The sequence below is a fragment of the Paenibacillus sp. IHB B 3415 genome (assembly GCF_000802655.2).
In the GTDB taxonomy this organism is placed as follows: Bacteria; Bacillota; Bacilli; order Paenibacillales; family Paenibacillaceae; genus Paenibacillus_AQ; species Paenibacillus_AQ phytohabitans.
Window position 1 is genome coordinate 1 of sequence record NZ_JUEI01000130.1, and the last position, 44,962, is coordinate 44,962.

The 44,962-nt window shown below is 53.6% G+C and carries 32 protein-coding genes and 4 tRNA genes; 25 read left to right on the forward strand and 11 right to left on the reverse strand.

The features are described 5' to 3' along the window. Window positions 1-199: 199 nt before the first annotated feature. From QW71_RS34480 to QW71_RS34500, 5 genes are all read left to right on the forward strand, one after another. Window positions 200-273 (forward strand) — tRNA-Pro (locus QW71_RS34480). A gap of 12 nt (window positions 274-285) precedes the next feature. Further along, a tRNA-Gly gene (locus tag QW71_RS34485) sits at window positions 286-359 on the forward strand. 18 nt (window positions 360-377) lie between these two features. Next, window positions 378-451 (forward strand) — tRNA-Pro (locus QW71_RS34490). 12 nt (window positions 452-463) lie between these two features. Further along, window positions 464-534, forward strand: a tRNA-Gly gene (locus tag QW71_RS34495). A gap of 257 nt (window positions 535-791) precedes the next feature. Then, window positions 792-1,742, forward strand: a complete 951-nt coding sequence (locus QW71_RS34500; protein WP_039310140.1) for a YafY family protein — start codon at window positions 792-794, stop codon at window positions 1,740-1,742. A 94-nt stretch (window positions 1,743-1,836) separates the two neighbouring features. Here the strand turns inward: QW71_RS34500 and katA are convergent, their stop codons facing one another. The 3 genes from katA to glgP all read right to left on the reverse strand — a co-directional run bounded on the left by katA (window position 1,837) and on the right by glgP (window position 6,147). Next, on the reverse strand, window positions 1,837-3,288 hold the full coding sequence (gene katA, locus QW71_RS34505; protein WP_039310143.1) for a catalase KatA: 1,452 nt from the start codon (window positions 3,286-3,288) through the stop codon (window positions 1,837-1,839). Between the two features lie 318 nt (window positions 3,289-3,606). Next, complete coding sequence (locus QW71_RS34510) at window positions 3,607-4,131, reverse strand: discoidin domain-containing protein (protein ID WP_039310145.1); 525 nt, start codon at window positions 4,129-4,131, stop codon at window positions 3,607-3,609. Between the two features lie 399 nt (window positions 4,132-4,530). Next, a complete protein-coding gene (gene glgP / locus QW71_RS34515; protein WP_039310148.1) occupies window positions 4,531-6,147 on the reverse strand; it encodes an alpha-glucan family phosphorylase in 1,617 nt (538 codons plus the stop codon). A gap of 320 nt (window positions 6,148-6,467) precedes the next feature. On the opposite strand from glgP, the gene rbsK reads away from it, so the two are divergent. From rbsK to QW71_RS34545, 6 genes are all read left to right on the forward strand, one after another. Beyond that, window positions 6,468-7,409 carry a ribokinase gene (rbsK, locus tag QW71_RS34520; RefSeq protein ID WP_039310150.1) on the forward strand — a complete coding sequence of 314 codons (942 nt, stop codon included), beginning with the start codon at window positions 6,468-6,470 and terminating at the stop codon, window positions 7,407-7,409. A gap of 326 nt (window positions 7,410-7,735) precedes the next feature. After that, on the forward strand, window positions 7,736-8,500 hold the full coding sequence (aroD, locus tag QW71_RS34525; RefSeq protein WP_039310152.1) for a type I 3-dehydroquinate dehydratase: 765 nt from the start codon (window positions 7,736-7,738) through the stop codon (window positions 8,498-8,500). Window positions 8,501-9,277: 777 nt separating this feature from the next. Next, window positions 9,278-9,970, forward strand: a complete 693-nt coding sequence (locus QW71_RS34530) for a response regulator transcription factor (RefSeq protein ID WP_039310155.1) — start codon at window positions 9,278-9,280, stop codon at window positions 9,968-9,970. Continuing rightward, window positions 9,967-11,331 (forward strand): cell wall metabolism sensor histidine kinase WalK, encoded by a 1,365-nt coding sequence (locus QW71_RS34535; protein ID WP_039310158.1) that lies wholly within the window; start codon window positions 9,967-9,969, stop codon window positions 11,329-11,331. Before QW71_RS34530 ends, QW71_RS34535 begins: the two co-directional genes overlap by 4 nt. Beyond that, a complete protein-coding gene (locus QW71_RS34540; RefSeq protein ID WP_052770548.1) occupies window positions 11,328-11,945 on the forward strand; it encodes a PepSY domain-containing protein in 618 nt (205 codons plus the stop codon). Before QW71_RS34535 ends, QW71_RS34540 begins: the two co-directional genes overlap by 4 nt. A 192-nt stretch (window positions 11,946-12,137) precedes the next feature. Continuing rightward, a complete protein-coding gene (locus QW71_RS34545) occupies window positions 12,138-12,704 on the forward strand; it encodes a PepSY domain-containing protein (RefSeq protein WP_047014135.1) in 567 nt (188 codons plus the stop codon). An 84-nt stretch (window positions 12,705-12,788) separates the two neighbouring features. Here QW71_RS34545 and QW71_RS34550 read toward each other — a convergent pair whose 3' ends face one another. Together QW71_RS34550 and QW71_RS34555 are read right to left on the reverse strand one after the other, a co-directional pair. After that, window positions 12,789-13,553, reverse strand: coding sequence for a MerR family transcriptional regulator (locus QW71_RS34550; protein WP_039310161.1), 765 nt, complete (start codon window positions 13,551-13,553; stop codon window positions 12,789-12,791). A gap of 288 nt (window positions 13,554-13,841) precedes the next feature. Beyond that, window positions 13,842-14,594, reverse strand: coding sequence for a 3'-5' exonuclease (locus QW71_RS34555; RefSeq protein WP_039310164.1), 753 nt, complete (start codon window positions 14,592-14,594; stop codon window positions 13,842-13,844). Window positions 14,595-15,082: 488 nt separating this feature from the next. Here QW71_RS34555 and QW71_RS34565 point away from each other — a divergent pair, with 488 nt between their 5' ends. From QW71_RS34565 to QW71_RS34580, 4 genes are all read left to right on the forward strand, one after another. Next, entirely contained in the window at window positions 15,083-15,502 is a 420-nt protein-coding gene (locus tag QW71_RS34565) for a hypothetical protein (RefSeq protein WP_039310170.1), read from the forward strand. A 28-nt stretch (window positions 15,503-15,530) separates the two neighbouring features. After that, window positions 15,531-20,513: a DUF4132 domain-containing protein gene (locus QW71_RS34570; protein WP_039310173.1), complete on the forward strand. Its 4,983-nt coding sequence runs from the start codon at window positions 15,531-15,533 to the stop codon at window positions 20,511-20,513. Window positions 20,514-20,910: 397 nt separating this feature from the next. After that, window positions 20,911-21,270: a DUF4440 domain-containing protein gene (locus QW71_RS34575; RefSeq protein WP_039310176.1), complete on the forward strand. Its 360-nt coding sequence runs from the start codon at window positions 20,911-20,913 to the stop codon at window positions 21,268-21,270. A gap of 37 nt (window positions 21,271-21,307) precedes the next feature. Further along, complete coding sequence (locus QW71_RS34580) at window positions 21,308-21,502, forward strand: DUF4177 domain-containing protein (protein ID WP_039310179.1); 195 nt, start codon at window positions 21,308-21,310, stop codon at window positions 21,500-21,502. Window positions 21,503-21,847: 345 nt separating this feature from the next. On the opposite strand, the gene QW71_RS34585 is transcribed toward QW71_RS34580, so the two are convergent. The 6 genes from QW71_RS34585 to QW71_RS34610 form a co-directional block, all read right to left on the reverse strand. Beyond that, the gene (locus QW71_RS34585) at window positions 21,848-22,600 is read right to left on the reverse strand and encodes a spermidine synthase (protein ID WP_039310182.1); all 753 of its coding nucleotides are present in this window, start codon (window positions 22,598-22,600) and stop codon (window positions 21,848-21,850) included. Window positions 22,601-22,614: 14 nt separating this feature from the next. Next, complete coding sequence (locus tag QW71_RS34590) at window positions 22,615-24,111, reverse strand: response regulator (RefSeq protein ID WP_039310185.1); 1,497 nt, start codon at window positions 24,109-24,111, stop codon at window positions 22,615-22,617. 86 nt (window positions 24,112-24,197) lie between these two features. Next, window positions 24,198-25,997 carry a sensor histidine kinase gene (locus QW71_RS37515; RefSeq protein WP_235441630.1) on the reverse strand — a complete coding sequence of 600 codons (1,800 nt, stop codon included), beginning with the start codon at window positions 25,995-25,997 and terminating at the stop codon, window positions 24,198-24,200. Between the two features lie 27 nt (window positions 25,998-26,024). Further along, window positions 26,025-26,858 (reverse strand): carbohydrate ABC transporter permease, encoded by an 834-nt coding sequence (locus tag QW71_RS34600; protein WP_039310188.1) that lies wholly within the window; start codon window positions 26,856-26,858, stop codon window positions 26,025-26,027. A 2-nt stretch (window positions 26,859-26,860) separates the two neighbouring features. After that, entirely contained in the window at window positions 26,861-27,754 is an 894-nt protein-coding gene (locus tag QW71_RS34605; RefSeq protein WP_039310191.1) for a carbohydrate ABC transporter permease, read from the reverse strand. A 170-nt stretch (window positions 27,755-27,924) separates the two neighbouring features. Next, window positions 27,925-29,277 (reverse strand): ABC transporter substrate-binding protein, encoded by a 1,353-nt coding sequence (locus QW71_RS34610; RefSeq protein ID WP_039310194.1) that lies wholly within the window; start codon window positions 29,275-29,277, stop codon window positions 27,925-27,927. 292 nt (window positions 29,278-29,569) lie between these two features. Between QW71_RS34610 and QW71_RS34615 the strand changes: the two genes are divergently transcribed. The 10 genes from QW71_RS34615 to QW71_RS34660 all read left to right on the forward strand — a co-directional run bounded on the left by QW71_RS34615 (window position 29,570) and on the right by QW71_RS34660 (window position 44,073). Beyond that, window positions 29,570-32,107, forward strand: a complete 2,538-nt coding sequence (locus tag QW71_RS34615) for a glycoside hydrolase family 2 protein (protein ID WP_039310196.1) — start codon at window positions 29,570-29,572, stop codon at window positions 32,105-32,107. 1,138 nt (window positions 32,108-33,245) lie between these two features. After that, entirely contained in the window at window positions 33,246-35,399 is a 2,154-nt protein-coding gene (locus tag QW71_RS34620; RefSeq protein WP_039310199.1) for an alpha-galactosidase, read from the forward strand. Window positions 35,400-35,623: 224 nt separating this feature from the next. Further along, a complete protein-coding gene (locus QW71_RS40250) occupies window positions 35,624-35,905 on the forward strand; it encodes a hypothetical protein (protein WP_052770550.1) in 282 nt (93 codons plus the stop codon). Between the two features lie 984 nt (window positions 35,906-36,889). Beyond that, window positions 36,890-37,234, forward strand: coding sequence for a hypothetical protein (locus QW71_RS34630; RefSeq protein WP_039310202.1), 345 nt, complete (start codon window positions 36,890-36,892; stop codon window positions 37,232-37,234). 315 nt (window positions 37,235-37,549) lie between these two features. Beyond that, window positions 37,550-38,641, forward strand: coding sequence for an ABC transporter substrate-binding protein (locus QW71_RS34635; protein ID WP_039310205.1), 1,092 nt, complete (start codon window positions 37,550-37,552; stop codon window positions 38,639-38,641). A gap of 2 nt (window positions 38,642-38,643) precedes the next feature. Further along, window positions 38,644-39,624, forward strand: a complete 981-nt coding sequence (locus tag QW71_RS34640) for a nucleoside hydrolase (protein ID WP_039310208.1) — start codon at window positions 38,644-38,646, stop codon at window positions 39,622-39,624. After that, window positions 39,617-40,435 (forward strand): ABC transporter permease, encoded by an 819-nt coding sequence (locus QW71_RS34645; protein WP_039310210.1) that lies wholly within the window; start codon window positions 39,617-39,619, stop codon window positions 40,433-40,435. Before QW71_RS34640 ends, QW71_RS34645 begins: the two co-directional genes overlap by 8 nt. A 4-nt stretch (window positions 40,436-40,439) precedes the next feature. Further along, a complete protein-coding gene (locus QW71_RS34650; protein WP_039310212.1) occupies window positions 40,440-41,228 on the forward strand; it encodes an ABC transporter permease in 789 nt (262 codons plus the stop codon). 30 nt (window positions 41,229-41,258) lie between these two features. After that, window positions 41,259-42,329, forward strand: coding sequence for an ABC transporter ATP-binding protein (locus QW71_RS34655; RefSeq protein ID WP_039310214.1), 1,071 nt, complete (start codon window positions 41,259-41,261; stop codon window positions 42,327-42,329). A gap of 22 nt (window positions 42,330-42,351) precedes the next feature. Continuing rightward, the gene (locus QW71_RS34660; protein WP_039310217.1) at window positions 42,352-44,073 is read left to right on the forward strand and encodes an adenine deaminase; all 1,722 of its coding nucleotides are present in this window, start codon (window positions 42,352-42,354) and stop codon (window positions 44,071-44,073) included. The last annotated feature ends 889 nt before the right edge of the window (window positions 44,074-44,962 follow it).

Below are 44,962 nucleotides of genomic sequence, written 5' to 3' on the forward strand. Positions count from 1 at the left end.
TTGACTACGAATCAAAAGGCCGGGAGTTCGAATCTCTCAGGGCGCGCCATTATTACTTCCTGAATACTCAAAGTGTCCTCAGATTCGAACGAGTTCGTTGGAGCATAAGCTTCGATAACACAACTTCGCAATCGGATGCATAGCATCCGCATCTCTCAGGGCGCGCCATTATTACTTTGCAGTATAGCTTTTATATTAACGGGATGTAGCTCAGCTTGGTAGAGCACCTGGTTTGGGACCAGGGGGTCGCATGTTCAAATCGTGTCATCCCGATATTTCACCTTTGCGGGTGTAGTTCAATGGTAGAACTTCAGCCTTCCAAGCTGATAGCGTGGGTTCGATTCCCATCACCCGCTCCATATTAAATTTCATAGTTTCGGGATGTAGCTCAGCTTGGTAGAGCACCTGGTTTGGGACCAGGGGGTCGCATGTTCAAATCGTGTCATCCCGATATTTCACCTTTGCGGGTGTAGTTCAATGGTAGAACTTCAGCCTTCCAAGCTGATAGCGTGGGTTCGATTCCCATCACCCGCTTAAATAATAGTTATAGAAACCCTTGATATTCAAGGGTTTTTGTTTGTTTTATTCTAGGGACACGACAGGTTGATGCTGTTGTGTTTTTTTAGCATGGGGCGGAAGTATTGCTTACTAAAAATACATAGTATATGCTGGTGGCCGCTCTATGCGCTGGTAATGCTATATTTTGCAGACAGCCATGTTTATATAGACCTGTTATATTAGAACTATGGAATTACAGGCACTATTTACTTGGAAGTTGAGGAGCATTTATTATGACAGACAAAGTAATACGGATCTTCAAGATCATTAACGCCATCCAGTCGAATCCCGGGATTACGGCTGCGGATCTGGCATTCCGGTGCGAGGTGAATATTAGAACGATTTATAGGGACCTGGATGTGATCAGTCATTTTGCACCGGTGATGAATGAGGGGAGAGGAACGGGGTATAAGTTTATGGGGAAATTCTTCTTATACCCGCTGGATTTCTCCGAGCAGGAGGCGATGGCCTTCTCTCTGCTGCCCTCCGTGCTGGCTCCCGGCAAAATCCCCCCGGGTTTTCTATCTGCCTTTGACAAAGTCATGGGCACACATCTGAAGGAGAAATCCAAACAGAATGGAATGCTTGAGAATATTTCAGATATTATTCAAATGGGCAAGCCTGCTTACCGCAAGGAGAGCCGGAATTTCCTGCAGCCGCTGATCGGGGCGATTATGGAGCAACGGCGGATTCGTACGGTATATCACTCGCAATTGCGGAACGAGACAACGCAGCGGGAGATTGATCCTTATTATTTGATTCCGCGTGACCAGAGATTCTATCTGATTGGCTATTGCCACCTGAAGAGGGCGATCCGGACGTTTCGCATCAGCCGTTTTCAGCAGGTAGAGGTGACGGATACACCCTTCGACAAAGGGGATTTTAATATTAAACAGTATCTGAAAAATACCTGGTCGATTGACCGGGGCAATAAGAATACGACCTTCAAAGTGCGGTTTCATTCGGAGGTAGCGCGTTATATCAAAGAAGAGGAATTGTTCGTGCACCCGCGGATGACCGACGAAGAAGACGGAAGTCTGCTGTTTGAAGTCACTGTCAATAACGACAAGGAATTTATTAAGTGGATTCTGCAATATGGCCCTAACGCCGAGATTCTTGAGCCGGTATCCGCGAGACAGGGACTGAAGCAGCAGCTGGAGCAGTGGATGAATGTGTATCATTAGGGAATATACATAGAAAAATGCAAATACGATGATCCCAAGAAACCCCTGACTTATGAAGTCAGGGGTTTCTTGGCGCTGAATGGTGCAAGTAGAGTTACTCCGGTACCACCAGTCCCAATCCGTCCGCGATACGCCGGCCAAATTCCGGATCGGCTTTGTAGAAATGGCCAATCTGGCGAAGCTTGATCTCATCCGACTCGACTGGAGTCATCGCTCCTACAATATTGCGTACGAGCCGGGCACGCTCCTCTTCATTCAGCAGACGATAGAGATCACCCGGCTGGGTGTAATGATCGTTGTGATCATAAGGGACACTGTCTGCTTGGCCGGAGACTGCAAAAGCGGCCGGTTTATCCTGCGGCGACTCGGTTGCCCCGCCGAAGCTGTTAGGCTCGTAATACACGGAGCCTCCGCCGTTATTGGTGTGATTCAGCGCGCCATCCCGCTGATTATTGTTCACCTCGGCGATGGGCCGGTTAACCGGCAGGTGGTTGTGATTCGCTCCTACCCGGTAGCGGTGGGCGTCGCCGTAGGCGAAGAGGCGGCCCTGGAGCATTTTATCAGGAGAGGCTTCTATCCCTGGCACAAATGATCCCGGAGAGAAGGTAGCCTGCTCCACTTCAGCGAAGTAGTTCTCCGGATTGCGGTCCAGCACCATGCGGCCCACCTCAATCAGCGGGTAATCCTTCTGGGACCATACCTTGGTGACATCAAACGGGTCGAAACGGTAGGTGTCAGCATCCTCTACAGGCATGATCTGCACATGCAGTCTCCAGGCGGGGAAATCCCCTTTGTCGATCGCATTGAACAAGTCCTCTGTATGATAATCCGGGTTATCACCGGCAATCTGCGCAGCCAGATTAACATCGAGATTCTTGACGCCCTGCTCTGTTTTGAAATGGTATTTCACCCATACTGCCGCGCCTTCTGCATTCACCCACTTGAACGTATGGCTGCCGAAGCCGTGCATATGACGGAGGGTGGCCGGTATGCCGCGGTCAGACATCAGAATGGTAACCTGGTGCAGGGATTCAGGGGAGAGCGACCAGAAATCCCACACAGCGTTCGGGTTCTTCAGATGCGTCTGCGGGTGGCGTTTCTGGGTATGGATAAAGTCCGGGAATTTGATCGCATCACGGATGAAAAAGACAGGTGTATTGTTGCCGACGAGGTCGTAGTTGCCTTCTTCGGTGTAGAATTTCACGGCAAAGCCACGCGGATCACGCACGGTATCGGCAGAACCCAGCTCCCCGGCTACGGTAGAGAAGCGGATGAACATTGGTGTGCGCTTACCGACTTCAGATAAGAAGGCAGCTTTCGTATATTGGGAGAGATCCTTGGTGACTTCAAAATAACCATGGGCACCGGCACCTTTGGCATGGACGACACGCTCAGGAACACGTTCCCGGTTAAAATGGGCTAATTTCTCCAGCAGATGAACATCCTGCAGCAAAGTGGGTCCGCGGGAACCGGCTGTCATAGAATTCTGGTTGTCACCTACCGGGGCACCCCAGCTTGTCGTTAGTTTGTTATTGCTCTCACTCATGAATACAGTCACCTCGTATTAGGATTTGATTTTAGATTAAGTATAAGTTTTATAATAACAAAAAATTAAATAAAATCAATCCTTTTTTATAATCATTATAATTAACAATATGCGGAAGAAGTTGTGATCATGATAGGGCGGACTGCCTCTGGGCAGGAATATATCTGAAAGTATTGGAGGGCAGGGAAGAGGGAGGCATGAATATGAAGAAGTAAGGTGAAATCGTCAAAAACCCTCTACGTTAGGCGTAAGAGGGTCTCTATTGCTGCCATCAGTCAGGAATGCGGCCTGTATCTGATAAGCGCATGTGAGCGTTAATTATTCGTACAGTTCCAGCTCGCCTACAGAAGTGGAATAAGCGCCGTTGTTGGCGGTAATGACCAGCCTGTAGCTGGTATAGTCACCTGTAGAAGAGAGGTTGAAGTAGTAAGAGGAACCCGGATAATAAAGGCCAGACTGGCTGCTCAGAACGACCCAGCTGCTACCGTTACTGGAGCCCTGTAGGGTCCAGGTTTTTGGCACATTCGCCTGAGGCTGGGATGAGGTGGTAAGCCTATAGCTGCGGACTTTTTTGGAAGTGCCAAAGCTGTATTGCAGATATCCTGAACTGCCGCTGGAAGTGGAGTAATAGGTGCTGTAATCATGGTCAAAAGCTTTGTAGGCTTCATGGAATGCCCATTCGCTGCTGGCGGAGGCGGTACCCGCCGGACTTGTGTTGGAGGTCATCACTGGAACAAGATTGCCGGCAGCACTGGCTCCGGTTAAACTGATCGCAGAAGCCATAAGCAGAGTCCCCAAGCCGATACCTACTTTTTTGAAGCTGCCCATTCGTTGCAATTGCATTTGCCCATCTCCCTTTGTAGTGGTTTTACCTGCTTCACTTGTGCGTGTTTGGCCTAAATAAACTCCCGGGAACTTCTAGCCGCTCATCGCGTACCTTATTGTGCAAACGTTTGTTGCACACTATCAATGTAACCCAAGTGAACTGAAAATATTGTCGGAATTGGACAAGCAGCCAAAAAAAATTAGTTTGAGAAACTGGTTTCACCAAGAGTAGGATATTTACCCGGAATTCTGCTGGAAAGCAGGTTAAATGAAGATGATTGAAGATGATTAACGTTATTAAAGGTAAAAAATATTAAATGAAAGCTCGTGGAACCTGAAAATTCCCGCCCGCTGAAGCGGGCAGGAGGGAACGAAGAAAGGGCATATAGGAGGAAGCTACAGAACTGCGGACGCCAATCAGTCTTTGATGTACATCCGGTTATAGTATTCATCCAGCATGCGTTTGGTGGCGAACTCGGTGCGGGTGGTCTCAATGCTGCGGTGCATCATCTGTACCCACTTGTCCTTGTTCTCATAGAAGGTCGGCAGAACACGGTTCAGGAGTGTATCGTACAGGGCATCGCTGTCGTGCTGGTCAAGCACCGCGAAGTCCGTAGTCTCGAAGCCGTCACCAATTTGCCAGCCATTCTCACCGTCGATGCAGGCTTCCGGCCACCAGCCGTCGAGGATAGAGCAGTTGAGGACGCCGTTCATGGCGGCCTTCATGCCGGAGGTTCCGCTGGCTTCCAGCGGTCTGCGCGGATTGTTCAGCCAGATATCGGAGCCGCGGGTGAGCTGGGCCCCGATGGTCATATCGTAGTTTTCCAGGAAAACTACGCTTTTCGGATATTTTTTCATCATGGCTACGAGGTTGCTGACGATTCTCTTGCCGTTATCATCCAGCGGATGCGCTTTGCCGGAGAAGACAATCTGAATTCGGCCGCTCTCCAGGTAAGGCTCAATCACCTCGGGCTGGGAGAAGATCAGGTCGCTGCGTTTGTAGGGAGCGGCGCGGCGGGAGAAGCCGATGAGCAGGTTGTCGGCATTCAGGGCAATCCCGGAGCGTTCCTCGATGAAGCCGATCAGCTCCTGCTTGATCTCCTTATGCACAGCCCACAGGTCGCCGCCTTCTTCAAAAGCACGCGTCATCCGTTCATCCACCCAGGTAGGCGTATGAATTGCATTAGTAATGCCGATGATCTCGGACCGGCCGGCGACCTCCTTCCACATTTTATTGGCGGTATCGGCATGGAGCTGGGCAACGGCGTTCGAGATACGGGACAGGCGCAGGCCGGCCACCGTCATGTTGAACGGTTCTCCGCCGATCCGTTCCATCTGCGCGCGGGTTAAGCCGTTAAATGCACCCATGTACTCCAGACGGTCGAGCGGATGGGTCTCATTACCTTCCTTGATCGGTGTATGTGTAGTGAACACAACCTCTTCCCGTGTAGCTTTCCAGGCTTCCTCAAAAGTACTGCCGCCGGACATCTTCTCACGGATCAGCTCAATTGCAGCAAGGGCCGCATGCCCCTCGTTGAAGTGATAGACATCAATCGGAATTCCCAGAGCACGCATGGCTTTGACGCCGCCGATCCCCAGGACAATCTCCTGGGCAATGCGTTCTTCCCCGAACCAGCCATACAGCTGGCCTGTGATCCAGGCATCACTGTTCTCGGGAATATCGGTGTCCAGCAGATAAAGCGGGCTGTTGCCGAAATGCTCTGTTTTCCACACTTTGCAGACGACATCGGTTTTTCTGACTTTTACCGTAACCTTGACGCCTGTATCTTCAAGGAACTCATACACATAATTATGGTAGGAGTCGTACGGATTGCCGTTTGCATCAATTTTCTGGTCCGTGTAGCCTTGTTTCCATTTGAGTCCGATGGGGATGACAGGAGCGCCTATATCCTTGGCACCTTTGATGTAATCTCCGGCCAGAATGCCCAGGCCTCCGGCGTACATTTTGAAGTCTGAATGGAGCCCGTACTCCATGCTGAAATAAGCTACTGACGGCAGTTGGTTCTCGTTCACTTGATAAGCCTCCTAAATATGATTTAGATTATTATTGGCCAAGCTGCAGGCTTTATCTAAGATGCAAACGTTTGCTCAAAAGAATATGCTAGGCTCTGGAAGCGATTGCACACCTATTCTAGCATATTTGTCTTTAAAAAGCACAGCGAAGTTTTGATGAAAAAAAGCTGCCAAAGCTTCCATTCATAAAAATTTGATTAACCTGGCTGAAGGCCATAAGATAAGAGGATAACAACCAGTAACGCCGGTGCCGTCCCTTCCATGGAGAAGGTAGCCTTAATGGCGAAGAAACAATGGAAATAAACCAAGTGGTGGTGTTCATGTTGAGTATAGTCGTAATTGGAAGTCTGAATATGGATATGGTAGTACGCGCGAAACGGGCTCCGGAAGCGGGCGAGACGCTGTTTGGCCAGGAGTTCGCATTGTCCCCCGGCGGGAAAGGTGCCAATCAGGCCGTTGCTGCAGCCAGACTTGGCGCGGAGGTAACAATGATCGGCAGAGTGGGCCAGGACTCTTTTGGCAGCGGACTGCTGGAGGTTATGACACAGGAGCAGGTTCACACCGGATATATCACGCAGAGTGAGTCACAGGCTACAGGAGTCGCCTCCATTGTGGTGGACGGAGAAGGCGAGAACCGGATTATCGTGGTCCCCGGTGCGAATGTTGAGATGAAGCCGGCCGATATTGAAGCACTTGAACCGGTTATCCGCCAAGCCGGAATTGTCGTCATGCAGCTGGAGACGGATCTGACTATGGTAGAGGCTGCGGCTGCCGTTGCTTCCCGCCATGGAATTCCGGTGATCCTCAACCCGGCACCGGCTCAGCCGCTCGGAGATGAATTGCTTCATCATGTGACTTACCTGACTCCGAATGAAACAGAGGCGGGCATTCTGGCCGGTATTTCGGTAGAGAGTGTGGATGATGCGGAGCGTGCGGCACGGATTTTGCTACAAAAAGGGGTTCAGCATATTATTGTCACACTGGGCTCCAAAGGGGCGCTGATTGTGAATGCCGCCGGCAGCCTGCATGTTCCCGGGTTCCCGGTACAAGCTGTAGATACAGTGGCGGCGGGCGACTCCTTCAACGGGGCGCTGGCCTGGCAGCTTACTCGCGGGAAAACGCTGGATGAAGCGGTCAGATTCGCGAATGCGGTCGGTGCACTGGCGGTTGGCAAAGCGGGAGCGATCCCTTCGCTGCCAAGATTACAAGAGGTGAAGCAGTTCCTGCAGGAAGCTGCTGATGCCGAGCCGGGCGCACAGTAGATTTAGCGTAAGGATCGTGTAAACGGTCCTTTGAGATTCGTAAGTTCATTCTGTATAAGGCAAAAATGTTGCAGGTATTGCAACTTGAATCCATAAATACCGCGTTGTCCGGACGGATTGTTGTATGAAATACAAGAATTGTTTCTTTATTCTGCTTGGTAAGGGGAGAATATTGCCTTTTATACAACAATTCCGGATTCTGGTTAATATATTGCGGGGATTGTTGTATTCTGTGCAGGATTGTCTAACCAGATACAGAATGCTGCGGATAAGCGAGCCGGGCGGTTAATTCACAGGCTTAGCCTGATACATAAGGAGCTGAAACGATGAGCGGTACAGTAACCGTTAAGAATGTAACCCTTGGGGAGGGGATGCCCAAAATCTGTGTTCCGCTGGTCGGAACAACGTTATCCGAGCTTCGGGAAGAGGCGGAGGCACTTAAGGCTCTGGCTCCGGATGTGGTGGAGTGGCGGAGTGATTACTTCGGCCAGGTGGAGGATATCGCAGTGGTAACGGGGCTCCTGGAGGAAATCCAGCAGATTCTGCCGGAGATCCCGCTGATCTTCACGTTCCGCAGCGCCAAAGAGGGCGGGGAGAAGGAAATCTCCACAGAATATTACTTCCGGCTCAACAAAGCTGCTGTGGAGAGCGGATACGTTGATATTGTGGATGTGGAGTTGTTTAACGAGGAACAGGAGGTCCGCGGGCTGATTGCCACAGCGCATGACAATGCGGTATTCGTGATTATATCGAATCATGATTTCCATGGCACGCCGTCACAGGATGAAATCGTCTCCCGGCTGCGCAGAGCGCAGGAGCTTGGCGGAGATCTGCCGAAGATTGCTGTGATGCCGCAGAGTGCGGGGGATGTGCTGACCCTGCTGGCGGCGACAAACAAGATGCAGGAGCAGTATGCGGACCGTCCGATCATTACGATGTCGATGGCCGGAGAAGGCGTAATCAGCCGGCTTGCCGGTGAAATCTTCGGCTCGGCGCTGACCTTCGGGGCGGCGCATAAGCCTTCGGCACCGGGGCAGGTAGCGGTTGCCGAGCTGCGAAGTGTGCTGGAGCTGCTGCACCGCAGCTTATAACTGCTGCTGCAATTGCCTGTTCATACGCAGTAGAAGAGAATGGGGTGTTTCCGAGCCGCTTAAGCGGCCTGGAGCACTCTTTTTGTTTGATCCGGAGAAAGTGGGCAATAGAAGGGGAACGAGAGGAATATTGGATTTGGCGGCAGGCGGGCAGAATGAGGAAAGGAGAGGGGGGTTCCCTTTAATTTCACCCTAACGTCCACTTTCGGCGGAATCAGAGGGGGTTATGCCATCTCTCCGGGTTCAAATACAAGCCCAATCTGCCCCTTACGGACACCACAGCCCTTAACCACTCCTAATAGGCCCATTTGACGGGTTTACGGACACCACAGCCCTTATCCCCCACTTTTCATAGGCCAGCTCCACTTTTCGGGCGGAATAAGGGCGATGGTGTCCGTAAGGAATGGCACTCACAATCTGCCCCTTACGGACACCACAGCCCTTAACCACTCCTAATAGGCCCATTTGACGGGTTTACGGACACCACAGCCCTTATCCCCCACTTTTCATAGGCCAGCTCCACTTTTCGGGCGGAATAAGGGCGATGGTGTCCGTAAGGAATGGCACTCAGGTACTTTCCACAGGCTTAACGTCTCTGCTGTCCGTAACGATGTATAGTTCACACTATTAAGAATAAACTGGAGAATTACGAGGAGCGAGGGGACATTGGCCAGACGCAGAGTTTGAATCTGCGCCTGCCTATGCCCTACAATGGAGGCAGCCGGATTAAGAATAAGCATGCATACACGTGCATGCAGGCAGAAAGGCGGAACGCCAATGACAGAATCTATCCTGGTTGTTGAGGATGAGGTGAGAATAGCCCGTCTGCTGCAGATTGAGCTGGAGTGTGAGGGATACCGCGTATCCATTGCCGGCAGCGGTCATCAGGGACTTGAGCTGTATCAGGAGCAGCAGCCGGATCTGCTGCTCCTGGATGTAATGCTGCCCGGATTCAGCGGAATAGAGCTGCTGCGGCGTATCCGGGCGAGTGATGCCGATACTCCTGTGCTGCTGCTTACGGCTAAAAGCTCGGTAGAGGATAAGGTATCGGGGCTGGATTTAGGGGCAAATGACTATATTACCAAGCCTTTTCAAATAGAGGAGCTGCTGGCGCGTGTCCGCGCTGCGCTGCGGCTGGCATCAGGACGTAAGACAGCGGAAACAGACTCCTGGCTGAGAGCGGATGATCTTGAGCTGAACGAAGCTACACGTGAGGTAATGCGGGCGGGCAGAAGGATTGAGCTGACTCCGCGGGAGTTCGATCTGCTGGTGTTCCTGCTGAAGAATAAGCGCCAGGTGCTGAACAGGGAGCAGATTATGACAGCCGTCTGGGGATACGATTATTACGGGGATACGAATGTCGTGGATGTCTATATCCGTTATGTCCGCAAAAAGCTTACGCAGGATAATCAGGAAGAACTGATCCATACGGTGCGGGGCATCGGTTATGTGCTGAAGGACTCCCTATGAAGCTGCGGAGCAAAATCTATCTGTACTCCAGTGTGCTGTTTGCTGTACTGCTTGTCATCATGAACCTGTTCATTTACCTGATGTTCAGCCGGTTGTCGACAGATACCCAGCTGGAGCAGGCTGCTGCCGAGACAGCCAGGGTCGCTGCTGATATGAGAAGGGCGGGAAGCGGAGTAGCGGCACCGGAGCTGCTCCGGGCCTATGTGCCGATTGAAGGGATGCTCCGGCTGCTCGCGCCGGACGGGAGCGGTCCTGCGCCTGTCACTTCAGCCTCCGAACAGGAGATCAGCCGGCTGAAGCCGGTCTATCATCCTGAGAAGCACACTGGAATTCTACAGGCGGGCGGGCGCTCCTATGCATTCGTGAGTGCTCCGGTCATCTGGACGGACGGGAACGTCATGAATGTCCAGATGACCAAAAGTCTGGAGAGCACCATGAGTACACTGCGGGTGCTGCGGATTGTGCTTGCCGGAGCCACGCTTGTTGCACTGCTGCCGCTGCTGCTGTCCAGCCGGTTGCTGTCGGGGCTAATTATGCGACCTATCGTGCAAATGACAGTTACCATGCGGGAGATCAAAAACAGCGGGAAATTCCGCAGGCTTGCGCTGAAGGAGACCTCCGGGGATGAGCTGGTGGAGATGGGGCGTACGTTCAACGAGATGATTGCCCTCCTGGAGAGCAATCATGTGAAGCAGGAGAAATTCGTCTCGGATGCTTCACATGAACTGCGCACACCGCTGACGGTAATTGAGAGCTATGCCAGTCTGCTGAAGCGCAGAGGGCTGGATCATCCCGAATTGTTCAATGAATCGGTTGAAGCCATTCATTCTGAAGCTGTCCGGATGAAGGAGCTGACCGAGCAGCTGCTGCTGCTGGCGAAGCATCATGAGCATTGGGATCTTGAGATGAAGATGATCGATTTGGAAGAGCTGGCCCGCGCTTCGGCCAGGGTTTTTCATAATGCGTACGGGAGGGAAGTAACCGTCCACTCCAAGGGCCCGGTTGAAGGCTACAGCGATGAAGCGAAGCTGAGGCAGCTGCTGTTCATCTTCCTGGACAATGCCCGCAAATACAGTGATGAGGCGATAACTGTCAGCCTTGAAGCTTCCGGGCAGGAGCGGGTTATAGTCATTACGGACCGGGGTATCGGGATTCCTCCGGAGGAGCTGCCTAAGATATTCGACCGTTTCTACAGAGTGGATGAGGCAAGAAGCCGCGAGGGCGGAGGTGCAGGCCTGGGGCTGTCGCTTGCAGCAGAGATTGCAGGCGCGATTGGTGCCAAGCTGTCCATGAATAGCACTATAGGTCTGGGAACCTCGGTGATGATCCGGATTGCCGCTGAGAGCAGGGGAGGACAATGAACAAGCAACGTGAGAATACGAAACGAGTGAATAAGAGCCTTCTGTACAAGGCGGTCATTATTTTGGCTGTGCTCCTCGTGCTGGTACTAGCTGCACTGTGGATATTCGGTAATGAATCCGAACAGCTGCTGTCCAGGGAACAGGCGGAACAGGCAGTGCTGAAGGAATATGCCGGAACGTTAGAGAGTCTGAGGCTGCAGTCCGGAAAATATGTGGCGGAGCTGAAGACTGCGCAGGGATTATATGAGCTGAAGCTGGATGGAGCCACGGGTGAGATCCTCTCCATAGTATTGCTGAAGCGCGCAGCAGAGCCAACTGTTCAGCCTACACCCGCAGCCTCTCAAGCCCCTGCGGGCGGAGCAACTGCTGCACCGTCACCAGTTCCGTCCCCGTCAGCGCAGCGTGTGGTCTCAGAAGACGAAGCGGTCCGGCTGGCATTGCAGGAAGTAGCGGGGGAACCGGATGATGTGGACACCGGAATCAATGACTCAGGCGCATTTTATCTGGTGGAGATTAAAACTTCAGACGGACGTGAAGCCGTAGTTCAGGTGAACGCCATCTCAGGCAGCATTATGTCAGTTACGTGGGAAGAACCGGATGGAGATAACTCCTGAGCCTTTTTCTAAGACAAGAATTTATATGTTTTGGGGCCCCCGCAAAGTACTTGAGTAAACATCGAAGCTATAACTCCACTTTGTGGGGTTATTTTTCTCATCAAATTCTAATGTTCCTCCCGCTGTCCTCTCATGTTGGGCCGTTATAGTTACTACATGAGCAGCACAGATTGAACTTAGGAGGCGGCAAAGATGAAGAAAAAAGTATGGAGCAGTATAGCGGCAGCAGCATTGATTCTCGGAGGTGCCTACGGTATCGGCGAGGTTAAGGGCGGTACTGCGGCAGCAGCCGCATCGGTGCAGAGTCAGAGCAAAACGCTGATCGGTGTAAGCAAAGCCGAAGAGATTGCCTTGAAGGCGGCACCGGGACAGGTAGAGAGCATTGATCTGGAAAAGAAACTCAGCGGTACGTATTACGATGTCGAGATCCGGCAGACTAAGCAGGAAATGGATGTCCGGGTAGATGCGTACACGGGTAAAGTGATAAGCGTGCGCAAAGAAACAGATGACGACGATGATAACTATGAAGTTGCTGCTACAGCACCAAGCGGAACGCTGATTACAGCAGCCAAAGCAGCCGAAGTAGCATCAGCCTCAGTGAAGGGAACGGTAGCTGAAATTGATTTTGACCGGGATAATGGCGGAGCCGTGTATGAGGTGGAGATCAGAAACGGACGGGTCTCGACGGAAGTGGGAGTCGATGCGTATACAGCCAAGATTGTGTACACAGATGTAGACTCCGACGACGATGATGATTGAGCCATAGACATTAATGTTGGATACAGTATTATAAAAAAGAGGCAGCCGGATCTGACGGCTCCTCTTTCTTTGGGGAACATCACATTACTGCTTCGCTCCCGTATACACATGTACAGCATCCCGCAGGAACCCGGCCAGTCCGGGACGGCGTTTGTCGTAATAGGCGGTAAAGCGTTCATCATCGACATACATTTGCGCTACCCCAGCGTGAGCTTCCTTGGTGTAGGTATCCCAGTAGAAGCTAAGCCACTGGCGGTGCAGGTCAGCTGCCTTCTGCGCAAGCTCACCTGCCGAATCTCCGTCCTCCATCGCCTGCTCCAGCGAAGCGAACATGTCTGCTTCAAGCTGCTGGATGGCAGCATACTGCTCCTCGGTCATGTTCTTCAGCTTGCGGTTCGACTTCTCTACGGCGTCTTCGCCGTACTTCTCCCGGATCTCCTGCCCGTACTTCTGCTCGTTATCGTCAATCAGCTTCTGCTTAAAGCCTGCGAATTTCTCATCATTGCTCATTGTGATTCTCCCTTCGGTGTGTGCAAGTGTCTGCTCGACGTTCGCGATCAGCTGGTCCAGTTGTTGTCTCCGCTGAAGCAGCTTGTCATGGTGCTCGCGCAATGCGCGGGCTCCATCGAAGGAAGGTGATGTGACAATGTCCCTGATCCCTTCGAGGCTTAAGCCCAGCTCCCGGTAAAAGAGAATCTGCTGCAGCCGGTCCACCTCGGCCTGACCGTAGATGCGGTATCCCGAGGAATTGATTCTGGCCGGCTTCAGAATCCCGAATTCATCGTAATACCGCAGTGTCCGCGTGCTGATCCCCGCGAGCGCTCCCAGCTTCTGAACAGTGTACTCCATTGTCATTTCAGCCTCCAACTCTGTCTTGGCGTATACAGCATGGACGTGCTCTAGCATCCCCGCCGTGTAAGCTGCTGCTTACAAAAATTACTGTACACCTTCACGTAACGGCAATGTCAAATCCTAATTTTAGGATAACCCGAGGGCTGGCCGGATAACCAGATAACCGGATAATATCTCAAACAGCAAACAGCAAACAGCAAACAGCAAACAGCAAACAGCAAACAGCGGCAGTCTCCGTAGCTGCTGCTAGGAAACTGCCGCTGCCAAGCGGAGCATGAGGGATGTCTATTTCTTGCCGACCTGGGCGGCGAAATACGCCTGCAGTTCCGCGAGCTTCCGGGGGTCGGCCAGAGCATCTTCAGCAGGGAAGTAATGCTCGGCTACAAGCTCCCAGGTGGGAACGATCTTCTGGGAGGTCATGGCTTTGATGGCGATCTTGACGGTCTTGCGTTCTCTGGCGTTGGAGAAGGTGTCGATATAGTGCTGGGAGCGCCCGAAATCCAGCTCGTTGAAGACCGCACGGAAAATATCGGCCGTCATCTTGGCATCATCCAGCGCGCGGTGTGCAGAGCCGGAAGGCTCAAGGCCAAACAGGGCCATAGCGCCTTCAACGCTGATGTCATTGCTTAGGCCGCGGGCGCGGAGTACGCCTTTGAGCAGATCGAAGTAAGTTGCTTCCATCCAGTAGGCGTCATCGATTTTGTGCATCCGCACGTCCTGGATGATCCGTTTCATATCCTCGCCGCCCCAGGTCAGCAGCAGCACGCCGTCCGTGCTCTGGTCAAGCCAGGCTCTGAAGGCGGCTATCACTTTCGGGAACCGGTCGGCGACATCGATATCCTCTTGGGGGATGCCGGTTTTTTTCTTGATGAAGGAATTGAGGGTGGAGAAGTATATGGGTTTGATTAAGGCAGAAAACTCGCCCTTATATTGCAATGAAGCGTCTAGACGGACAGCTCCGATCTCAATGACCTCCATAGGGTGCTCACTGGCAAATTTGCGGCCGTTGAATTCGATGTCCAGAATAATATAATCCACAGGTAATGCCTCCGTTTCAGTGACTGGCGCTGGATTGCCCGTAATTGCGCCGACATTTCTATTTTAACAAAAAAAGTGCTTGTGTGGGGAATTCGGCGGTGAAATGGCAGATTGATGCAGGAACGGCGGCAATCCGGTGTCGAATAGCTCAGTATCAGGTAATGCCGGAGAACAAAGGAGCGGATGTACATGAACAGACAAATCTATTGGATCGGCTGCAGATGGCAGCCGGACGCTGGAGCAGAATTCCGCTGAACTGGAGCGCTGGTTCGGATTGCAGGGGGATGGCGGGGCGGAATCGGCGGATGCGGCTGAGTAGCCAAATGAACCTAATAAATGATGCCGTGGATGAAGCCCGGGTTGAAGTCCGCTCCGAATTTCATCGTGTGAAATCTAGCCGAAGCGCGGCAGAGGGGCCGGAATTGGGTATTAATCTAAGATGGCCTGTTTTCCGGTAAGGCTTGTCTGTAGAAACAGGAGGGATAGATGTGCGGCTGTATGTTACTGTCAAAAGCCTGGGCAAACGCAAACCGGTGCTTGCCCGGCAGGAATTAGTACTGCAAGGGACTCCTGCTACACTGCAGGAGCTGATTACTGAGATCGTAGTCCTGCAGGTGCAGGGACTTGCGGACAAGCAGGGGCGGGGAGAGATCATTCCTTATCTTACAGGCAATGAAATCGAAGAACAGGGAGAGAACGGCAAGGTTGGCTTCGCGACCATTTATAATGATGAACCGCCGGATACCGGTGAAGCGGTTGCTGCTGCACTGCTTGCTTTTGAGGACGGATTATATAAGGTGTTCCTGCAGGAGCAGGAATGTGCCCTATTAGAGGAGCCGCTGCAGATCCAGGACGGGGGTGAGCTGGTATTCATCCGGTTCACTATGCTGGCCGGAAGACTATGGTAGGAAGACTAGGTAGAAGGGGGAACAGGATATGGCGGTAAGTAAAACTGAGGATCTGGAAGCACAGTGGTATGCGGAGATGGAGAATAAGGCCAAAGGGCTGGATGAAGAAACATCGGGTCTTGCATCTGTCGTTATTGGACTCAGCCGTTTGAATTATTATGGCGGCCAGGAGGAGGAGAGCAAGGCGTGCATGGAACGGCTCAGGGAGCTGGCCGGAGGCGGTACAGATAACGGATTCTATGAACCGCTGCTGACGGCTGTCAGGAAGCTGTTCAGCCCGTATACCGCAGAAGTGATGACCTACATAGTGGAGCATTGTACGGAGTATCCGTACAGCAGGGGATACGTGCGCAGACCGTACCGTACCCGTAATCCTGAGCTGCACAGCGCACAAATTCTGAGCAAACTGAGCTCCCTGATCTTCATGGAGCGGCAGGGTTTCGTCCTTGGAGAGTATCTGCGCAAAAAGGACAACGATACGGATTACAATGTGAGTTACCGCTTCAGGCTGGTCTTAAGCGATGTCATAGCCTATGAGCTGGACCGTGAGGACAGCAGCGGTATGCTGGACGACCTTAAGGAAATGGTCTACGGCGATAACCAGGCAGCGGTGCTGAGCTACGAGGTGATCAAGGGCGTATTCATGAGTCACCGGAAGGAAGCTGTGGTTATGCTGGGCGAGCTGCTGCTGGCTGCCAAGCTGCAGGAGGGTCTGCGCCAATCGCTGGTGGAGCGGATGGATGAAGGAACACTGGATAACAATCTGTACGTGCTGAAGCTGATTCTGGACAATGATTTCATCCGCTACAGTTCTGTCGTGCGCGCGCTGGGCGTGTGGACGGGCATGGGGCTGGAAGCCCAGAATCAACGGGTGGCCAAGAGCCTGATTGAAGGCGCATACCTGGTTCTGCAGGATGAAGCGGTGCGGGCAGCATGGCTGGAGGATGCGAACGCCCATCATGTCTACCTGAGCCTGTGGGCAACAGCTGTGCATGAGGAAGAGGATCTCTATGGACGGATTGGGGTTCTGATGGCCGGAGGGCAGCTCTATCAGAAGATTGTGGCCCAGTATGTGCTGGCGAACAGCCAGAACAGCGAGCTCCGGCTGGAGAGCGCCCGGCAATCTCTGGAGGAGCAGGACCTGGAGCTGCAATACTGGGTTCTAAGCAACTATAGCTACGGCTACAGCAGGCTGTGGAGACCGGACAAGAACGGGCCCAAGCTGGAGCTGCAGCGTTCACCGCAGCTGGGGGAGAAGGCGGCACGAGAGCGGGATTTCACTGCCCTCAAAGCGATGTTCCTGCGCACTCCCCATCGTGAATTAACCGGGGAATCCAAAGTGCTGGATTTCGTCCAGGTGAACTACACCCCGGAGCTTCCGGTGCGCAAAATGCTGTACCTGACCGCGTATGATATGGACAGCGCCTGGATTGCCGAGCTGATTGCACTCAAGGATGAGTTCTCGCCGGATCTGCGCGGTGAGCTGCTGGCCAGCTTCATTAGCGACCCGCTGAATCCGGTGCAGCGTGAATTCGTGTTCGCCAGTCTCGGCGATAAAAGCATGAAGAACCGTGAGCTGGCCCTGGAGCAGGCCAAGGAGTGGACACTTGACGCTGCAGAATTGGTGCAGGCTGAGGCGCTGTTGAAGCTGAAGACCGGATCGCTGCGCCAGAACGTGACCCGGCTGCTGCTCAGCCAGCCGGATTCGGCGCTTGAAGGCAGCATCCAGCGGCTGCTGCAGGAGAAGAACAGCCTGCAGCGCCTGGCTGCGCTGGAGATGGTGACGGTGCTCTTCGAGGATGAGCAGCGCAGCAGCCTGTATGAGGCGGTGCGTCCACAGGTGGAGGCGATTGCCGAGCCTGCGGCGAAGGAACGGGAGTTAATTGCGAAGCTGGCCCGCAGGAATGAATATACAGCGGCCAGCGGGTTCGGATTGTTCAATCCGGACGAAACAGAGCCGTGGCTGACCAAGGGACCCCAGCCTGGAGCATTCAGCTGGCATGAGGTGTTCTCCCTGCCGCTGGAGGAGATCAAGACCTTCCTGCAGGGGCTGGATGAGCAGATTCATGCGCAGCGGGACACGGAATACGTCAGCGAATATTATTCCGGCCAGAAGGAAACGCTGCTGGTCGGTGCGGTGCTGCGCACAATGAAATGGACTATGGTTAAGGACAGGGACAAATCGGCTTCTCAACTGGAGGAGTATCCGCTCCATGAGCTCTGGTCCGCCTACCTCCGGCAGAGCGGCTGGAATCCAAAGATGCTGCTGGAGCTGAACTTCTACATCCAGCTGGATGATCTGGAGGGAACGATGGAGCGTTATTACCGGTACTATAGAGGGTCAATGGATTACCGTGAGCTGAAGAAGCATAAGCTGCTGGAGGGCTGGAGAGCGGAATTCACGGAGCAGGTATATCCGCTGCAGACCATCAGGGATGTAGCAGAGCTGTTTGAAGGGCTGCGGTACGGCAATCAGGTGAAGACTCTGATCGGGGCCTTTTATGCAGACAGTGATAAACTGGATAACTTCAGCCTGGCCGCCGGGGCGCTGAATGCGCTGATGGCAGCGATGCCGGAGGATAAGCTGGAGAGTGAGGCGGCGCTGCTGAATGTGCTGGCCCAGCCATGGCTGAGAATGATGCGGGACCGGGCGGACGGGCCGGAGGATTTCAAGGAGCTGTTCAGATCCTTCTATGTATTCGACCGGATGAATCCGGAGGATGCCGGCACCAGGCTGGAGCTGTATGATTATCTGAAGGCTTACGAAGCGGGATTAATTGGCGAAGGTGAATTGTACAAGGAGCTGCTTGCCGGCCATGACAACCGTCATCACATGCGTACTCTAACCGGCAGGAATGTGGAATGGATTGATGACAGCGAGCGGGTTGCCGGAATCCGCACCGTATTGATTGACCGTCTGCTGGAAATCGAGCTGGCCCGCGGGGAGCTGCCGACCGAGGTGACCCCGCTGGTAATGGGGCTGCAGCAGACCCAGGGAATGGAGTATTTCATCCGTATTCTGGCAGGTCTCGACAAGGAGACCTTCATCCGGGGCTATGTGTACGGCTACGGCGACAGTATCACGAAGAAGGAATCGTTCAGCCATCTGCTTAAGATCAGCCATCCCCGGGAGGGTGAAGACTCTGCGCTCCTGCGGACGATGCTGAAGGATTCCGGTATCACGGAGAAGCGGCTGCTGGAGGCTGCAATGTATGCACCGCAGTGGATTGAGATTATCTCCGGCTATCTGGATTGGGACGGCATCCGCAGTGCCGCGTGGTATTTCCACGCCCATATCAACGAGAGCTTCTCGGCGGAGAAGGAGACGGTGGTGGCGCATTACTCGCCGATCACCCCGCAGGACTTCAATGACGGCGCTTTTGATATGAACTGGTTCCAGTCGGCCTATCAGACGCTTGGACAGAAGCGGTTCGATCTGCTCTATGACTCTGCGAAGTATATCTCTGCGGGTGCGAACCACCGGCGCTCCCAGCTGTTCGCTGATGCCACCCTTGGCAAGCTGAAGCTGGAGGAAATGAAGCAGTCTGTGGAACAAAAGCGTAACAAAGACCATCTGCTCAGCTACAGCCTGATTCCGCTCCGCAAGGACCGGGAGCAGGATATCCGGGAGCGCTATGAGCTGATCCAGCGCTTCCTCGCGGAGAGCAAGAAATTCGGCGCGCAGCGGCGGGCGAGCGAGGGGCTGGCTGCACGGATTGCCCTTGGCAATCTGGCCCGCAATGCCGGATATGCCGATGTTACCCGGCTGATGTGGGATATCGAAGCCCGCAAGCTGGATGAGCTGAAGCCATACTTCGAGCCTCATGCGCTGGATATCGACACCTTCGCCCAGCTGGTCATTGATGAGCAGGGTCAGAGCGAGCTTGTCATTACCAGCAAAGGCAAGGTGCTGAAATCGGTGCCTGCCCGCCTGAAGAAGGATGCCTATATCGAAGCGCTGAAGGAAACGCGGAGCGAGCTGACGGCCCAGTTCCGCCGGGCGCGCCTGGAGCTGGAGCGCTCGATGGAATCAGGCAGCAGCTTCACGCTGCAGGAGATTACCGGGCTCAGCCGGAATCCTATTCTGGCGCCGCTGCTGCGCGGTCTTGTTCTGAAGAGCGGCAGCGCGCTGGGCTACTTCGCGGCCGGTCTTCCTGCGCTGGCGGCTCCATCAGGAGAGCAAGCTGCTCTTACGGATAAAGATGAGCTATTCATCGCCCATCCGCTTGATCTGTATCACAGCGGGCAGTGGAGCCTATACCAGAAGGATCTGTTCGACCGGCAGCTTAGCCAGCCGTTCAAGCAGATCTTCCGGGAGCTGTATCTGCCGAATGCGGATGAACTGGCGAATGGCGGCGTATCCCGCCGCTATGCGGGTCATCAGGTGCAGCCGCGCAAGACAGTCGCACTGCTGAGAGAGCGGCAGTGGACGGTCAGCTATGAAGAAGGGCTGCAGAAGGTATTCTATGGCGAGAATCTGATTGCACGGCTCTATGCCATGGCGGACTGGTTCTCCCCGGCCGATACGGAGGCGCCAACGCTGGAGACGGTCGAGTTCTTCGACCGGACTACGTATAAGAACGTTATGCTGGATGAGGTGCCGCCCCGCCTGTTCTCAGAGGTGATGCGCGATGTGGATCTGGTAGTGAGCGTAGCGCATGTGGGAGGCGTTGATCCGGAGGCCAGCCTGACGACTATAGAGATGCGCCGGGTTATCGTCAGTGAGTCCCTGCGTCTGCTGAAGATCGCGAACGTCCGCGTGGACGGAAGCTATGCCCGGATTACCGGGACGCTGGGCGAATATGCAGTGCATCTGGGCAGCGGCATGAGCTATAAGCAGGCCAGCGGGGCGCTGCATATTATCCCGGTCCATTCGCAGCACCGCGGCCGGCTGTTCCTGCCGTTCCTGGACGAAGATCCGCGCACGGCGGAGATTCTCTCCAAGGTCGTGCTGCTGGCTGAGGATACGAAGATTAAAGACCCGGAGATTCTGGCGCAGCTGAAAGCTTAAGCAGCTGAGTCTGAGCAGGATGGGGTGAGTCGTACGGCTGAGCCTATGCTTCAGCCGCAGAGAACCTATAGCAGGTATGCAAAAAGCACCGGCGCTGAAACTCAGGGCGCCGGTGCTTTTTGTTGTATAGGAAATTAAATAATATAAAAAACGCGGATAACTCCGAAGAAGCGGCTAAAGAAGCCGGGAACAGCATTGGCAAGGGTTCGGCCGCGGCTAGGCGGCGTTACGCCCAAGGAATACCGGCTGAAACGGTCGCTGGAATAGGCTTCATATTTCCCTTACGGAATCCCGGTTAGCGCTGCGTCTCCTGCAGAACGGACCGGGCTTATTGCTGTCTGGAGAGGATATTCCGGTAACCATTCAGAATAGTAAATGTAAAAAGGAGGGGATTGATGTGACAGCTAAAGAATTGCTGGCAGACCATATCTGCGATCTCGAGGAGCAGCTGCTGAGTAATCCGGTGCGCACCAATCCGGCAGCGGTGTCGCTGCTGATCGCAGATGATTACACTGAATTCGGAAGTTCAGGCAGGGTATGGCGGAAACAGGATCAGGTTGGCGAAGGGGGAGCATGTGAGGTACGGATGACCTTGAGTAACTTCGAACTCCATACGTTGTCTGAGGAGGCTGTCCTAGCTACCTACCGGACCTTCAATGAAGATTCCGGCATTCACTGCCTGCGCAGCTCGGTCTGGAGGTTGCGCGAGGGACGCTGGCAGATGTTTTTTCATCAGGGGACACCGGTGAAGGATTAACATGCTTAAGTAGAAAATTACAACAGGAGGAAGATCTATGTTTGAATACAAATTTGTGCGAATTAAAAAGAATACGGGACTTATCCAAGTGCTAACGGAGAATTATCAGGAGATTATACATACGCATGCAGCGGAGGGATGGCGGTTCGTTCAGTTTGTTATCATGCCCAGCGCCCAGGCTGTGGGATTTCCGGAATATTATGAGCTGATTTTTGAAAAGAAAACGGAGTAGGTCTATTCAGATGTGGTCTAGTGGTACGCGCATCGGTATTTCAACAATACATAGCACAAGCTGCTTGGTTTGGGGTTCGATAGATCACCCTTCCGATCCATGCGGACCCTACAGCCCTTATCTTCCCTCAAAGGATACATTTTGCCGGTTAACGGACCGTACAGCCCTTATCATCAATCCAGCAGGCGTATTTGGGGTGAAAGTCCGCAGATAAGTGCGCTGGTGTCCGTTAGCTTGCGTAAAAACAACTTTTGGCAGAAATAAGGGCCGCTCAGTCCGCAAGCAAACAGGCAGATGCTCCCTAGTGGAAGTGTTGCCTGTTTGGTCTGATTCCTCTGCGGCAAACTACCGGCGATCCCGGATCACATGTCCAAGCTCCGGCGTGATTTCGCTGAATCCGGCCATGTGGCGGGACTGATAGGTGACCGGACGGCTGCTGCCAACCATAATAATATTGCTGAGATCTGCAGTGCCTTCTGCCGGGAGGGCGAAGGTCTTAGTGTAAGGATACACCTCGCTAAGCGTCGAGTGGATAGCACCAATCAGCCGGTCATTATCGCTGCGGCCCATCAGATTCATGATAATCGCGCCATGTCCGTGCAGCTTATCCCGGGTAAGCCTGAAGAACTCCAGCGAGGTGAAATGCGCCGGCGTTCCGGCAGCGGTGAAGGCATCGAGCAGAATGTAGTCATAACTCCGGTCTGCTTCATTCTCCAGCAGGCTGCGGCCATCACCGATCAGGACATTGTCCTGATTGTAACCAAAGTGGGTTCTGCTGTATTCCACAACCTGCTCATTTACCTCAGCGACCTTAAAGCGCTTCTCCGCAAAATACCCGGCAATCGTTCCAATCCCGTGCCCGATCAGGAACACATCCTCGAAATAAGGATCGCCCGCCTCCATTAGATGGATCATCGCCCGCGGATATTCAAAGACGACCCGGCGGGGATGCTCCAGATCCAGCGCGCCTTGAATCGCTTCACCCGAGAACTGCAGCACCCGGAACCGTCCAGTCTCGCCATACAGGCCAGTCGTATCGTAGACCTCAATGTCCTGAGAGTCATTAGTATCAGTAGTAGAAGGGGACAATGGATGCAAGCGGATCAGACTCCTTATACAGATGAGATTCGTTTATATTCGTTCGGGGTGACACCGACAACCTTTTTGAACAATTTATTGAAATAGGCCGGGTCGGGATAGCCGACTTCGGAGCCGATTTCATGGATTTTGAGATCCGGGGCGTTCTTCAGCAGCAGCTTGGCCTTACGGATGCGGATCTCTATCATATAATCCGTCAGCGTGAGACCGGTCTCCTGCCTGAACAGCTTGCTTAAATAGCTTGGCGTAAGATACACCATCCCCGCAAGGGTATTCAGATCTGCGTGCTGATTGTAGTTGGCCGAGATCCAGCGCTTGATTGTCTCTACAGCCGTGCCGGACATCTCCAGCCGGTGGGTACGGATGCTGTTCAGGGCTGAGGCGAAGGAGGAAACGAACTGTTCTTCCATCTCTGCAAAAGCCATACACTTCTCCAGCTGCTCCTCCAGTGACGCGGTAATCCCCTTCCGGTAGGCCCCGCTGAATTCCGGCACTTCATGACGGGCAAGCTCCCCGATCTCCCGGCAAATCCGGAGGATCTCTTCTGGATACACGGTCCTGGGCGCAAGCTCCGAGAACAGCTTATGAATCCATGACAGAACACCTTCGACATTCAGAATCTGCAAATCATGGACCAGTGGCTCACGGTAAGCCGCCAAAAGCTCAGACCCTGCCTGATCCGGCAGGATCAGCTCTTCAATAGTAACATAATGCAGCGGCCGGGATTGATAAATCCCCCGGTCACAGCCCTGCCTGGCCTCCAGATAGGCAGCTCCAAGCTTGGCTGAATCGGCATAGGACCGGCTTATGCCCACATGGAGCCGGTGGCCTGCCCCCGCAGCTTGCATAGACTCCCGTATCTCCAGCAGTTGATCCGGTGTCAGCGGCTGCTCAGAGTACCAGACCCAGGCTTCTAGTCCCTGGCGCAGCTCCAGCACATCGAAGCAATCGCTCCTCTCTTGCCGCAGCAAATCAGCACAGGCACAGACGGCTACGGGCGAATCCCCCTTTAGCACGAAGACGGAGAAATAAGCCCCAGGCAAGCTAAGGCTGGAGAGCAGCAATGCCGAAGGCTCTTCGATACGCAGAATGGAGAGCAGTATCCCGGTACGGTGCCGCGCCTCCTTCTCGCGCAGCAGCGTACGTTCCTTATCCAGATTATGGAGTATTTCGAAGAGCTGCTCTTTGTTAATCGGCTTCAGCAGATAATCCACTGCCGAGCTGCGGATGGCTTCCCGGGCATAATCGAATTCAACGAATCCGCTCATCAGCAGGGAACGGATATGGGGGTGACTGGATTTGAGCAGCCGGATCAGCTCCAGCCCGCCAATCTGCGGCATGCGGATATCTGTAATCAGGACATCGAACTGGAGAGAAGGAAGCTCGTCCAGCAGCTGTTTGCCGTCAGGATAGGTCCGGATGACGGCGAATTCGCTGCTCTCCTTGCTGATCATCCGGGCCAGACCCTCGCGGATCAGGACTTCATCATCTACGATTACAATACGCAGCAAGCCGGGTAGCCCCTTTCAAAAGATATAATGTGCAGGTTGCCCTGTTTCCTGTTAATCTTCAATACGCTGGGTGAGATTCCCGATTCTTAGCATGACGCGGGTGCCTGTGCCGGATTCGCTCTCAACTCGCAGCCCATACGGGCTGCCGCTCGCAGCCCATACGGGCTGCCGTAGTCCAGCCGGAGCCGTTCATTCACATTCCGCAGGCCAATGCCGAATTTCTCGCTGTCCGCCCCGTCTGTCAGGGTATGGTTCAGTGTGCGCAGTGTAGCTTCATCCATGCCGACCCCGTCATCTTCGACGCTGAATACGGCACTTCCGCCCTCTAACCAGCCGGTAATGCTGATGGTGCCTGGCCCTTCCTTGGGCTCCAGGCCGTGAAAGACGGCATTCTCAACGATCGGCTGGAAGACCAGCTTAATCACCGGCAGGTCCAGCAGGGCATCCGGGACGTCTATCTTCAGGCTGAATTTATCGGGAAACCGGATCTGCAGCATATCCAGATAATTGCGCGTATGATCGAGCTCCTGCCGGATGGTTACGGTCTCTTCGCTGCGGACAATTCCGTAACGCATCTGCATCCCGAGCAGATAGGTCAGCTTCGCCACCCGCGGATCATCGCTGCCTTCGGCCAGCATACGGATGGATTCAAGGGTATTATAGATGAAATGCGGATTGATCTGGTTCTGCAAGGCCCGCATATCAGCCCGTTGCTTGCGTTTCTCTGTCAGCTTCACTTCCTGGAGCAGATCCTTGATGCGGATGATCATCCGGTTGAAATGGCTGCCCAGGATGCCGATCTCATCATTGTACCTGGGATGCAGCCATACCTCCAGATTGCCATGCTGTACCTGCTTCATCAGGCGGACCATGGACTTCAGCGGCTTCGTCAGGGCATGGGAGATGAAGGTGGCGACGATCAGGGCAAAGGCGATAATCGCCAGAGTGGTGAGAAGCTGCGCATTGCGGGTGGTCTCCACCGGTGACAGGATACGCTCCAGCGGGATGGAGACCAGTGTGGTCCAGCCTGTTTTGGCCGATACGGTGTAGACAGCAAGAAAGGTCTTGCCGTCCAGCGTAATCTGAAAATGCCCCCCGGACCCGCTTACGTGCTGGAGGAACTTGTCCGTATGCTTCTCCAGCAGGCCGGAGCCGCCGCCCCGATCATCCGGGCTGGCGTATAGGAGTCCGCCCTTATCATCGACAATCAGCGTATTGCCCTGGGTTACGGCATTGACCGGGTCAACGATGCCCTTGAACAGGCTGATATGGATATCGAACACAATAATGCCGATCTTCTGGAGCGAGCTGACCGAACTGACGGTACGCAGAATGCTGAAGACCTCCCGGCGGTCCCCGGCGTTCACACGGATCGTATGCCTGCCCTGAACTACGGGGGCTACGCCGGACTCGGTAAGGCTCTGCCACTGCGCCAGCCGCTCCTCCGGGAACAGCTCGCTGATTCCCGAGCTTTTGTCATAATAGACAGAGCCGTATTTATCCACCAGGTACACAGCAACAATCTCTGCTTTTGTATGATTCAAATAGCTTAGGAACATCGACATGCCTGTGTTTTTGTCCCAATCGGTCCCCTGCTGCTCCAGATAATACTGGACATCGGTGTTGTAGAGCGGGAGCGCAGTATATCTCTTGAGGTCCTCGACATAACGGTCAATGGTCCCGGAGGCGCTGTCTGCCATCTGTCCGGCACTGGCTGTTGCATTAACCAGCACGGAGTTGAAGGTGGAACGGGAGGAGAGATAGCTGACATAGGTGATCGGCAGGGAGATGAGAAAAATAAACACGACAATCAGCTTGCGCTCCATGGGCAGATTGGCCAGGAACAGCCAAAGGGTCCGCGGAAATCTCCGGAGATAAGATACCACTGCTGTTGTTCCTTTCTGTACAATCCCCTATTTCACGGCGCCGTTCGTTACGCCTTCGAAGATATAACGCTGCAGGAAGAAGTAGAGGATGACCGTGGGCAGCAGGATCAGCAGGATCGCCGCACAGATCAGATTCCACTCACCGGAGTTGACCCCCTGAAAGCGCATGAGGATCGTCGTCACCACACCCAGGCTCTGCTTGGGCATATAGAGATAGGGGATGTACATGTCATTATAAATGCTGATCGTCTTCAGGATGACCAGGGTGGCCGTCGCCGGTGTCAGCAGCGGGAAGATGATCGAGCGGTAGATTTTGAACAGGGAAGCCCCTTCAACCATGGCATTCTCGTCGAGATCAAACGGAATATTGCGGATGAACTGCAGATAGAGAATGATCTGGATCACATCGGCCCCGATATAGAGCACAATGGGAGCGCCGAGCGTGTTGTAGAGCCCCATATTTTTGATGATGCCGAAGGTGGCGACCTGGGTGGTGATGCTCGGAATGATGGTGGCGATCAGGTACGCACCGAACACAACCGGCTTCAGCTTAAAAGAAAAGCGGCCCAGTACATATGCCACCATTGTGCCAAACAGAATGTTCAGGGTCAATGTAATTATAATGATGATCAGGACATTGCCGAAGCCGCTGAGCAGCCCGCCGCGCTGAAAGACCGCGATAAAGTTGTCGAAGTTCAGGAAGCTGTGCGGCAGAGCCATAGAGCTGCTGCTGTTGAACTCCTCCGTGGATTTGAACGCATTGACGATCACGACATACGGCGGGAACAGCACTACGAAGACGCCGATCAGCAGCGTGAAATATTTGAACAGGTCTTTGAAGCGCAATTTGGAATGTTCCATGGCTATTTCTCTCCTCCCCGGCTAAGAACCAGCTGTTGTACCAGAAGTACGATGACCACAAAAAAGAGCAGGATAATGCTCATCGCCGAGGCCAGGCCGTAGTTATTGAAGGCGAACGCTGTGTCCACCACGCGCTGGACATAAGTCTGGCTGGCGCCCGCAGGGCCGCCTTTGGTGAGTACGAAGGGCAGGTCGAATACTTCAAGCGCTCCGGTAACGGTCAGGAACAGGTTAAGCTGAATGACGGCCTTCATATTCGGCAGGGTAATTCTCCAGAGGGTCTGCATGGAGCCAGCGCCGTCAATTTTGGCCGCTTCATAGATGTCGCGCGGAATGGCCTGGAGGGAAGCAATGTAAATCACCATATTGTAGCCCATGAACCGCCAGAAGCCGGTGGAGGCGAGCGAGTAGTTCACAAGTCCTTCGGTGCCGAGCCAACTGGTCTGTCCAAGGCCGGTCAGGCCGATGCTGTTCAGGAACAGATTGAGTGAGCCATTGGTCGTGTCGAAGACATAACCGAACATGAAGGCAACGGCAACACCATTCATAATGTAGGGCAGGAAGAGCATGATGCGAAAAGCGTTCCTTCCCCGCAGCCTGCTGTTCAGCACAACGGCGAAGTAGATGGCTACTATATTCTGAAGGATGCCCATGACGAAGTAGGCGAAGTTATGGGTGAAGACTTTGAAAATATCGGGAGTGTTAAACACCTCGCGGTAATTATCGAGGCCGACCCAAGGCTTCTCGGGGCTGTAGCCGTCCCAGTTGGTGAAGCTGTAATAGACCAGCTTCAGCGCCGGATAATAAGTGAACGTGGCGAGGAGGATCAGCGGGATCAGCAGAAAGGAGACTATGATAATAGTTTTCTGCTTGTTGTAAGACAGTGTTCCGAACATCGCATACCCTTCTTTCGTGAAAGCTTAAGTGGGATTGACGACAAAAGGGATTATCCATGAAAGCGATAATCCCTTTTGCGCCGGAAGTTTAGTGCATCTGGCTGCTTAGTGCAGCAGGGTAAATAACCTGAGTAATCTTCGATGCTAAAGCTCCACTTTGTGGGGCTGTTTTAGTAGCCGAGGTCTTTCTTGGCTTTGGCCCAGGCTTTATTCCATTTGTCGAAGACGGTTTGCGGATCTTTGGCAAGCACGAACTCTTGGACCATAGCAGGCAGGTCGAGCTGTGCTTTGTTGGTGATTTCGGTAACCTTGGCGTCATCTACGGTACCTTCCTGCAGGACTACACCCGTCGACTGGAACTCCTTAAGCTGAGTCAGCTTGGATTCTTTGCCTTTGAGCGGGGAGATGAAGCCGGCGAAGTCCTCGTATCCGGATTCTTCGATCATCCATTTCACGAAGGCCTTGGCAGCATCGACATTCTTGCTGTTCTTAGCCACGGCATAGAAGAAGTCCGGGCTGAGCGGAGCCGTCAAAGTGCCCGAGTTGTCATAAGGAAGCGGGAAGAAGCCTACGTTATCGGAAGTGGTACCGGCACCGATCACCTGATTGATGACCCAGTTGCCCAGGAAGTACATGGCGAATTTACCCGATGCGATGTCTTTCTTGGATTGCTCCCAGTTGGTGGAGTTGATGTCTTTTTCCAGGTAGCCTTTTTCATTCAGCTCTCTGAGCAGACCAAGCGCTTTGCCGTATCCATTGTCCATGGTGAACGGAGCATCCTGTGTCAGCTTCTCATTCGGGAAGTCAGGGTTGCCGGCAATCACGCGGGGAACAGCATATACCCAGTCATTAAGCGGCCATTTGTCTTTGAAGTTGGAAGCGAGCGGAACGACACCTTTGGCTTTGAGCTTCTCGCAGGCCGCGAGGAATTCATCCCAGGTCTTCGGAACTTCGGTGATTCCGGCATCGGCGAAGGCTTTTTTGTTATAAACAATCCCCGAAGTGGAGTTACCGGTAGTGATCCCGTATAGCTGGCCGTCAAAGGATTTGAAATCTTTGAAGGTGAGCTGGTCATTCAGTCCGAGATCATCGAGTGAGGCGAAATATTTAGGCAGATCGGAGTTCGGAATGTTAGGGACGAACATCACGTCCGGCAGCTCGCCGCTGGCCATTCTGACTTTTGCCTGCTGGTTATAGTCGGTCTGGGAAGCTTCGAATTCCACCTTGATGTTCGGATATTTCTCATTAAAGCGCTTAACATATTCGTCATACTCTTTGCCGATCATGTCGGTTCTGTTGGTCAGGAAAATGATTTTGCCGCTGATGTCAGCGCCGCCTGCCGCTGCAGGTTCCGTAGCAGGTGCAGCAGTTGCCTCTCCGGCGGCAGTCTCAGGAGCGGTGGTTGCTGCCGGCTCATCTGTAGCCGTTGCTGCGTTGTTATTGTTGTTAGAACCGCAGCCTGTCAGAGATAAAGAGAAGATCATGATGATAACAAAACATAACGAAAATAACTTATTTCTCATTGTGTAGTCCCCTTTTCGTTTATTGTTAGCGTTTACATGATTATTATAGCGTTAAAGCATCCAATGAGAAATGTATTCATTTATTATTTATTGTCTTTATTTGTTCTGTTTATAAGATTATAATTAAGTTATTGCTAACAATAAAATAACAAAATACAATGATGGTAATTAAAACGTAGGCTATTCAACTTAAAGCTTATGCTATTAAAACTTAAAGCGTATACTTCCGATGCGGGTTCTGTACGAAGCAATCTCAGGGAAGTGTACGCTCACAAAACTTTTAGGAGGACTTATGAAACAACTGCACATCAACCTGACGAACTGGGAATTTAGAGCCTGTGGAGATGAAGCCTGGCTTCCGGCGGCCGTACCGGGAACGGTACATACGGATCTGCTCCGGAATGGAGTTATAGATCAGCCCTTTTATGGAACCAATGAACATGACCTGCAATGGATCGACAAGAAGAACTGGGAATATAGAACCGTACTTACATTAGAAGAGAAATGGCAGACACTGGCGGTTACGGAGCTGGTATTCGCCGGACTGGACACGTATGCAGATGTATATGTGAACAATGTGCATGCTCTGTCCGCAGATAATATGTTCCGCTCCTGGACCGTGAATGTGAAGGGCCTTCTGCAGGCTGGGGAGAATGAGATCCGCATCGTATTCCGCTCGGTGGTGACCGAGGATCTGCCGAAGCTGGCACAGCTTGGCTATGATCTGCCTGCACCGAATGACCAGTCCGAGCTCGGCGGGCTTCAGGAGCAGCGGATCAGTGTGTTTGCCCGCAAAGCGCCGTACCACTATGGATGGGACTGGGGCCCGAGATTCCTGACCAGCGGCATCTGGCGTGAAGCCGTGCTGGCGGGCCGGGACGTTGCGGTCATTAAGGATCTGTACATCCGCCAGAATGCGGTGAATGCACAGGAAGCGCGGCTGACGGCTGTAGTTGAAGTGGATGCTCCGGAAGCTTGGAGCGGTATGCTGCGGGTAACAGCTGAAGGGCAGGAATGGATGAAGGCAGCTTCGCTGGTTCCAGGCAATCAGGAGGTGGAGCTGGAGCTGGTCATCGATACGCCGCGCCTGTGGTGGTGTAACGGGCTGGGTCTACCTGAGCTGTACAATTTCCGTGCAGAGCTGCTGCAGGGAGAAGAAGCTGTGGCCGTGACGGAGGTTACGACCGGACTGCGGGAAATTAAGCTGGTCCGTAAGCCCGATGAGCGCGGGGCTTCGTTCCATTTTGAGCTGAATGGTGTGCCGGTCTTCGCTAAAGGATCGAATCATATTCCAAATGATAGCTTCATAACTGAGGTTACGGAGGAACGTTACCGTCATGAGATTGCTACGGCGGTGGAATCCAATATGAATATGCTGCGTGTGTGGGGCGGCGGATTCTATGAAGAGGAAGCTTTCTACCGGCTGTGTGATGAGTACGGCCTGCTGGTATGGCAGGACTTCATGTTCGCGTGCAGCATGTACCCGGGAGACGAGCCGTTCCTGAACAATATCCGTGAGGAAGCGGTATATAATGTCCGCAGATTGCGGAATCACCCTTCTATTGCTGTATGGTGCGGGAACAATGAGATTGATTCGGCCTGGTCGCAATTCGAGGAGAATATGGGCTGGGGCTGGAAGGAGAAGCTTAGTGCTGAAATCCGTGAGACCTTATGGGCCGCGTATGAAGAAATCTTCCACAAGATTCTGCCTGAGGCTGTTGCCGCCTATCATCCGGGTGTGGATTATTGGCCTTCCTCACCGCTGCGTGAGCTTACCCGCGGTCAGGATCAGCATGCTACGCGGATTATGGGCGAAGGCGATATTCACTACTGGGGAGTATGGCACGGAATCGAGCCATTTGAGAACTATAACCTTAAGGTTGGCCGCTTCATGAGTGAATATGGCTTCCAGTCCTTCCCGGAGCTGAAGTCGGTGCTCAGCTATGCAGAAGAAGCGGATATGGAGCTGGAGTCGAAGGTGATGCTGGCCCATCAGAAGAACGGACGGGGCAATCAGCTGATCAAGGAATACATGGATATGTACCTGCCGCAGCCTAAAGATTTCAGAGGTTTCCTGTACATGAGCCAGGTGCTTCAGGCAGAAGCGATCCGCATCGCGATTGAGAGTCACCGCCGGAACAAGCCTTACTGCATGGGCACGCTGTACTGGCAGATGAATGACTGCTGGCCGGTAGCTTCCTGGGCGGGTATGGATTATTACGGGCGCTGGAAGGCGCTGCAATATACCGTGCGCAAATCCTTCAAGGATGTGCTGCTGTCCATTGACGGTACAGACGGGGAGACGCTCAAGGTTCACGCTGTCTCCGACCGCCGTCAGGCGCTGGACGGTGAGCTGGTGATTCGGCTCCATGACTTCAGCGGCGCCCTGCTGCGGGAATGGTCGCAGCCGGTAACTGTGGCTGCGGATTCGGCAGCTGTGGTATTCACGCTGCCGGTTGCTGAACTGCTGGCAGGCCGCGAGCCGGCACAAGTGCTGCTGGTGGCTTCCCTGGTGGAAGGCGGACAGGTGCTGGAGCACAAGGAGCATTACTTCGCGGCAGCCAAGGATATTCCGCTGAGCAAGCCGGTAATTACAGTGACGGAAGTGCCGGGCAGCGCCGGGAAGAGCTTCACGCTCAGCAGCGATGTGCTGGCTAGAGGTGTGCATCTGACCGTAGAAGAAGAGGGCATCTTCTCCGACAACTTCTTCGATCTGCTTCCGGGCGAGCCGAAGACGATAGAGTTTGCGCTCAGCGGAAGCGGTGAGGCGGACTTCACGCCGGCGGCTCCAACGGGGCTGGTGGTCCGCTCGATGGCGGATTATATCTAAATAATAAGAAGCGGGTGCTACGCTAACCTGCATCCTTCTATTAACCGCTGAAACGGATTCCGTCCTTTGATGGACGGGATGGCCGTTTCTACTTGAGGAAAGCGGGCAGGCTTGCGGACTGACAAGACCTTATTGTTTGAAATAAAGCATTATTCTCACTCTTGCGGACTCAGAAGACCTTAATTCCCGCTCAGGAGGCCATTTGGACGATGAAGAGGTGCAATAGGGGCTTCTGAGTCCGCGTGGAAGGGAAAAGTGGTATTTTCAGCGAAATAACGGCTCTCCAGTCCGCATGGACTTGTTTCGTAGAAGCAGGCGGGGCTTGTGAAGAACAAAGAATGTTGAAGAACTTGGAAGTGGAAGTAGTGGAAGTAGCAGAAGTAGCAGTGGCAAAAGTAAGACTAAGAGTAGAAGTAGAAGTAGGAGTAGGAGTAAGAAGTAGAAGTAGGAGTAGGAGTAGGAGTAGGAGTAGGAGTAGGAGTAGGAGTAGGAGTAGGAGTAGGAGTAGGAGTAGGAGTAGGAGTAGGAGTAGGAGTAGGAGTAGGAGTAGGAGTAGGAGTAGGAGTAGGAGTAGGAGTAGGAGTAGGAGTAGGAGTAGGGGAAGTAGCAGAAGTAGCAGTGGCAAAAGTAAGACTAAGAGTAGAAGTAGAAGTAGGAGTAGGAGTAAGAAGTAGAAGTAGGAGTAGGAGTAGGAGTAGGAGTAGGAGTAGGAGTAGAAGCGGGTAGTGGAAGTAACAGAAGTAGTAGTGGTAGCGGTAGCAGTAGCAGGAGTAAGAGTTGAGTAATAGTAGAAGTAGCAGAAGTAGTAGTGGTAGCGGTAGCAGGAGTAAGAGTTGAGTAATAGTAGAAGTAGCAGAAGTTAGAGTGGCGGCAGTAGAAGTAGTAGCGGTAGTAGAAGTAGATGAGCGCCGAAGACCGGCAAGACCGCAGAAACTTCGGGTTACCGTTGGGTGACTGGGCGGAGTTCGGCTTATCGTTGGGTGACAAGGCGGAGGTTCGCGCGTGTTGTAGGGCCGAAGCAAATAGTAAGTGGAAGATATTGGATATTAAATAGTAGCTGCAGGTTGTAGCTGTAGGTAGCAGGTAGTAGGTAGAAGGTAGCAGATAATTAATCCTTAGGAGAGAAGGAATCAGGGCCATGGCGATTTGGGTTCAGGAAGACAAGGGGATATTCCACCTGCAGAGCACAGGGATGAGTTATGTGATCGGGCTGGTGAAGGGTTATCCGGCGCATCTCTATTGGGGAGGGCGGCTGCGTGAGGGCAGCAATCTGGACGGTTTGCTCCTGCCGGTGGCCCATGGCTCGCTGGACCGGCTGCCGCAGGAATATCCGCAATATGGAACCGGGGATTTCCGCGTTCCTGCCTATCAGGCCAAACTTGAGGATGGAACACGGGTCACTGAGCTGCGCTACAGCGGGTACCGCGTCACGGAAGGCAAATCGGAGCTTGCCGGATTGCCTTCCGTGTATGTGGAATCGCCGGAGGAAGCAGATACGCTTGAGCTTATCCTGAAGGATGATTACGCCAAGCTGACCGTGAAGCTGCGATATACGGTGTATAAGGAACGGAATGTCATAGCGCGTTCCGTGGAGTTCGCCAATGACGGCCCGGATACGCTGCAGCTGCAGCGCGCCCTTAGTGCCTCCGTGGATTTCCCGGCGGCTGACATGGATATGATCTACCTGTCCGGTGCCTGGTCGCGGGAGGCCCGGATTACCCGCAGACGCCTGGAACAGGGCAACTCTGCAATCCAGAGCCGGCGGGGAATGAGCAGCCATCAGCATAATCCGTTTGCTGCATTGGCCAAGGCCGGAGCCGATGAGAACCAAGGTGAGGTGTTCGGCTTCTCCCTGGTATACAGCGGTAACTTTGAAGCTGAGACAGAGGTAGATCCCTTCGGAAGCACCCGGTTTACCATCGGTCTGAATTCCTTCGATTTCTCCTGGAAGCTGGAGCCGGGCGGATATTTCCAGACCCCGGAAGCCGTTATGGTCTATTCGGGACAAGGGATCGGCGGGATGTCTAGAACGTATCACCGCCTGTACCGGACCCGTCTCTGCCGAGGACAGTACAGGGACAAAGAGCGTCCGATTCTGGTCAATAACTGGGAAGCCACTTATTTCGACTTCAACACCGACAAGCTGGAGGCGATTGCCGCCGAAGGGGCGAAGCTCGGCATTGAGCTGTTCGTGCTGGACGACGGCTGGTTCGGCAAACGGGATGCGGATAATTCCTCGCTGGGTGACTGGGTAGAGGATCTGCGCAAGCTGCCGGGCGGGTTGGCTGACCTGGCGCAGCGGGTGAACGGCCATGGGCTCAAATTCGGCCTGTGGGTTGAGCCGGAGATGATCTCGCCTGATAGCGATCTGTACCGCAGCCATCCGGACTGGTGTCTGCATGTGCCGGGCCGCCGCCGCAGTGAAGCACGCTGGCAGCTGGTACTGGATTATACCAGGGCTGAGGTACGGCAGTATATTTTCGAGTCGCTTAGCCGTATCTTCTTTTCAGTTCCGGTAACCTACATTAAATGGGATATGAACCGCTGTCTGACCGAGATCGGCTCGGCGCAGCTTCCGGCAGACCGGCAGGAAGAAACTGCGCACCGTTATGTACTCGGGCTGTACGAACTACTTGAACGGCTGACGTCGGCATTCCCGCATATACTGTTCGAGAGCTGCTGCAGCGGGGGTGGACGTTTCGATCCCGGCATGCTCTACTATATGCCGCAGACCTGGACCAGCGATGACACCGATGCGGTAGAACGCCTGAAAATTCAGTATGGCACCAGCCTAGTCTATCCGGCCAGCTCCATGGGAGCACATGTCTCTGCGGTGCCGAATCATCAGGTGGGCCGGTTCACGCCGCTGTCCTTCCGGGGTGATGTCGCCATGTCCGGCAACTTCGGTTATGAGCTCGATCTGACGAAGTTCACTCCGGAGGAGAAGGAACTGGCGAAGGCGCAGGTGGCGAATTATAAGGTAATCCGCAGCCTGGTGCAGCAGGGCAATCTGTACCGGCTGGAGAGCCCGTTCGAGGGCAATGATACAGCCTGGATGTTCGTCTCGGATGATCAGCGCGAGGCGCTGGTCTATTACTTCCGGGTACTGGCCATGCCGCACCCGCCGCGAAAGATGCTCCTGCTCGGGGGCCTGAACCCGGACCTCGACTACCGTATTGAAGGCAGCGGCGAAGTCTACGGCGGGGACTGCCTGATGCAGGCAGGTCTGCTGCTGCCGGAGCTCCAGCGGGACTTCGTGAGCGGCTGCTACCACCTGAAGGCTGAAGGATAAACAGCAGGCAGATCATAGGGGAAAGGGGAAGCCGGGCAAACCTTGGCTTCCCTTATTGCTGTATAGAAAACTGCAGCATGTGAATAATTAGGGAGGTGGCAAAGGGGGAGCAGCAGTAGCAGATGTAGCAGCTGTAGCAGATAAAGCAAATGAAGCAGAAGTAGCCAGACGTAGCAGAAGTAGCAGAAGTAGCGGCAGTAGCAGATGTTGCAGATGTAGCAGTCGTGGTAGAAGTAGCAGAAGTAGAAGACGTAGCAGATGTTGCAGATGTTGCAGATGAAGCAAATGAAGCAGACGTATCAGAAGTAGCAGATGTAGAAGACGTAGCAGATGTAGAAGACGTAGCAGTCGTAGCAGATGATATAGTAGTAGCAGAAGTAGCAGAAGTAGCAGAAGTAGAAGACGTAGCAGATGATACAGCAGTAGCAGACGTAGCCAGACGAAGTAGCATTAGCAGATGCAGCAGGAGCAGCAGGAGCAGCAGTAATCCCTTTGCTGTTATTTAATGGTTTTTGTAAGCTTCGGTTCGGATCTGGAATTAAGCAGGTTAACTGTAAACAGGCTGAACTTTATTTCCCGAGAACTGCGGCTGAGTCGGGTTAATCATCCGCTGATAGATAAAACGCACTTAAGATTTGAACTTGAAGCTTAGTCGTCACTGCGGTGAACATTTGGACTTCCGGCCGCTGTTGTCCCCAGATTTCTTGATGATTACGGCTGTTCGCGGTGGAAATCCGGTGACTGATTATGCTTCCGTAGCGAGCTTTCCTGGATTTGAACTTGAAGCTTAGTCGTCACTGCGGTGAACATTTGGACTTCCGGCCGCTGTTGTCCCCAGATTTCTTGATGATTACGGCTGTTCGCGGTGGAAATCCGGTGACTGATTATGCTTCCGTAGCGAGCTTTCCTGCGGAAAGCTTTCAGGCGGGCGCTATCTCTCCTACAGTTCCAAATTCCCCCTCCGCTTCTTTCGCTTTTTGCCAGTTTATTCGGAGAGTAACCCGTGTGCAGCGTATAGCGGTTAATTGTATTTACTGCAACTAAAGATCGGAAAAAAAACCGGATTCCCGGGTTAACTGTATTCTGTACACTTAAAAATAGCGGCAGCACTTCTTTTGCGGAATTTAGGGATTTTTAACTGTACAAAATGCAATTAAAACGCCCGCAGCGCGATAAATGATCGTTTTAGTTGTACGAAATACAGTTAGAACAGAGCTGGAGTAGAGCTGGAACGCTGGTCTAGCAGCGAACTGCTGCAATCCAATTCCAGTAAAGCATTTAGTGTGAGTCCGGTGTGAGTCCGGTGGTAATGCGGTGTCGATCCGGAGGAATTCAGTTCATTCCACATCACTGTTAACCAGGCATCGTTCGGGTTTGGCGTTACTTTCATGTTATATTCAGCTTTTTTCTTGCCGGAAAAGCTAGAATTATGTATAATAGCAATTATTATCGATGTGAATGTACGATATTCTGTTTTCGAAGGTGGTTTCATGGCAGAACTGGAAAACAGCGAGCAGAAGAAGAAGATGTGCCAGATCTACAATGAGATCTCCAAGGAATTGTTTGGTTTCGGGACGACCCTGCTCCGCGTTACTGTCGATCAGCGGGTCATTACCTTTCACGCCAAGCACCGCAGGTCTCCACGGTCGACCGCCTTGGAAGGGGAGGCGCCGGAGCTTAAGCAGGAAGTGGACTTCCGGATGTCGCTGCTGTTTAAGAAGAGATTCAAAGAACGGCTTGAAGCAGAGATGGGCTTAACGATTGAGGTTCTGCTGAGGGATTATGATGCACCAACCGGATGGGCTTTTACCAATATGATATTGGCCGGAGAATGAAGCATTTCAGTCATTGAATTTTGAATATCACGGATTTTTGCTTTTGATCTATCTTAAGCGAAGACCGTCCTTCTATAACGGGGTAGCTCTTTCCTTTGTTTATACAAAGAAAGGTGTTCTTGTTCCTACAAGAATGCTTTTCTTTTTTTTGTGAAAAAATAAGGCAAACCAAGTTTTTATTACCAACAGGAGGTGCTGCTGATCCGTTGTCTGCTGCCGATTGCTTAATGGAAGACTGACAGAACATGCCGTATGTATAGGATGACCGCTGGAATTGTACCGCATATTTAATTACATTTGGGAGGTTATTTACTAATGAATAAATTAATGACTACAGGCCTTGCTCTTGCTTTGACTTCTCTGCTTGCCGCTTGCGGCAACAACAATACCGCTGCGACAAACGGCGCCGGTACGGACAATGCAGCTACACCGGAAGCAACATCTGCGGGTGCGCCAACGGAATTAGTGGTCTCAACCTGGGGATTCTCGGAGGATTTCTTCAAGGAAGCTGTCTACGCTCCTTTTGAGAAAGAGCATAATGTCAAAATCGTCGTCGAGATCGGCAACAACGCCGAGCGCCTGAACAAAATCCGCCAGGGCAGCTCCGATGTAGATGTAGTCTATCTGTCTGACTATTATGCGCAGCAGGCTATCAATGAAGGTCTGTTCGAAACGATTGACCGCAGCAATATTCCGAACATCGATAAAATCTATGATATTGCCAAAGCACCGCTTGGCGAAGAATATGGTCCGGCGTACACCGTTGGCCGTCTGGGAATTGCCTATAACCCGGCACTTGTTGATGGAGAAGTGGGTTCATGGGCAGATATGTGGAGTAAGTTCGACAAGAACCTGGCGCTGCCGGCGATTACTGCCACAGCGGGTCCAATGATTGTGGATGCGGCATCGCTTGTGTCGGGCGGTACAGAGTTCAATGAAGACGGAGCCTTCACGAAGCTGAAGGAGCTGGACAGCAGTGTGGTCAAATATTACTCCCAGACTTCGGAGTATGTAAATATGTTCGGCCAGGAGGAAATTGCCGGCGGTCCGATTATGGAAATGTACTTCAAGGATCTGCAGGCAGCCGTGCCGGATGCCAAGTTCGTAGCACCGTCTGAAGGTGCTTATGCCGTAATGAATACGGTCAACGTGGTCAAAGGCAGTGACAACAAGGAGCTTGCTGAAGAGTTCATCAACTGGCAGCTGAGCCAGGAAGTGCAGGAGAAATCGGCCAAAGCCAAAGTCGATTCCCCGGTGAATACCGGAGTGGTGCTGACGGATGAAGAAGCAGTAGGCGTAACGTACGGTGCAGAGGTAATCAGCAAGCTGCGCAAGCTGGACATGTCCTTCGTGAACGAGCATATCTCCGTGTGGACAGACCGCTTCAACCGTGAGATTGGCGGCTAAGGATGACAGGGCGTAAAAAAGTCATTCTCGATGTAGATACAGGGGTGGATGACGCGCTGGCAATTATGCTGGCCGTCACGAGCGGACAGCTCGATATTCTGGGGATCACCACAGTCAGCGGCAACGTCTCGCTGGATCAGGCGACCCTGAATACCTGCAAAATTCTGGAGCTGCTCGGCGTATCCGGGCAGATTCCAGTCTATCGTGGAGCGGACAAACCGCTTGTCCGTGATACCGTGTTCGAACACCGTGTGCACGGCTCGGACGGCATCGGCGGTGCACTGCGCGACATGACGGTAACGAAGCAGGCGGAAGCAGAGCGGGCGGAAGACTTCATCATCCGCCAGGTGCTGGCACATTCCGGTGAGGTCACGCTGATTATGACCGCGCCGCTGACCAATCTAGCCCGCGCGCTGCACAAATGTCCGGAGCTTACGCAGCATGCCGCCGAAGTGATTGTGATGGGCGGTGTGGTGCAGGGCTTCGGCAACATTACGCCGACCGCGGAATACAACATGTATGTCGATCCGGAGGCGGCCAAGCTGGTGCTGGCTGCGGGCTTCCCGCAGCTGACGCTGGTCGGGCTGGATGTAACCCGCCGGGCGCTGCTCAGCGCGGAGGATATCGCGAAGCTGCGCATTCCGGCGGTTCGCGAATATGTGGAGCAGAGTACGGCGGACTACCGTACGCGCTATTTTGAACGTAACGGTGTGCAGGCCTGTGCGCTGCATGATCCGCTGGCGGTAGGTGTGGCGCTGAACCGGGAGTTTGTTAACGTGCAGAAGTATTATGTGGACGTGGAAACCCGCAGCGAGCTATGCGACGGGCAGACCGTCTGCGATTTCCAGAACAGGCTGAACAAGCCGGCCAATGCCGGCGTCTGTCTGGAGGTGGACGCGCCGGCTTTTCTGGAGTGCTTCATTAATAGCCTGAATAGCTTGAATCAAGAACCGAAGAAGGACGGGAGTCATGAGAATGAATAAAAGAGTGCTGCTTCTCCTGCTGCCGGGCCTCTTATTCCTGGCGGCCTTCATGCTGGTCCCGATCACGCTGACCATTGCCTCCACCTTTGTGCAGGACGGAAAGCTGACGCTGGAAGGGTATTTGTATTTTTTCCGTGACGGGTACTTTAACCGCATCCTGCTGACTACGCTCCGGGTAAGTGTGGTGACTACGCTGGTCTGCATGGTGCTCGGGTATCCGGCGGCTTATTATATCTCGCGGGCCAGCGCGCGTAAGAAGAGCCTTCTGCTTGCGCTGTCGATTTTTCCGCTGCTGACCAGTCCCGTTGTGCGCTCGTTCAGCTGGATGATTATTCTCGGCAAAAAGGGGCTGATCAACTCCTTCCTGGTGAACACCGGATTGATCGCGAAGCCGCTCGACATTCTGTATACGCCAACCGCGATGATGATCGGGCTGGTGCATCTGTTCCTGCCGCTGATTATTATTACGCTGCTCGGCGTGATGGAGAATCTGGACCATGAGCTGGTCCGGGCGGCGCGCAGTCTGGGTGCTTCCCCGTTTGCGGCGTTCCGCAAAATCACCTTCCCGCTGACCGTGCCGGGACTGATCATCGGCGGGATTCTAGTCTTCGTCGGCAGTCTCACGGCGTATACCACGCCAGCGCTGCTCGGCGGTAAGGAACGGGTGGTCTCCACCTTCCTGTATCAGAACGCGATGACGCTGAATGACTGGCAGGCGGCTTCGGTGATCGCGGTAATTATGATCGTTATTACATTTGTGGTGGTTGGGCTGATGAATGCCTGGGCTAACCGCCTGAATCCGAAGGGGTGAGAATATGAAGGAAGGTAACCGCATGCTGTCCCTGTACACGCTGCTGGTCTTTATTTTTCTGCTGGGTCCGCTCGTGATCATCTCCATTACTTCCTTTGAGCCGGGCACGGTCCTGAAATTCCCCCCGGAGGGCTTTTCGCTGAAGTGGTACAAGAACATCTTTGAGGTCAGCGCCTTTATGGAGACCTTCAGGACTTCCATTGTAATCTCGCTGCTCGGCAATCTGCTGGCGCTCCTGCTGGGTGTGCCTGCGGCTTACGCGCTGAGCCGTTACCGGTTCCGCGGGCGGGACACGCTGAATGCGGTATTCCTGTCGCCGGTGCTGATTCCCGGGATTGTGCTGGGCTTCACACTGCTGCGTTATCTGATTGTGGTGTACAATCTGCCGATTGTGGCGGGGCTGCTGATCGGACATACGGTGATTATGCTGCCTTTTATTATCCGGGTGATTGCTTCGAGTCTGGAGAATTTCGATTTCGCGGTGGAAGAGGCGGCGCAGAGCCTGGGGGCGACCCGAGTATACACTTTCTTCAAAGTCGTGCTGCCCAATATCCGCTCAGGAATTCTGGCGGCCATTCTGATCGCTTTCCTGGAGTCGTTCAACAATGTGGATATCTCCGTGTTCATGACGGGGCCGGGGATCAGTACCCTGCCGATTCAAATGCTGACCTATGTGCAAAATTACTTCGATCCCACGATTGCCGCGATTTCGGTCATTCTGATGGTGCTCACGGCAGCGCTGATGTTCATCATCGAGCGGCTGATGGGCTTCGCCTATTTCACCAAACGATAACCTATTCAATGATAATGGGGGCCTAAAGCAATGTCACTACTCAGTCTTGAACATGTATCGGTTGCTTATGACAACCGTTTGATCTTAGAGGATTTCAACCTGTCGCTGCAAAAGGGCCAGCTGCTCTCGCTGCTCGGACCCAGCGGCTGCGGTAAAACTACCACCCTGCGGCTGATCGCCGGCTTCCTGAATGCCGAGGCAGGGAATTTCATGTTCTCCGGCAAGGATTACACCAAGGTTCCGGTGGAGAAAAGGAATTTCGGCTTCGTGTTCCAGAGCTATGCGCTGTTCCCGCATCTGTCGGTCTATGACAATGTGGCGTTCGGCCTGCGGCTGCGCAAGCTGAAGGAAGCGGAGGTCAAGAAGCGGGTCACCCGGATGCTGGAGACGGTCAGTCTGGGCGGTTTTGAGAAAAGACTGCCGGGCGCCCTGTCCGGCGGTCAGCGCCAGCGGGTAGCGATTGCCCGGGCGCTCGTCATCGAGCCGGATCTGCTGCTGTTCGATGAGCCGCTGAGCAACCTCGATGCCAACCTGCGGGTCAACATGCGGGTGGAGATCCGCCGCATCCAGCAGGAGCTCGGCATCACCACTGTATACGTCTCCCATGACCAGGAGGAATGCTTCTCGATCTCCGATCAGGTCGCCGTTATGAATAACGGCAAGATCGAGCAGCTGGATCATCCGGCGAATATTTTCAAATATCCGGCCAGTGAATTTGTGGCCCGGTTTATCGGGTTCGGGAACTTTATTGCTTTTGACGGGCGGAATGATGAGGGTTCGGATATTGAGCTGAGCCGTGGTGAGCTGAAATTCCAGGCGGCTAAGCGGCCGGGCGGCGAGGGTAATACCGGACTGCTCGGAGCGATTCGTCCCGACGATCTGCAGCTGCTTGGCGGCGTGGCGGATACGGGCACGGGTATGGAGGGGAATGCTTTGACCGGCAAAGTGCAGGTCAGCACGTACCTCGGCCGCAGCTACCAGTATCAGGTAGAGACGGAGCTTGGGGTATTTACGGTCAATCAGGAGATGGAGCAGCCGTTCATTCAGGGACAGCAGGTCACGGTTTATTTTCCAAAAGAGAAGCTGGTGCTGGTGCAGTAGCGCGTCATAAGGAGCATACACGATGAATACAGATCAACTTATACTGAACGCTAAGGTCTACAACAGTTACTATAAAAGGTTCATGGCGGCGAATGTGGCCGTTAAGGAAGGGCGCTTTCTCTACGTAGGTCCTCTTGGCGCAGAGACGTTTATGGCTGCCGAAACCATTGATGCAGAGGGGCAGTACCTGGTGCCCGGCCTCATCGATATTCATCTGCATATTGAGAGCACGATGATCACACCGGAGACGTTCTCCTACGGTATTCTGCAGCACGGGGTGACCACGATTGTTCCCGAGCCGCATGAGATGGCCAATGTATTCGGGGTAGAGGGCGTCCATGAGATGATCCGGGCCAGCCGGGATTGCCAGGTGGATATGTTCTATGCGATTCCGAGCTCGGTGCCGGCGACTCCGCTGGAGACTACGGGCGGCTCAATTGAGATCTCTGATATCGACGAGCTGATGGAGACGCAGAGGATGATCTGCCTGGGTGAGGTCATGAACTTTGTGGATGTGATCCGTGATCCTGAGGGAAAAAGCAACCGCATCCTCCAGCATGTCCGCAGCCGCTATCCGGGCCTGGTCATTGAAGGGCATACGCCGAAGCTGCTGGACCTCGATCTGCACCGCCTGATCTATGCGGGGATTGATTCCGATCATACCCACCAGAGCATCGAAGGGCTGACCGCACGGATCGCGGCCGGGATGTTCATCGAGATCCAGGAGAAATCAATGACACCTGAAGTCGTGGATTATCTGATCGGTCATCCGGTCAGTGAGCATTTCTGCTTCGTGACGGATGATGTCATGACCGATTCGCTGGTGCAGACCGGCCATCTGGATCACCTGGTCCGCAAAGCCATCGCCATGGGCATGACGCCGGAAGACGCAGTCTATGCGGCTACGTTCACCCCGGCGCGGCGGATGAAGCTGGATGACCGCGGCGTGATCGCACCGAACAAAACCGCCGATTACCTCCTGCTGTCCGATCTGGACAGCTTCGCGATTGAGGCGGTGTACAAGCGGGGCTTGCAGGTCTATGACCGCAAGCAGCCGCAGGCACAGGTCGTGAGTGAGCCGCAGTTCCCGGCTCACTTCTATAAGAGTGTGCAGCTGGAGCCGCTGGCGGAGGCTGACTTCACGGTGCCTGCTACGCTACCGGACGGGCGCTACGGCGCCCGCGTCATGATGGTCAACAACGTGTCCACGTTTACCGAGGAGAAGCATGTGGAGGCCGGAGTGAAGGACGGCCTGCTGCAGTGGGAGGAGACCGGCTGCGGTCTCATCGCGACCTTTGAGCGGTACGGCAAGAACGGCAACCGCGCCTATGGCCTGATCGGCGGAGACACGATCAAGCGCGGCGCGATCGCGACTACGTATTCGCACGACAACCACAATCTGCTGGTTGTCGGACATAATGCGGCGGACATGGTATTGGCCGCCAATACAGTGATTGCGGAGCAAGGCGGCTTCTGCGTCGTTGAAGGCGGTGAGGTGCTCGCGCTGCTGTCGCTGCCCGTCGGCGGCATCCTGACCGAAGCGCCGCTGGCCGAGACTGCGGAGCAGGTGCTTGCCCTGCGCACGGCGATGGAATCGCTGGGCTATAATCACTACAACCCGATTATGTCCATCAGCACCCACTCGCTGCCGGTCAGCCCGGCGCTGAAGATTACGGACCACGGCCTGATTGATGTCGGAGCCGGCAAGGTAGTGCCGCTGCTGTTCCCGCTTGGGGAAGAGTAAGGGGAGCCGGGGATTGCAGCGGGATTAGGCGTAAGAGTTGGCAGAGGAGCTGGAAGAAAAGCTAGCTGAAAGGCTTGTAGAGAAGCTGGATGTAGAGGTAGCAGAGGCACTGGCAGAAGAGCTGGAAGTAGAGTAAGCAGGCTGGCAGAGAAGGGTGTCCCGGTGGGATGCCCTTCTTTGTTATTTAGCAGTACCTCTGAATTCACCGCCGGAAGTGGGCTGGATGGAGGGATGGAGGAATGAAAGGGATAAATCCCACTAAATCCGCTGGAAGTGGGCTGAATGGAGGAATGAAAGGGATAAATCCCACTAAATCCGCTGGAAGTGGGCTGAATGGAGGAATGAAAGGGATAAATGATAAATCCCACTAAATCCGCTGGAAGTGGGCTGAATGGAGGAATGAAAGGGATAAATCCCACTAAATCCGCTGGAAGTGGGCTGAATGGAGGAATGAAAGGGATAAATCCCACTAAATCCGCTGGAAGTGGGCTGAATGGAGGAATGAAATTCGCCGAAAATGGGCGGCAGGCAGGACTCAGGAGCAAAAGTGCCCCTGAATCCGCCGAAAGTGGGCAACCGATGGGACTGAGGAGTAAAGTGCTTTTGGTTTCACCAGGCGTAGGCCATATAGGGATCGCCGGTGGAGTGAAGTGGACTGACAAGCCCTTATTTACTGGAAAAGCCTAGTTTTGAGGCTGAAGCGGACTGAGATTCCGTTAACTTGTGACTTCGAGCTCAAAACGTGGCATATGCGGACACATAGCGGAATCTCAGTCCTCTTACTAGTCGAGGAGTGGCAAAGCCTTGGCAAGTCCCGCCAAATCCGCCAAGTCCCGCCAAGCCCCGCCGTCCCGCCAAACCCCGCCGTCCCGCCAATCCCCGCTAAGCC

What these genes read in the sequence shown, in the direction of transcription:
- QW71_RS34500 (WP_039310140.1), top strand. Translation starts at nt 792, where the DNA reads ATGACAGACAAAGTAATACGGATCTTCAAGATCATTAACGCCATCCAG.
- katA (WP_039310143.1), bottom strand. Translation starts at nt 3,288, where the DNA reads ATGAGTGAGAGCAATAACAAACTAACGACAAGCTGGGGTGCCCCGGTA.
- QW71_RS34510 (WP_039310145.1), bottom strand. Translation starts at nt 4,131, where the DNA reads ATGCAATTGCAACGAATGGGCAGCTTCAAAAAAGTAGGTATCGGCTTG.
- rbsK (WP_039310150.1), top strand. Translation starts at nt 6,468, where the DNA reads ATGTTGAGTATAGTCGTAATTGGAAGTCTGAATATGGATATGGTAGTA.
- aroD (WP_039310152.1), top strand. Translation starts at nt 7,736, where the DNA reads ATGAGCGGTACAGTAACCGTTAAGAATGTAACCCTTGGGGAGGGGATG.
- QW71_RS34530 (WP_039310155.1), top strand. Translation starts at nt 9,278, where the DNA reads ATGACAGAATCTATCCTGGTTGTTGAGGATGAGGTGAGAATAGCCCGT.
- QW71_RS34535 (WP_039310158.1), top strand. Translation starts at nt 9,967, where the DNA reads ATGAAGCTGCGGAGCAAAATCTATCTGTACTCCAGTGTGCTGTTTGCT.
- QW71_RS34540 (WP_052770548.1), top strand. Translation starts at nt 11,328, where the DNA reads ATGAACAAGCAACGTGAGAATACGAAACGAGTGAATAAGAGCCTTCTG.
- QW71_RS34545 (WP_047014135.1), top strand. Translation starts at nt 12,138, where the DNA reads ATGAAGAAAAAAGTATGGAGCAGTATAGCGGCAGCAGCATTGATTCTC.
- QW71_RS34550 (WP_039310161.1), bottom strand. Translation starts at nt 13,553, where the DNA reads ATGGAGTACACTGTTCAGAAGCTGGGAGCGCTCGCGGGGATCAGCACG.
- QW71_RS34570 (WP_039310173.1), top strand. Translation starts at nt 15,531, where the DNA reads ATGGCGGTAAGTAAAACTGAGGATCTGGAAGCACAGTGGTATGCGGAG.
- QW71_RS34580 (WP_039310179.1), top strand. Translation starts at nt 21,308, where the DNA reads ATGTTTGAATACAAATTTGTGCGAATTAAAAAGAATACGGGACTTATC.
- QW71_RS34600 (WP_039310188.1), bottom strand. Translation starts at nt 26,858, where the DNA reads ATGGAACATTCCAAATTGCGCTTCAAAGACCTGTTCAAATATTTCACG.
- QW71_RS34605 (WP_039310191.1), bottom strand. Translation starts at nt 27,754, where the DNA reads ATGTTCGGAACACTGTCTTACAACAAGCAGAAAACTATTATCATAGTC.
- QW71_RS34610 (WP_039310194.1), bottom strand. Translation starts at nt 29,277, where the DNA reads ATGAGAAATAAGTTATTTTCGTTATGTTTTGTTATCATCATGATCTTC.
- QW71_RS34615 (WP_039310196.1), top strand. Translation starts at nt 29,570, where the DNA reads ATGAAACAACTGCACATCAACCTGACGAACTGGGAATTTAGAGCCTGT.
- QW71_RS34620 (WP_039310199.1), top strand. Translation starts at nt 33,246, where the DNA reads ATGGCGATTTGGGTTCAGGAAGACAAGGGGATATTCCACCTGCAGAGC.
- QW71_RS34630 (WP_039310202.1), top strand. Translation starts at nt 36,890, where the DNA reads ATGGCAGAACTGGAAAACAGCGAGCAGAAGAAGAAGATGTGCCAGATC.
- QW71_RS34635 (WP_039310205.1), top strand. Translation starts at nt 37,550, where the DNA reads ATGAATAAATTAATGACTACAGGCCTTGCTCTTGCTTTGACTTCTCTG.
- QW71_RS34640 (WP_039310208.1), top strand. Translation starts at nt 38,644, where the DNA reads ATGACAGGGCGTAAAAAAGTCATTCTCGATGTAGATACAGGGGTGGAT.
- QW71_RS34645 (WP_039310210.1), top strand. Translation starts at nt 39,617, where the DNA reads ATGAATAAAAGAGTGCTGCTTCTCCTGCTGCCGGGCCTCTTATTCCTG.
- QW71_RS34650 (WP_039310212.1), top strand. Translation starts at nt 40,440, where the DNA reads ATGAAGGAAGGTAACCGCATGCTGTCCCTGTACACGCTGCTGGTCTTT.
- QW71_RS34655 (WP_039310214.1), top strand. Translation starts at nt 41,259, where the DNA reads ATGTCACTACTCAGTCTTGAACATGTATCGGTTGCTTATGACAACCGT.
- QW71_RS34660 (WP_039310217.1), top strand. Translation starts at nt 42,352, where the DNA reads ATGAATACAGATCAACTTATACTGAACGCTAAGGTCTACAACAGTTAC.